The organism is Novosphingobium sp. RL4 (assembly GCF_035658495.1).
Lineage (GTDB): Bacteria > Pseudomonadota > Alphaproteobacteria > Sphingomonadales > Sphingomonadaceae > Novosphingobium.
The window spans coordinates 517,767-575,437 of sequence record NZ_CP141945.1 but is presented as its reverse complement, the minus strand read 5'-3'; the positions used below and the strand labels follow the sequence as shown (position 1 = coordinate 575,437).

Annotated in this window: 47 protein-coding genes (2 of these 47 cut by a window edge); 14 read left to right on the top strand and 33 right to left on the bottom strand. The window is 65.6% G+C overall.

The window, feature by feature from the left end; translation table 11 throughout:
• The 5 genes from U9J33_RS19725 to U9J33_RS19705 form a co-directional block, all read right to left on the bottom strand.
• Positions 1-964, bottom strand: the 5' portion of a protein-coding gene (locus U9J33_RS19725) for a pectinesterase family protein (protein ID WP_185999912.1). The gene continues 149 nt to the left of window position 1, outside the view; only the first 964 of its 1,113 coding nucleotides appear in the window; it begins with the start codon at positions 962-964; its stop codon lies beyond the left edge, outside the window.
• Positions 961-1,920 (bottom strand): alpha/beta hydrolase, encoded by a 960-nt coding sequence (locus tag U9J33_RS19720; protein ID WP_185999911.1) that lies wholly within the window; start codon positions 1,918-1,920, stop codon positions 961-963. The genes U9J33_RS19725 and U9J33_RS19720 overlap by 4 nt, the downstream gene beginning before the upstream one ends.
• A gap of 85 nt (positions 1,921-2,005) precedes the next feature.
• Positions 2,006-5,047, bottom strand: coding sequence for a TonB-dependent receptor (locus U9J33_RS19715; RefSeq protein ID WP_324699769.1), 3,042 nt, complete (start codon positions 5,045-5,047; stop codon positions 2,006-2,008).
• Between the two features lie 92 nt (positions 5,048-5,139).
• Complete coding sequence (locus tag U9J33_RS19710) at positions 5,140-6,150, bottom strand: FecR family protein (RefSeq protein ID WP_185999909.1); 1,011 nt, start codon at positions 6,148-6,150, stop codon at positions 5,140-5,142.
• The gene (locus U9J33_RS19705; protein ID WP_231635673.1) at positions 6,144-6,668 is read right to left on the bottom strand and encodes an RNA polymerase sigma factor; all 525 of its coding nucleotides are present in this window, start codon (positions 6,666-6,668) and stop codon (positions 6,144-6,146) included. The genes U9J33_RS19710 and U9J33_RS19705 overlap by 7 nt, the downstream gene beginning before the upstream one ends.
• A 245-nt stretch (positions 6,669-6,913) precedes the next feature.
• On the opposite strand from U9J33_RS19705, the gene U9J33_RS19700 reads away from it, so the two are divergent.
• The 5 genes from U9J33_RS19700 (at position 6,914) to U9J33_RS19680 (ending at position 13,822) form a co-directional block, all read left to right on the top strand.
• Positions 6,914-7,522: an RNA polymerase sigma factor gene (locus tag U9J33_RS19700; RefSeq protein WP_185999908.1), complete on the top strand. Its 609-nt coding sequence runs from the start codon at positions 6,914-6,916 to the stop codon at positions 7,520-7,522.
• Positions 7,503-8,507 carry a FecR family protein gene (locus tag U9J33_RS19695; protein WP_292636576.1) on the top strand — a complete coding sequence of 335 codons (1,005 nt, stop codon included), beginning with the start codon at positions 7,503-7,505 and terminating at the stop codon, positions 8,505-8,507. Before U9J33_RS19700 ends, U9J33_RS19695 begins: the two co-directional genes overlap by 20 nt.
• A 385-nt stretch (positions 8,508-8,892) precedes the next feature.
• Entirely contained in the window at positions 8,893-12,438 is a 3,546-nt protein-coding gene (locus tag U9J33_RS19690; RefSeq protein WP_324699768.1) for a TonB-dependent receptor domain-containing protein, read from the top strand.
• 15 nt (positions 12,439-12,453) lie between these two features.
• Complete coding sequence (locus tag U9J33_RS19685; RefSeq protein WP_185999905.1) at positions 12,454-13,047, top strand: biliverdin-producing heme oxygenase; 594 nt, start codon at positions 12,454-12,456, stop codon at positions 13,045-13,047.
• Positions 13,031-13,822 carry a TonB family protein gene (locus tag U9J33_RS19680; protein ID WP_185999904.1) on the top strand — a complete coding sequence of 264 codons (792 nt, stop codon included), beginning with the start codon at positions 13,031-13,033 and terminating at the stop codon, positions 13,820-13,822. The genes U9J33_RS19685 and U9J33_RS19680 overlap by 17 nt, the downstream gene beginning before the upstream one ends.
• 49 nt (positions 13,823-13,871) lie before the next feature.
• Here the strand turns inward: U9J33_RS19680 and bdcA are convergent, their stop codons facing one another.
• The 4 genes from bdcA to U9J33_RS19660 form a co-directional block, all read right to left on the bottom strand.
• On the bottom strand, positions 13,872-14,585 hold the full coding sequence (gene bdcA / locus U9J33_RS19675; protein ID WP_324699767.1) for an SDR family oxidoreductase: 714 nt from the start codon (positions 14,583-14,585) through the stop codon (positions 13,872-13,874).
• Positions 14,586-14,690: 105 nt separating this feature from the next.
• Positions 14,691-16,004 carry a dicarboxylate/amino acid:cation symporter gene (locus U9J33_RS19670; RefSeq protein ID WP_185999903.1) on the bottom strand — a complete coding sequence of 438 codons (1,314 nt, stop codon included), beginning with the start codon at positions 16,002-16,004 and terminating at the stop codon, positions 14,691-14,693.
• 66 nt (positions 16,005-16,070) lie between these two features.
• Positions 16,071-17,615, bottom strand: a complete 1,545-nt coding sequence (locus tag U9J33_RS19665) for a sensor histidine kinase (protein ID WP_185999902.1) — start codon at positions 17,613-17,615, stop codon at positions 16,071-16,073.
• Complete coding sequence (locus tag U9J33_RS19660) at positions 17,615-18,277, bottom strand: response regulator (RefSeq protein ID WP_185999901.1); 663 nt, start codon at positions 18,275-18,277, stop codon at positions 17,615-17,617. The genes U9J33_RS19665 and U9J33_RS19660 overlap by 1 nt, the downstream gene beginning before the upstream one ends.
• A gap of 328 nt (positions 18,278-18,605) precedes the next feature.
• Between U9J33_RS19660 and U9J33_RS19655 the strand changes: the two genes are divergently transcribed.
• The 4 genes from U9J33_RS19655 (at position 18,606) to U9J33_RS19640 (ending at position 25,635) form a co-directional block, all read left to right on the top strand.
• The gene (locus U9J33_RS19655) at positions 18,606-20,957 is read left to right on the top strand and encodes a TonB-dependent receptor (protein WP_185999900.1); all 2,352 of its coding nucleotides are present in this window, start codon (positions 18,606-18,608) and stop codon (positions 20,955-20,957) included.
• Between the two features lie 15 nt (positions 20,958-20,972).
• On the top strand, positions 20,973-22,250 hold the full coding sequence (locus U9J33_RS19650) for a M20/M25/M40 family metallo-hydrolase (RefSeq protein ID WP_185999899.1): 1,278 nt from the start codon (positions 20,973-20,975) through the stop codon (positions 22,248-22,250).
• Positions 22,251-22,388: 138 nt separating this feature from the next.
• Positions 22,389-25,184: a M14 family metallopeptidase gene (locus U9J33_RS19645; protein WP_185999898.1), complete on the top strand. Its 2,796-nt coding sequence runs from the start codon at positions 22,389-22,391 to the stop codon at positions 25,182-25,184.
• A gap of 91 nt (positions 25,185-25,275) precedes the next feature.
• Positions 25,276-25,635 (top strand): hypothetical protein, encoded by a 360-nt coding sequence (locus tag U9J33_RS19640; protein ID WP_185999897.1) that lies wholly within the window; start codon positions 25,276-25,278, stop codon positions 25,633-25,635.
• A gap of 203 nt (positions 25,636-25,838) precedes the next feature.
• Here the strand turns inward: U9J33_RS19640 and U9J33_RS19635 are convergent, their stop codons facing one another.
• The 5 genes from U9J33_RS19635 to U9J33_RS19615 all read right to left on the bottom strand — a co-directional run bounded on the left by U9J33_RS19635 (position 25,839) and on the right by U9J33_RS19615 (position 30,669).
• Positions 25,839-26,327: a cysteine hydrolase family protein gene (locus tag U9J33_RS19635; RefSeq protein WP_132469206.1), complete on the bottom strand. Its 489-nt coding sequence runs from the start codon at positions 26,325-26,327 to the stop codon at positions 25,839-25,841.
• A gap of 36 nt (positions 26,328-26,363) precedes the next feature.
• Positions 26,364-26,684 carry a hypothetical protein gene (locus U9J33_RS19630; RefSeq protein WP_054435988.1) on the bottom strand — a complete coding sequence of 107 codons (321 nt, stop codon included), beginning with the start codon at positions 26,682-26,684 and terminating at the stop codon, positions 26,364-26,366.
• Between the two features lie 86 nt (positions 26,685-26,770).
• Entirely contained in the window at positions 26,771-29,167 is a 2,397-nt protein-coding gene (locus tag U9J33_RS19625) for a TonB-dependent receptor (RefSeq protein WP_324699766.1), read from the bottom strand.
• On the bottom strand, positions 29,154-30,101 hold the full coding sequence (locus U9J33_RS19620) for a FecR family protein (RefSeq protein WP_324699765.1): 948 nt from the start codon (positions 30,099-30,101) through the stop codon (positions 29,154-29,156). Before U9J33_RS19620 ends, U9J33_RS19625 begins: the two co-directional genes overlap by 14 nt.
• A 1-nt stretch (position 30,102) precedes the next feature.
• Positions 30,103-30,669: an RNA polymerase sigma factor gene (locus tag U9J33_RS19615; protein ID WP_324699764.1), complete on the bottom strand. Its 567-nt coding sequence runs from the start codon at positions 30,667-30,669 to the stop codon at positions 30,103-30,105.
• Positions 30,670-30,893: 224 nt separating this feature from the next.
• On the opposite strand from U9J33_RS19615, the gene U9J33_RS19610 reads away from it, so the two are divergent.
• Together U9J33_RS19610 and U9J33_RS19605 are read left to right on the top strand one after the other, a co-directional pair.
• A complete protein-coding gene (locus U9J33_RS19610; RefSeq protein ID WP_324699763.1) occupies positions 30,894-31,682 on the top strand; it encodes a MipA/OmpV family protein in 789 nt (262 codons plus the stop codon).
• A gap of 271 nt (positions 31,683-31,953) precedes the next feature.
• The gene (locus U9J33_RS19605; RefSeq protein ID WP_324699762.1) at positions 31,954-32,364 is read left to right on the top strand and encodes a hypothetical protein; all 411 of its coding nucleotides are present in this window, start codon (positions 31,954-31,956) and stop codon (positions 32,362-32,364) included.
• A gap of 9 nt (positions 32,365-32,373) precedes the next feature.
• Here U9J33_RS19605 and U9J33_RS19600 read toward each other — a convergent pair whose 3' ends face one another.
• The 4 genes from U9J33_RS19600 to U9J33_RS19585 form a co-directional block, all read right to left on the bottom strand.
• Entirely contained in the window at positions 32,374-32,856 is a 483-nt protein-coding gene (locus U9J33_RS19600; protein ID WP_324699761.1) for a nuclear transport factor 2 family protein, read from the bottom strand.
• A complete protein-coding gene (locus U9J33_RS19595; protein WP_324699760.1) occupies positions 32,856-33,485 on the bottom strand; it encodes a pyridoxamine 5'-phosphate oxidase family protein in 630 nt (209 codons plus the stop codon). Before U9J33_RS19595 ends, U9J33_RS19600 begins: the two co-directional genes overlap by 1 nt.
• Before the next feature lie 24 nt (positions 33,486-33,509).
• A complete protein-coding gene (locus U9J33_RS19590; RefSeq protein ID WP_324699759.1) occupies positions 33,510-34,487 on the bottom strand; it encodes an alpha/beta hydrolase in 978 nt (325 codons plus the stop codon).
• 128 nt (positions 34,488-34,615) lie between these two features.
• The gene (locus U9J33_RS19585) at positions 34,616-35,512 is read right to left on the bottom strand and encodes a LysR family transcriptional regulator (RefSeq protein WP_054435980.1); all 897 of its coding nucleotides are present in this window, start codon (positions 35,510-35,512) and stop codon (positions 34,616-34,618) included.
• A gap of 209 nt (positions 35,513-35,721) precedes the next feature.
• On the opposite strand from U9J33_RS19585, the gene U9J33_RS19580 reads away from it, so the two are divergent.
• The gene (locus U9J33_RS19580) at positions 35,722-36,390 is read left to right on the top strand and encodes a helix-turn-helix domain-containing protein (RefSeq protein ID WP_054435981.1); all 669 of its coding nucleotides are present in this window, start codon (positions 35,722-35,724) and stop codon (positions 36,388-36,390) included.
• Positions 36,391-36,637: 247 nt separating this feature from the next.
• Here U9J33_RS19580 and U9J33_RS19575 read toward each other — a convergent pair whose 3' ends face one another.
• From U9J33_RS19575 to U9J33_RS19505, 15 genes are all read right to left on the bottom strand, one after another.
• Positions 36,638-37,951 carry a peptide MFS transporter gene (locus U9J33_RS19575; RefSeq protein WP_324699758.1) on the bottom strand — a complete coding sequence of 438 codons (1,314 nt, stop codon included), beginning with the start codon at positions 37,949-37,951 and terminating at the stop codon, positions 36,638-36,640.
• 4 nt (positions 37,952-37,955) lie between these two features.
• On the bottom strand, positions 37,956-39,899 hold the full coding sequence (locus U9J33_RS19570) for a serine hydrolase domain-containing protein (RefSeq protein ID WP_324699757.1): 1,944 nt from the start codon (positions 39,897-39,899) through the stop codon (positions 37,956-37,958).
• Positions 39,900-39,950: 51 nt separating this feature from the next.
• Entirely contained in the window at positions 39,951-42,647 is a 2,697-nt protein-coding gene (locus U9J33_RS19565; RefSeq protein WP_324699756.1) for a TonB-dependent receptor domain-containing protein, read from the bottom strand.
• A gap of 194 nt (positions 42,648-42,841) precedes the next feature.
• Positions 42,842-43,840 (bottom strand): dipeptide epimerase, encoded by a 999-nt coding sequence (locus U9J33_RS19560; protein WP_132469209.1) that lies wholly within the window; start codon positions 43,838-43,840, stop codon positions 42,842-42,844.
• Positions 43,841-43,993: 153 nt separating this feature from the next.
• Positions 43,994-45,415, bottom strand: coding sequence for a serine hydrolase (locus U9J33_RS19555; RefSeq protein WP_324699755.1), 1,422 nt, complete (start codon positions 45,413-45,415; stop codon positions 43,994-43,996).
• Positions 45,416-45,560: 145 nt separating this feature from the next.
• Positions 45,561-46,505 carry a bifunctional helix-turn-helix transcriptional regulator/GNAT family N-acetyltransferase gene (locus tag U9J33_RS19550; RefSeq protein ID WP_324699754.1) on the bottom strand — a complete coding sequence of 315 codons (945 nt, stop codon included), beginning with the start codon at positions 46,503-46,505 and terminating at the stop codon, positions 45,561-45,563.
• 54 nt (positions 46,506-46,559) lie between these two features.
• A complete protein-coding gene (locus tag U9J33_RS19545; protein WP_324699753.1) occupies positions 46,560-47,258 on the bottom strand; it encodes a TonB family protein in 699 nt (232 codons plus the stop codon).
• Complete coding sequence (locus tag U9J33_RS19540) at positions 47,258-47,596, bottom strand: DUF3325 domain-containing protein (protein ID WP_185999882.1); 339 nt, start codon at positions 47,594-47,596, stop codon at positions 47,258-47,260. Before U9J33_RS19540 ends, U9J33_RS19545 begins: the two co-directional genes overlap by 1 nt.
• The gene (locus U9J33_RS19535; protein ID WP_324699752.1) at positions 47,593-47,907 is read right to left on the bottom strand and encodes a hypothetical protein; all 315 of its coding nucleotides are present in this window, start codon (positions 47,905-47,907) and stop codon (positions 47,593-47,595) included. Before U9J33_RS19535 ends, U9J33_RS19540 begins: the two co-directional genes overlap by 4 nt.
• 27 nt (positions 47,908-47,934) lie before the next feature.
• A complete protein-coding gene (locus U9J33_RS19530; protein WP_324699751.1) occupies positions 47,935-49,647 on the bottom strand; it encodes a PepSY-associated TM helix domain-containing protein in 1,713 nt (570 codons plus the stop codon).
• 37 nt (positions 49,648-49,684) lie between these two features.
• Entirely contained in the window at positions 49,685-52,219 is a 2,535-nt protein-coding gene (locus tag U9J33_RS19525; RefSeq protein WP_324699750.1) for a TonB-dependent siderophore receptor, read from the bottom strand.
• A gap of 132 nt (positions 52,220-52,351) precedes the next feature.
• Positions 52,352-53,356, bottom strand: coding sequence for a FecR family protein (locus U9J33_RS19520; RefSeq protein ID WP_324699749.1), 1,005 nt, complete (start codon positions 53,354-53,356; stop codon positions 52,352-52,354).
• Between the two features lie 94 nt (positions 53,357-53,450).
• Complete coding sequence (locus U9J33_RS19515) at positions 53,451-53,951, bottom strand: RNA polymerase sigma factor (RefSeq protein ID WP_054436379.1); 501 nt, start codon at positions 53,949-53,951, stop codon at positions 53,451-53,453.
• 103 nt (positions 53,952-54,054) lie between these two features.
• Positions 54,055-55,410: a sigma-54 dependent transcriptional regulator gene (locus tag U9J33_RS19510; RefSeq protein ID WP_324699748.1), complete on the bottom strand. Its 1,356-nt coding sequence runs from the start codon at positions 55,408-55,410 to the stop codon at positions 54,055-54,057.
• Complete coding sequence (locus U9J33_RS19505) at positions 55,407-57,149, bottom strand: ATP-binding protein (RefSeq protein WP_324699747.1); 1,743 nt, start codon at positions 57,147-57,149, stop codon at positions 55,407-55,409. The genes U9J33_RS19510 and U9J33_RS19505 overlap by 4 nt, the downstream gene beginning before the upstream one ends.
• 175 nt (positions 57,150-57,324) lie before the next feature.
• On the opposite strand from U9J33_RS19505, the gene U9J33_RS19500 reads away from it, so the two are divergent.
• Positions 57,325-57,657: a hypothetical protein gene (locus U9J33_RS19500; RefSeq protein WP_185999875.1), complete on the top strand. Its 333-nt coding sequence runs from the start codon at positions 57,325-57,327 to the stop codon at positions 57,655-57,657.
• Between the two features lie 10 nt (positions 57,658-57,667).
• Positions 57,668-57,671, top strand: the 5' end (the start) of a protein-coding gene (locus U9J33_RS19495; RefSeq protein WP_324699746.1) for an SDR family oxidoreductase. It continues 1,274 nt past the right edge of the window; the window shows 4 of its 1,278 coding nt (coding positions 1-4); its start codon is at positions 57,668-57,670; the stop codon falls past the right edge of the window.

Sequence of the window (57,671 nt, the reverse complement as noted above, 5' to 3'; positions counted from 1 at the left end):
GCGTCATCGTGCCGTCGCGGGCGGTGCCGTTCATTTCGGTCCAGTGGTCGGGATGGATGTGGCGATCCATGAAGCAATCGACGAACAGCGCCTGCCCGACCGCTTGCGGATCGGCATAGCGGCCGTCGGCGAAGCGGGTGGTGGGGTGCCACGGGCGGGCCAGCGCCACGGCATGGTCGGGCACGCCCGCCTCGCGCGTCAGGCGGCAGCGGTGGAAGACGATGCCGTGGGCCTGCGACAGCGGCGTTGATGGCGCGGCCACAAAGGACTGGAATTCGCCGGGGGTATAGGGTGCTGCACGCGTGCGGGTGCGGATTTCGCTATCCTCGATCAGCAATTGTCCGTTGCCGAAGATGAAATCGACATTGCCGGCGATCAGGCTCTTGCGGATCAGCGCGCGGCCGCCATTGGCGAACAGCGTGTCCTGATAGCCGAGCAGAGCTACCCGGTCGAGGCGCACGCGGTCGCTCGCGATGTCGAGCAGCAGGGCGGCGGCTTGCGGGTTTCCGATCTTGCTCTCGGCGCCATCAGGCAGGCGGTCGTTGGCGAGGTAGTCGTAAGTGTTCTCGATGGTGAGGTCGCGGACGGCGATCTCCCGCGCATTGATGGTGAGCGTGGCCGATCCCGGCGTGCCCCAGCCGTTGCGGTGATAGGCCTTGGCGGTCTGCGCGACGGCGCCGAAATGGATGCGGGTGTTCTCGCGCCCGCTGCCCACGAGGCGGATGCGGTCGCGGGCGATGACGGGCTTTTCCGCATAGTCGCCCGCGCTGACGCGGATCGTGATCCAGCGCCCGCTCGTATCGCGCGCTGCGGCACCGAGCGCCATGCCGATGGAGGTGTAGCAGGGCGCGGCGCTTCCCGTGCAATCGCGGCGCACCGCCAGTTCGGTGGCGGGGGCCTCCGCCGCTGCGGGATGTGCGATCGCCGCGAGGAGCGGCAGCGCGAGAAAGCGGAGGCGTGTCATTTCGGGCTCCCGGCAGCGGCGAGGGGGCGGAGGAAGGTGTCGATCTCCCCGGCGGTGCGGGAGAGCCAGGGATCGAACAGCCAGAAGTCGTGCGGAGCGCCGGCGAAGGCGAATTCGCGGTGCGCCACGTGGTTCCGGTCAAGCGCGGCGATCACCCGGTCCTTGCCCACCGTGAAGCGGGCAATGCCGCTGCCGACGATCAGGGTGGGCGGCGATTGCGGCCCCACATGGCTGGCGGCGCTGGCCTCGCGCCAGCGCTGCGGCATCGCCTCGAAGCTGCCGCCCAGCAAGCGGGCGAAGGGAGAATCGGGGCCTGCCGCATTCTCGAAGCGCAGGGCTTCGGGGTCGGCCATGTCGAGCACGCCGTCGAGGTCGATGAGGGCGTTGGGCCTTGTCTTGCGCGTCTCTCCGTAAAGGCCGCCCGGCCCCGCATAGGCAAGCAGCGCGGCCATCTGTCCGCCCGAAGAGGCACCGCCCAGTGCGATGCGATCGGCGCTGATGCCGAATTCGCCGGCATGGCTCTTTGCCCATGCCAGTGCGTCCGCCACGTCCTCCATCCCGGCGGGGTAGGGCGCTTCGACCGAGAGGCGGAACTCGGGCAGGAACACGGTATAGCCCCGCTGCGCGAGCAGGTTGGCAAGCGCGTAGAAATGCGTCTTCGCGCCAGAACGCCATGCGCCGCCATGGACCAGCACGATGCCCTGTCCGTTGGCTGTCGCCGGCCCGAAGATGTCAAGATGGAGCGTCCGCGCTGCCAGGGTCTTGTAAGGGCGATCGAACAGCACCGATTGCCCTTCGCGCCATGTCACGGCGGGCCATGCGATGCCGGGGTAGATGTCGCGATACTGTGCGAAACGCTGGTCCACGGTATAGCTCTCGTCCACCTCGCGCGCCGAGCCCGGCAGGGCGATCAGCGCCATCGCGAACGTCAGGCCGGATCGGAACAGCTTGGGCATCGCGCATCCTTCAGCTTCTCGAATTTGGAAAAAGGGGGCCGCCGTCCGGGGGAGGACGGCGGCCCAGGGAGCAACTTTTGCAGCGTCAGAACTGGTATCTGGCGCCCACGAACCACTGCGCGCCGGTGCGGGAGAATTCGCGCGTGAGATACTGCGTGCCGTCTCCGGTGCCGTAGATCCGCTCGCGCTCGTTGGTGATGTTGATACCCTGCACGTTGAGGCTGAGCCGCTCGGTCAGGTTGTAGTAGGCCGAGAGATCGACTTGCGTCGGGCCGTACTTGCGCTCCTGCACATGGCCGTTGCCGCCCGGTTCGCTCAGCAGATAGTCGTCGCGCTTGTTGACCGAGACGCGCAGGCCCAGCTTGCCGGTGTCGAAATAGCCGGTGAAGTTGTAGGAATTGGGCGAAAGCCCGGTGGAATCGTGCGCCGTGACATGGGTGTAGTTCGACGCGATGCCGAAGTTGGAGAAGACTCCCGGCAGGAACGTGAACGGCAGGTTCAGCGTCACTTCCACGCCCTTCACCTTGTCCCCGTCGGAGGAATTGACCGCTGTGTAGAAAGTGTAGGGCACCTGGGCGGGATCGGCGTTGTAGGAAGGATCGTAGCGCGGGTCGGCATAGATCGCTGCCCAGTATTCCTGCGGCACCATCTGTTCGATCACCGAGGTCTTGAGAGAGCGGATGATGTTCTTCTGGAACAGCCCTACCGCGAACAGGCCGCTTTTGCTGAAGTACCATTCGAGGCCGAGGTCGAAGTCGTCCGACAGGTAGGGCTTGAGGTCGGGGCTGCCGAGGTTGCTCACCGTGCGCGTGGTATATTCGAACACCGGGCTGGCGATGTTGAGTGAGGCAAGGCCGGGCCGGGTCATAGAGCGGGCATAGGCGAAGCGGGCGACGAGCTCGGGCGTCAGGTTGAGCGCGGCGTTGAACGAAGGCAGCAGGTTGTCGTAATGGCGCTTCACCTCCACCGGCGAACCGGCGATGACCGCGCTGGATTCCACGTCGGTGCGGACATAGCGAAGCCCGGCATCGAGGCGCAGGGTCATCGAACCGATGTCGAAATCGCCCATCACCTCGCCATAACCGCCCGTGGTCTTTTCCACGACCTTCCAGCCCGCCGCGACATTGGCGGTGTAGCCGTCGTTGAACAGGCCCGAGCCGGCGATGGCGTCGAAATCGACCACGGCGAAGGTGGGCAGCCCGCCCGAGACCACGCCGTCGCCGAAGTGGCCGATCGGGAAATCGGTCATGTAGGCCTGGGGCTCGAAGCTCGGCAGCGCGCCCTGCGCTTCGGAATAGCGCACCATGCGGCGGCTGTAGGCGACGCCGGCCAGCGCGGTGAAGCGGCCCTGCTGGAATTTCGCGTTGGCCTTGGTCGTGAAATTGTCCTTCACCACCTTGTTCAGCCGGTTGGCCGCGGTCAGCGCGTTGATGTAGTTTTCCGGATCGTTGGGGTCGTAGTCGCCATAGTCCACCACCGCCACGTCGCGGCTGCCGGTATAGTCATAGGAATAGTAGTGCGGGATCGAACGCGCGTAGAAGCGCAGTTCGTTGCGGTCGGCACTGTCGCGGGCCTTGCCGATCATGCCGTCGAAGGTGAGGTTGTCGCTCGCCTCGTATTCGCCCGAGAAGACGAACTGGGTGAACTTCGAGGTCGAGGTCTGGTGGCGGCTCTCGTACCATGAGGTGACGTCATCGAACGCGGCGGCGACCAGTTGCTTGCCATCGGGGGCAATCGTGAACGAAAGCGGGGTCTGCCCGACATAGTTGCCCGCAGACCCGTGCGTGAGCAGCCATTCCATCGAGTTGTAGCTGTAGCGATCGTTGTCGAGCTGCGAATAGAGCGCGTCGAACGTGAGCTTCAGCCCGTCGAGCGGGCGGGCCTGGATCGAGCCGCCAAGGCCGAGCCGCTTCTGGTCGTTGCCGAAGAAGTCGGCGCGAGGCAGGCGCGGGGCCCAGAGGCAGTCGAGCGAATCCGCCGCGCCGCAGTTCTCGGGGGTGCCCGAGACTTCGGGATCGGTATCAGCCCAGCTATCGCCGTTGACGAAGGGCGAGGTCCAGCGGACGCTGGAAAAGCCCTCCTGATAGACGGTGCGCTTGGAATAGCTCGCAGAAAGCAGCACGCCGATGGTGTCGTCCGCGAACGTGTCGGAGATCATGACCGTGGCGCGGGGATCGACCTTCCGCGAGACCGTGTTGTAGCCGGCCTGGCCCGAGGCGACGACGTGGAAGCCGGGGGAATCGAACGGCTTTGCCGAATAGAGATCGACCGTGCCGGCGATGCCGCCTTCCTCGATCGAGGCGCGCTGGGTCTTCTGCACGTCGATGCGGTTGAACAGTTCGGAGGCGAAGACGTGGAAGTCGAACGCGCGGCCTGCGTTGATCGTGAAGCCGCCGGAATCGAGCCCGTCGCTGCTGGCGGGCACTTCCATGCCGTTGAGCGTGGTGCGCGTGAAGTCCGGCGAGAAGCCGCGCAGGGTGATGTTGCGCCCTTCGCCGCCCTCGCGCGAGATGGTCACGCCAGGCAGGCGCTGGATCGATTCCGAGAGGTTGAGGTCGGGCATCTTGGCCATGTCCTCGGCCATGATGCTCTCGGTCACGTTGATCGCCTGGCGCTTGACGTCCTGGGCCCGCTGGAGGCTGCCGCGAAAGCCGGTGACGATGATTTCCTCGGCGGTCGGCATGGCTTCGGCGGCGGGGGCGGCATCCGTGCTGGCGGAGAGCGCGACACGCGGCTCGGCCGAAAGCGCGGGTGCAAGAGCCACTGGAACGGTCGCCACGGTCATGCGGGCGGGATTGCCGGCAGGCATTCGGCTGCCGGCAACGATGGCGTAGGACGCCGGGCCAGTGCGCCGTGCCGAAAGCCCCGTTCCCGCGAGCAGCCGAGCAAGCGCCTGGTCTACGGTCATCTCGCCGCGCACGGCATTGGTGCGGATTTCGTGGGTCAGCCGGCGGGCGGCGATGATCTGGATGTCTCCCTGCCGGCCAAGCTGGGTAATGGCGGTTTCGGCAGGCTGGGCTTCAATGACGAACTCTCTGGTCTGCGCCGCGGCCTGCGCCGGGGATGCGATCGTGCAGACGATGGCCGTAGTCGCGAACAGCGCATTACGCGCTTTGTTTTTGTGCATTATTATCCACCCCAAATATATATTGCGGGTTTCTTCGAACCCGTATTGTCAGAGAGTCATTACTCCGAAAAATCCTTCCCCTGAATTTGTTTTTAATCCGAAGAATTGAGAGAAATTCTGATGAGGTCGGGATTGCTGGTATCCAGCGTTATCCCAAGGCTGGCCTTCACGGCTTCGGCGAAGCCTTCCGGGTCGTTGATGCGGAACAGGCCGTCGAACTGTTCGCGGGCGATGCGCGGGTCGGCGATCACGATCTGGCGGGCGTTGTAACGGTTGAATTCGTTCGCGGCTTCGTAAAGCGAGCGCCCGTCAAGATCGATCATGCCGCTGCGCCAGGCCAGCGAACGGTCGACCGAGGTGGGAATGCCCGCTTCATAGTCGATCACGGCATGGGCGCTGAGCGTGGCGCGGTCGCCCGCTTCAAGGCGCATGTGCAGATCGGGCCCGCCCGCCGGGGCCGCGCTCCAGGTTTCGACCACGCCCTCGGTGACGAGCACTTCCACACCGGTTTCGCGCCGCCGTACCGAGAAGGCGGTGCCGACCGCGCGCACGCGCACGTCGCCCGCCGCCACCACGAAGGGCCGTTTGGCGTCCTTGGCGACCTCGAACCAGGCCTCCCCTTGCGCAAGTTCTATGTCCCGGCTGCGCCCGGCCATGTCGACGACCAGCTCGCTGCCCGAATTCATCGTCATGACCGAACCATCGGCCAGCGGCAGGCGGCGGATTTCGCCGAGCTTCGTTTCGTAGACGGCAGGCGCGCTGCTCCAGCGCACGCCGGTCACGGCAACCGCGGCCGAGGCGGCGATGCCCGCCAGCAGCCCGCGCCGCGCCAGCAGCGCAGGGCGGGCAGGCGCGGCTTCCTCGCCGTCCTGTGCGGGCGGAGCAGATTCTTCTTCCGGCACGGCGGCGGGCGTGAGGGCATACCACTGGGACTGCACCTGCAGCAGCAGTCCCTGGCGAAGCGGGTCTTCGGCCAGCCAGGCCTGAAGCTGCGCCTCGTCCGCTTCGCTCCACGCATCGCCGTCCATGCGCGCCACGAAGGCGGCGGCGGCATCGCGCGCCGCCTCCCGCTCGCGGGATCGGGGATCGTGCGTGCTCACCATGGGCGGGCCTCCCGGCGCTCCGCACCCGTGAGGCGTTGCTCGTTCTCCGCCTCTGCCGCGTCCCAGGCGGCGCGGATCGCGCGAACGCCCGACCAGACCTGCTTTTCCACGGCCTTCTCGGTCATCCCGAGATGCGCGGCGATTTCCTTCTGCGACCAGCCTTCGATCTTGCGCAGTTCCACCACGCGGCGGCAACGCTCGGGCAGGCGGGCGATGATCTGCAGCACGCGGGCGTAGTTCATGCGGCTGGACGCCTGATCCTCGGGAGAGGGGGCTTCATCGTCATACCAGCTTTCGACATCGCTGAAGGCTTCCAGAACGACCACCTGCTGGCGCTTCATCCGGCGCAGCATGAGATTGCGGGTGATCGCGAACATGTAGGACAGCGGCCGGTCGATGTGATCGACCGAAGGGAGCATGGCTATGCGGCAATAGGCTTCCTGCATCACCTCGTCGACATCCTCTGGCGAGAGGCGCGAACGGGCCAGCCAGCGCCGGACCCGCGCCTCGTGGGGCACGATTTCGCGCGCGACCCAGACCGCGATGCGGCGCCTGCGCGCGAACTCCTTTTCAGCCTCCCCTGGCGTAACGCCCTCCCCAACCGAATATCGAATTTGCCGAGATTGGATTCCCGTTCTGCCACGTAAGAGACACGGCGCGTGATATTCCTTCCGGCCACGGAAAATAATTCTGGTGACGGGCAGGCAGGGCGACCGCTTTGCGTGCAGTTGCGAATTGATCGCAATAAAGCTAGGGGGCGCGGGTGACGACCAACGCCCTGTCCCTTTTCCGGCTGCTGCTGCGCGAACGTCCGTCGTTACTGCGCCATTTGCAGGGACTGGTCGGACACGAGGGCGCAGAAGATGTGGCGCAGGCGCTCTGGCTGAAGATCCACGCCGTCCACGATCATCCGCCGATCGCCAACAAGAAGGCGTTCCTTTACCGCATGGCCCGCAATGTCGCGATCGACATGGTGCGCTCGGACAAGCGGCGCAGCAGACACATCACCAGCGGCGATGAACTGCCCGGAGACATCGCGGCGCCCGTGCCCTCTGCGGAAACCGCCATGCTCGACCGCGAGGCGCTGGTCCGGCTGACCGCGGCGCTGGCCGAACTTTCGCCGCGCTGCCAGCAGATCATCAGGATGAACCGGATAGACGGTGTGTCGATCACGGACATTGCGGCAAGGCTGGGGATCAGCCGCCAGATGGTCGGGCGCTACATCGCGCAGGGCATGGCCCATTGCTGCGAGCGGCTGGACGATGAAAACTGGAAGGGGCGGGTTTCGGAAGTGCTGCCGCAGACGTCGGACGGTGTAGGGATGCGCCGCGGGCAGGATGCTCTGGAACCGGATGATGACGAACGTGCCTGAAACGACGATCACGCCGGAAATGCGGCAGGAAGCCGCCCGCCTTTTCGGTGACCATGTCGCGGGTGTCATGTCCGCAGCCGACGAGGCGCGTCTGGCGCAGTGGCTGGCCGAGGACCCGCGCCATGCCCGCGCCTTCGCCGCCGTGGAGCGGACATGGCGGGCGATCGACGAAACGACGATGCCGCCGGCCCCGGTGCGCGGCACGGCGCCGTGGAGCAGGCGCTTCGCACGCTGGCGCCCGGCCGGGACGCAGCACGGCGTTTCCGCGCCGGTGCACAAGGCATCGGGATGGGCGCGGGGGCTCGTTGCCGCCAGCGTCCTGCTGCTGATCGCCACGCAATCGGCGGACATTGCACTGCGCCTGCGTGCCGATGCCATCACGAACACCGGGGAGCGGCGCAGCTTTGCGCTGCCCGATGGTTCGATTGCCCTGCTCAATACCGACAGTGCCGTCGCCGTGGACTTCGCCGATGGCCGCCGCATCCGTCTGCTTCGCGGCGAGGCGGCCTTCACGGTGGCGCCGGATCCGGCGCGCCCCTTCGTGGTCGAAGCAGGCCGGGGTACCGTCACGGCGCTGGGTACGCGCTTCCTCGTCAGGCTGGACGGCGATGAGACCCGCGTGGCCGTGACAGAGCACAGCGTGCGCATCGACCTGAACGCCGTCTCGCGTCTCGTCCGCGAGGGCGAGGAGGCGGGATATGGCCGGGACCGGATCTCGCCCCTCGCGGGCCAGTCGGTCCACGATACCGACGGCTGGACTCGCGGCGTGATCCGCGTGGTGAACCGCCCGCTAGCAGATGTCGTGCGCGAGATTGGCCGCTATCGCAGCGGCTACATCCTCGTGCTGGGGGACGGCCTTTCGCAGCGGCGGGTCAACGGGGTGTTCCGGCTCGACGATCCCGATCGTTCGATCGATGCGATTGGCCGGTCGCTGGGCATCCGCAGCACCCGCATCGGCGGGATGGTGACCATCCTGCACGACTAGGTCGTAAACTCATAAACGGCACCATCGAGGCGCCCAAATGGCGAACAGCTCGGGCCGAAGGTGCCGCCGGGCGGGCTGGTTGCCCGTCCAAGGCAGCTTCGGCCCGAGATGGAAGCCATTTGGACGTCCCTTCGGGATTTGACCAAAATGGCCCATCGCTGCGTCGGGAAGGCTTGAAATATCGACATATTCCATCGCCTTACCTTCTTGCGCTGAGCCATTTTGCCTCAAACCTCGATGGTGCCGTTTATGAGTTTACGACCTAATCCTGCAGGCCGCGAATTTTTTTGAACGTTCGAGGTTTCCTATCGCGCGCCGCCTTCGTCTTCATTTGTGAATATGCGTCGCAATAGCGATTGCCGGGTGAATGAAGGGGGCAATGACGATGGACAATTCCAAAGCGCGCCGTGCGCGCAAGGGCGAAATGCGGACACTGGTCCAGGCCGTGCTGCTGGCTTCGGCCGGTCTCTCCGGCGTCTTTGCCGCGAGCACGCCTGCGGCGGCGCAGTCCGCCCGCAGCTATGACGTTGCGGCGGGCAGCCTCGCCGATGCGCTGAACGATTTCGCGGAGCAGAGCGGGGTCGAACTCGTCTACGACAGTGCGCTCGTGGCAGGCCGCACCAGCGGGGGCATCAAGGGGCGCCACAACCCGGCCGCTGCGCTTTCGCGCCTGCTCGCCGGGAGCGGCCTGACCGCACGGCGGACGAGCGCCAACACCTTCACGGTCGAGCGGGCGCTTCAGGCGGAGGCCGGTGTGGTCCAGCTCGGCACGCTGCGTGTCGAGGGCGCCTCGGGATCGGCTGGTGGGGGAAACGGCGACGGTGCTAGCGGCGGCAATGGCAGGGTGGCCGGATGGGATGGTACGGCAGGCACCGTCTATTCCACGCCCGGCTCGGTCAGCGTCATCACCCGCGAGACGCTGGAGGCCTATCCCGGCCAGTCGCCAGCCGACATGCTGCGCGGCGCGACCGGCGTGATCTCCGGAGAGGCGCGCACCAGCGGCGGACTGGACGTGAACATCCGCGGCCTTCAGGGGCAGGGCCGTGTGCCGGTGACAGTGGACGGCGCGATCAACGGCACGACGGTCTATCGCGGATATCAGGGCACCAGCAATCGCAGTTTCGTGGACCCCGATTTCATCAGCCACGTCGCTATCGAGAAGGGCCCCTCAATGGGCAATCCGATTGCCGGCGGCATCGGTGGGTCGGTCAGCATGACGACTCTTTCCGCCGACGACATCGTTCCCGAAGGCGAGACCGTGGGCCTTCGCATCAAGGCCTCGCTGTCGAACAACAGCACCGAGCCCGGCTCGAACATGACTCGCTCGCTGCTGGCGCCCTCGTCCTACAACGGCGATACGCTGGCGGCCACGCGGGAACGCAACCGGCCAGGTTTCTTCTCGCCCACGGGCGGCGCCGGCAGTCTGGTCTTCGCGCGCAAGGGCGATTTCGTGGACCTGGTGGCGGGCTATTCGTTCCGGCGCACCGGTAACTACCATGCCGGCGCCAACGGCAAGCATGCGCCCGAGGCGACCGGCACGCCTTCTGCGTTCTGCGCCGCAGGGGCAGCTTCCGGCAGCCTCGCCTCGCTCTGCGAGCGTGCGGTGCAGTTCTACGACCGCTACGGCTCGACGCCTTTCGTTGGCGGCGAGGAAGTGCTCAACACCTCTACCGATGCGGAATCGGTGCTGCTCAAGGCCACCTTGCGCCCGGCCGCAGACCATGTGCTCGAACTGGGCTACGGCGGTTACTGGAGCGACTTCGGCGAGAATTATCCCGGTTCCACGGGCTCCGCCTCCGGCACGGTCCTGCAAACCTATCCGCTCTCGCACACCGGCCTCGACCGCGTGACCGCGCGCTATCGCTGGAACCCGGCGACCGACCTGGTGGACCTGAAGCTGAATGGCTGGATATCGAACCTTCGCGAAAGCGCGGCCTCGTTGCTCCAGACCGACCAGACGCGCCGCTTCGTGAACGGGCTTGGCGTGGACATCGGCAACGGTTCACGCGTGTTGACGCCGCTGGGCCTGCTCTCGGCCGACTATGGCGCCTCGTTCCTGCGGGAGCGGACCGGCCCAGTGGATGGCTGGAATAACAACGGTTCGCTCGCACCCGGGCGTGAAGGCACGCGGCGGGAAACGAGCGTGTTCGGGCAGGCTGCGCTGGAGCCCATGACCTGGCTGCGCCTCGATGCGGGCCTGCGCTACCAGAAGTACAAGTTGCAGGACGAACAGTCTGGCACCACTTACCACACCGATATCTTCGATCGCAGCGAGGACGCGGTGAGTTTCTCGCTGGGTGCCACGCTCATGCCGGTGGACGGGCTGCAGCTCTTCGCCAGCTACAAGCAGGCCGCGCGTCTGCCCTCGCTGATGGAGGCGACCACCGGCTTCTTCATGATCGCCAACCCCGACCTGCACAAGGAAGAGGCCCATAACTGGGAAGCGGGCATGAACTACTCGCGCAAGGGCGTTCTTGCGGACGGTGACGAACTGGGCGTCAAGCTGGCATGGTTCGACAACGACATCGACGGCTATATCGCCCGGCGATACATTTCGGCGTTCTTCGCGATGCAGATGTTCAACATCGACCGCGCGCAGTTCCGGGGCGTGGAAGGCAGCCTGAGCTACCGTACCGGCGGCCTCTCGGTGGATGCGGGAGCGACCTATTACGATCATATCGCCTTTTGCAAGGACGCGGCCACGGGCTGCGTGGAAAGCTCGCTCGCCTCGGACTATGCCACAAACTACATCCCGCCCCGGTGGTCGGCCAATCTCGCGGTCAGTCAGAAGTTCCTGGCCGAGCGCGCCATGCTGGGCGGGCGCCTGACTTACACGGGCAAGCGCGCGGTCGGCGCGCAAGTCCCGCAGAGCGGCTACATGCCGCTGATCTCGGCGATCGCGTGGAACCCCTATGTGCTGCTGGACCTGACCGGGCAGTTCAAGGTGACGGACGCGCTCTCGCTCGACTGGAGCCTCGATAACGTCACCGACCGCTATTACACCGAGGCCATGAGCCTGGGCTATATCCCGGCGCCGGGACGGACCTTCCGTATCGGCCTTACCGGAAAGCTCGGCTCGAAAACGGCGCTGTGGCCGGCGAACTGGTTCAGCGGATGGGCCAACGAGGATGCTGCCGACTGGACCGGGCCCTATATCGGCGCCGACTTCGGCTACGGCCTCGGCAAGACCGGCGGCAGCGTGACCGACAGCATGGGCCAAGCCGCCGACATCGAGAACGGCAGCCGCATCGACCAGAAGATGCGCAACGTGCTGGGCGGGCTTCATGCCGGTTACAACTACCAGTTGCCCGGCAACCTCGTGCTGGGCGTGGAGGCCGACATTTCGGCGGGCAACCTCGGTAGTTGGTCCGGCGTGCTGGTTTCGGAGGAAAGCACCGCGACCCAGTGGTTGCGCAACAACCACCAGCTCGAATCGGACACGCGCTACAACTGGGATCGCATGATCACCCTGCGCGGCAAGCTGGGCTATTCGCTCGGCCGCACGCTGATCTACGGCACCGGCGGCATCGGCTGGCTGCGCGAAACGCAGACCCGCAACCAGTATCGTTCCGTCGACGCGCAGAACCGCGGCATCGGCAGCGCGCTGGAGCATCTCTTCGCCGAAGAGGATCGCAAGAACCGGCAAGGGTTCGTGCTGGGCGGCGGGGTGGAGCGGGCGATCGGCGATCACTGGTCGGTCCGCGCGGAATACAGTTACGCCCGCTTCGAGCGGAAGACCTTCAGCTTCGCAAAGGCCCGCGAAGGCGTGAGTATCGCCTACAGCGACTTCGACGTCACCTGGCACGACGACGGGACCGTATCCTGGGAATATGTCAACGGCCCGGGCAGCTCGAACATCGCCAACGGCCGCAAGGTGCGCTCGGACGCGGACCTTCACCATATCCGCCTCGGCGTCAGCTACCGCTTCTGATCGAAGGACATGCCCATGACCACCAGAACCCTTGAAGATACCCGCGCCGCCCGGCTCAAAGGCGCAACCCATGCCACGCATGACAGGCTGGATCGTTCGATCATGGAAGCGGCCTCTTTCGCCAGCCTCGACGGTTACATTCGCTTCGCGACGATGCAGTATGGCTTTCACCGCGATATCGATGCGCTTTACGATGTCCCCCGGCTGCGCGTGCTGCTGCCGGGGCTGGACGGTCGGCGGCGGCTGGCGCTGATCGCGGCGGACCTGCATGACCTGAAGGTTCCGCTCCCCCGGGCAGAGGCGCCGCCGGTCTTCCTTCCGGATGCAGAGCCGGACGTGCCCACCGCGCTGGGCTGGCTCTATGTTGCCGAGGGTTCGAACATGGGGGCGGCGCTGCTGCGCAAGGAGGCGGCAAGGCTGGGGATGTCGGATACACACGGGGCACTCCATCTTGCGCCCGCGCCGGAGGGCCCCGCCGCACATTGGCGCGCCTTCACGGCCGCGCTGAATGCCGTTGAACTCTCCGAAGCGGAAGAGGCGCGCACCATTGCCGGAGCCAATGCAGCCTTCGCCCGGGTGCAGGCCCTAGCCGATGCCAGCTTCGCCTGAGATACGGGACGACTGCGGCCACCGGGAGCCGCGCGGGGCAAGAGCCTGCGCGCCGGCGGAGGAATCTTACCGCACGCCGGGGCGAACGCGCTATGCGGACCTGCCGCCGGACCGGCTGACCCGGTGCATGGGGCTTGGCAGCACGACTTTCCTGATCCTTGCCGCGCTGGCGCTCGGTTCCGTGTTCTGGCGGATCGTGCCCACGGCGGCGGAATCCTCCCGGCCGCTGCTGCTCGAATTCAAGCCTCCCGCCGCTCCGCCCGAGCCGGACATGCAAGTGCCGGAAGGTCCGAGGAAGGTGGAGCAGAAAGCGCAGGCGCAACCGGAAAGCAGTGAGGCCCCGCCGCCGCTGGAGCCGGAAAGCGATCCTTCGGTCCCCTCATCGCCGGCCCGGCCCCCGGCCGAACCTGCCTCGGTGGCGGAGGCCGTTCCGGAAACCACCGCCCCGCGATCGCTTCCCGCACCGCCTGCCGAACGGGCGGCGAATGACGCGAAGGTGACGTGGGAAGCCCTGCTGCTCTCCCATATGGAAAGATATCGCCGCTATCCGGCGACGGCGCGATCTCGCGGAGAGCAGGGGATCGTCTATGTCCAGTTCACCATGAACCGCGAGGGGCGCGTGCTTTCGGCGAGAATCGGCCGATCGTCCGGTTCGGCTTTGCTGGACGGCGCAGCCCTTGCCACGATCCGCCGGGCTCAGCCCTTGCCTGCGATACCCGCGGACAGACCCGATCCGCAGAGGCTTACGGTTCCGGTGGAATTTTTCACGCAATAAGGCCGGAAATGGCGGCAGGCGCGGCACCTGTAAGCGCCGCGACCCTCGGTCAGGCCGCGAAGCCGCCGTCGATTGTGTAGAGCCCGGCGGTGACGAAACCGGCTTCCTCGCTCGCCAGCCATGCGACGAGGTTCGCGATTTCGTCCGGCTTGCCGTGGCGGGGCAGCGCCATGAAGCCGTGGAGAGCCTCTGCGATGCCGCCGTCGGCAGGGTTCATCTCGGTATCGACCGGGCCGGGCTGGACGACGTTGACGGTAATGCCGCGCGGGCCGAAATCGCGGGCAAGACCGCGCGCCATGCCCTGGATCGCCGACTTGGTGAGCGCATAGGCCGCGCCTCCGGCAAACGGCATGCGGTCTCCGTTGGTCGAACCGATCACGATGATGCGCCCACCTTCGGGCATGGACCGCGCCGCCTCGACCGAGGCGAAGTAGGGCGCTCGTACATTCACGTCGATCATGCGGTCGATGGCGTCGGGATCGAGTTCGAGCGGATCGCCGATGACCAGAAGACCGGCGCTGACGACGAGGATGTCGATCGCGCCCGCCTCGCTGACAGTGGCGATCAGCGCATCGCGGTCGGAAGCGTCGGATCGTACGGCGGTGGAGCCGGTTTCCGCGGCCAGTGCCTCGGCCGCGTCCCGCGATCCGGCGTAAGTGAATGTCACCGATGCGCCTTCCCCGGCCAGGCGTTGGACGATCGAGGCGCCGATGCCGCGGCTGCCGCCGATGACGAGCGCCTTCTTTCCAGTGAAGCGAGCCATTACGAAATTCCTTTCGAGTGGGATGGGATGCTTTGGTTCCGGGGAAGAGCCGCAAGATAAGGGGCTTGGAAATCCATTCCGTTAACACAAGAACGCGCCAGTCTGCTACATCTTCGGCAGGCTGCGCTTGCGCCGGTCGTGCGACACTGCGGTGGCGATGGCGATGTCTCCCACCACGTTGACCATCGTGCGGAACATGTCGAGCAGCCGGTCCACTCCGATGACAAGGCCGATGCCTTCTGCCGGGAGGCCGGTGAGCGCGAGGACGGCGGCGACGGTCGGCAGCGAGCCGGCAGGGACGCCGATCGTGCCCATGCCCGCCAGGGCGGCGACCACCAGTACAAGGCCCTGCCGTCCGAGCGAAAGGTCCATGCCGAAGAACTGGGCGATGAAAAGGACCGTCACGGCCGTGTAGATCGCGGTGCCGCCCTGGTTCGCGATGGTTCCGGTGCCCAGCACCAGCCGGGCAACGCGCGGGGGCAGGCGCAAGTCAAGTTCGGCGGCCCGCAGCGCGCTCGGCAGGGTGGCGTTGGAGGAGGATGTGCAGAAGGCGATGACGGCTGGCTCCTGCACGCCGCGCAGGAACGCCAGCGGCGTCACTTCGCCGCGCATCCAGACCACGGCGAAGAATGTCAGCGCGATCTGCAGCAGGAGTGCCGCCACCACCACCGCAACATAGGCGCTGAGGTACAGCAGCAAATGCCAGCCGAACACGAGCGTCAGGTCGAACATGAAGCAGGTGACCGCAACGGGCGCGAGCCGCGCCACATGGGCGAGCACGTGCATACCGGCATCGAACACCCGCTCGCTGGTCGCCAGAACGTGGCCGGTCCGCCGCGTGCGCAGGAAGGTCAGGACCATGCCGGCCAGTACCGATGCGATGATGACGATCTTTATGGGCCGCTCGACCGCGGCGTAGGAGAACAGCGTGTCGATCATGCCCGGCGAAGCGGGGGCATGGCTTGCCGCCAGAAGTTGCTGGCCGATCTCGGCGGGCACCACGTCGCCCGGGCGAAAGAGGTTGGCCATGGCCAGCCCGATGAGCGCGGCGGCGACGGACGCGGCCAGCATGTGCGCCAGCGTCGACACCAGCAGTTGCCGCATTCCCGCCATGTTGCGGATTCGCGCTATGCCGCTGACGATCGCGGATACGAGCAGCGGCACGATCAGCAGGAACAGCGCGAAAAGGAACGCCTGCTCCACCGGCCTGACGAACCAGTGCATCAGCAGCGCCGTGGCGGGCGAATCTCCGGCGAACAGCCCGGCCAGCGTGCCGCCGCCCATGCCGAGGAGGAAGCCGCCCAGCAGCCACACCTGCAGATGCGGTTTGAACCGGCTGCGCGGCCGGGTGCCGGAGGGCGGGAGGGACGGGTTGGCTGTCTCGATCATCGGGTTGATCGAAGGAGGTTTTGCGGACATCGGTGATCCTGTTGCCGCGCCCGGAAGCGCTTGGCTCATGGCGCTGATGCTGGAGCGAAAACCCTGTCAGCAAGCTGTCGCGAGGGCGAAGTGTTGCGCTTCCTGTTCGATTTCGGTGGCTGCGGATGCCGGCGCGCGCGCGAAGTCTATGCTCGCCAGTACGCCGCGTCCGCCCGCTCCCGGTTCAAGCTGGACATGCGCGCCCATGCGCTCCGCAAGGGCGCGCACGATGGAAAGGCCAAGGCCGCTGCCGGTCGCCCCGTTCTCTGTCGGCGCGCGATAGAAGCGTTCGAACACGCGCTCCCGGTCCTGCCGGGCAATGCCGGGGCCATCGTCCTCCACCTCGACGCGGGCGCGCCCCGCGCGGCGCAGCACGCGCACGGTAACGGTGCCGTCGGGGCGGTTGTAGCGCACGGCGTTGTCCAGCAGGTTGCCGATCATCTCGGCCGCGAGCACGGGATGGCCGGCTGCGCGGAGAGGGCCGTCATCAGCCCCCTCGAAGCCGATGTCGAGACTGGCTGCTCCCGGCTGCGCGACCCGGGCCGCGACGAGATCGGCGGCGACGGCGGCAAGATCGAAGCTCGCGTCCTCGGCAATGCCCTGTTCCTCGGTGCGGGCAAGCGCGATGAGCTGCATCAGCAGGCGCTCCAGCGAAAGCACGGCATTGCCGATATCCTGAAGCGCGGTCGCCCCGCGCGGCGAACCGGGGCCGTAGCGTTCCAGCACGTCGAGATGGATGCGGACCACCGCGAGCGGGGTGCGCATCTGGTGCGAGGCATTGGCAGTGAACTGGCGCAGCGAATCCACGGCGCGCTCGGTGCGGGCAAGGAGGGCGTTGAACGAATTCGCCAGCAAACGGGCTTCGCGCGGGGCGTTCTCCTCCAGCCTGAGCCGGAACTGCGGCGGTGGTTCGCGGCGCGCGGTCTCGATCTGCCCGGCAAGTGAGGCGAAGGGCCTGAGCCCCCATGTGATCGCCCAGTAGAACAGCAGCACCGCCGTCATCGCGATCAGCACGCCCGCGCCCAGCACGCGCAAGAAGTAGGTCTGCTGGTAGGCCCAGCGATCGTCCACGAAGTCGGCCACCTGAACCACCACCGCGCGACCGTTGCGGTGGAGGCGGCGGATTTCGGTGGCGATGCGTACGGGCTTGTCGCGCAGGCGGCCGTCACGAAGGTAGGCGGGCTGGATCACGCCGCCGGCATCGCGCGGGTCGACATAGCCGCCGGTAAGCGGGGTATTGCGGTACGTGCGCGGGAAGCTGGCGGCGGGCAGGCGTCTGGTCGTGCTGCCGGTGCGGGTATCGTACTGAGGCGGGGGCGCCAGGTCGCGTTCCCCGGCAAGCAGCCGGTCGCCGTCCCAGATGCTGTAGTGAGTGACGGGGGCGGAGCGGCGTTGCAGCAGATGGACCGCAAGCGGCAGCAACCGATCGCGCAAGGTATCGTCTGCATCGGTGGCCCGGCTGAGGACGCGTACCGAACCGACGAGGATGCGATCGGAGGTCATCGCCCCGGAACGCTGGATCATCCAGCAGGTTATGCCGCCGAAGGTCACCGCCAGAGCCAGCAGCGGCACCATGACCGCTGCGGTGAGACGGGATCGCAGAGAGGCCATCAGGCCTCCAACATGTAGCCGAGGCCGCGGATCGTGCGAATGGTCGGGCCGTCCGGCATGAGCTTGCGGCGCAGACGGCCCACGTAGACTTCCAGTGCGTTGGGCGCGACCGCATCGGCGAAGTTGAATACCTCGGAATTGAGCCGCTGCTTGGTGACGACCTTGCCGGGGCGGCCCATCAGGGTTTCCAGGACGGCCAGTTCGCGCCGCCGCAGGTCCACCACGGCGCTCCTGAGTTCGACCACGCGGGTCGAACGGTCGAGGCTGAGGCCGCCGACGCGCAGCACCGGGTCCGCCGTGCCCTGGCTGCGCCGGATCAGCGCGCGAAGGCGCGATTCCAGTTCGCGCGGATGGAACGGCTTGGACAGATAATCGTCCGCGCCCCGGTCCAGCCCGGCGATGCGGTCGCTCACGGCGTCGCGCGCGGTGAGGATGAGGACCGGCGTGGCATTGCCGCTTCGCCGCAGCGACTGGAGCACCTCCAGCCCGTCCAGGTCCGGCAGGCCGAGGTCGAGGATGGTCGCGTTGTAGGTTTCGGCGGCCAGCACATCGAGCGCTTCCTCGCCGCTGCCGACAACGTCGACGACAAATCCCGCCGCACTCATCGAGGCATCCATCCCACGCGCCAGACGCTCGTCGTCTTCCACGATCAATATACGCAACAACTCACTCCCTCGTACGAGTTGCAGCATCCTCTTCCGGTTGGCCGTCTTGTTGTCATGGGCGCCGGCCCTGATCCGGCGCAACTTTCTTCCGTTTGATTCGGCACTCTGTGAACCGAACCTGTCATCAACCTGTCGCGATGGGCAAGATTCTTTTTGCAGCGCAGCATGCAATGACAGCTTCGTGACAGGTGGGTGCCGTCAGCTTCCCTGTGTCGGGAGGGGAAACCTCGACAACGAACCGGATCCAGTCCGTTCCGCGCAGAAGATCGCCCATTACCGGCGACGGCGCGGGCGGGGCATGGATCGGCTGCAACAGGGGGCAATCATGGCCACTCACTACGGTCGCGCTGCATTTTTCCTATCTGTTTCCGCCTTGGCGCTGCCGGGTGTTGCCAAGGCGCGGGGGGCGGATGCCGCGGCGCCCCAGCAGGCTGCGCCCGAAGGGGTGGGCGATATCGTCGTCACCGCCCTGCGCCGCGCCTCGCGCGTGCAGGACACTCCGATCGCCATCACCGCGCTATCGGAAAAGTCGCTTCAGAACCTCGGCGCCACCGGCATTGCCGACATTGTGCGACAGGTTCCCGGTCTCAACCTCATCGCCGGCGAATCCGGCCGCACGCGCATCTCGATCCGCGGCATCCAGACTGCCGGCGAAAGCACGGTCGGCCTCTACTATGGCGAGACGCCGCTGACCGGACCGTCGGGCACCAGTTCCGATCCTTCGGGCGTAACGCCCAACCTCAACCTCTTCGACGTGGAGCGGGTGGAGGTGCTGCGCGGGCCGCAGGGAACGCTTTACGGGTCGGGTTCGATGGGCGGGACGCTGCGGGTGATCTTCAAGAAGCCCGATCTCGCCAAGTACGAGGGCGCTGCCGAGATGGGAGCCGAAGCGGTAGAGCACGGCGAGTTCGGCTATTCGCTGAAAGGCGCGGTCAACGTACCTATCGTGAACGACGTGCTGGCCGCACGGCTGGTGCTCTATCGCCAGCAGAATCCGGGCTATGTCGACGATCCGACGATCGGCCGCAAGGACCTCAACCGCTCGGTGCTCGAAGGCGGGCGTTTCCAGTTGGGCTTCCAGCCCACCGGCAACCTGAGCATGAACTTCATGACGATCCTGCAAACGCAGAAGTTCGGCGGGACTTCGCAGTGGGCACCCTCGGAGGGCGCGTTCATCTCGGCGCAGAAGGTGGCTTCGCCGGCTTACGACAAGTTGCAGCTCTATGCGCTGGAAACGAAGTGGGAAACGCCTGTGGGCACCCTGGCGCTGAACAATTCGTTCTATCGCTGGGATGTGCGGCAGACCAACGACAATTCGGACAACTATGCCAGCATCGCCGCTTCCAACCGCTACTGCGGCCTGTTCCAGAACACATACGCCGGCTCGCTGCTGCAAGGCACGAGCGCCGGGGCGACGACCAGCTCCGGCACATGCGCGGCCGATGCCGGCGGGCTGACATCGGCGCAGCTACGGCAGGACTACCAGAACTGGGCGGCCGCACAGCAGCCGATCGGCAATTACCAGCCGCGTTTCGTGCGCAACTTCGTGAATGAGCTGCGGCTCAGCTCCAGCGGGAAGGGGCCGTTCAGCTATACCGTCGGCCTGTTCCGGGAGGACCGCAACGACCGCGTCGACACGCTGGTGTTCGCGGGCATCCCCGCCACGGGCGAGCCGCAGCAGCCGGTCGTCGATCTCGGCTCGCGCTATGTGACGGACGAAGTGAAGCAGTCCGCCGTCTATGGCGAAATCAGCTACCGGATCTTCGAGCCGCTGACGGTGACGGCGGGCCTGCGATATTACGACTACAAGAAGACCGTTGGCGGCGAGAACCTGGGCTACAACTACTTCAACGGCCAGGCGCCCAGCGCCTATCGGGAAGTTACTGCCGACGCCAATGGCCTTATCAAGAAGTTCAACGTCGACCTGAAGATCACGCCGGACATCATGTTATACGCTACCGCTTCGCAGGGGTTCCGCCCCGGCGGCGCGAACCTGACGCCGGGCATCCCGGAATCGGCGCAGACTTACGCGGCGGATTCCCTGTGGAACTACGAGGCGGGCTTCAAGACCCAGTGGTTCGGTCGCAGGCTGACCTTCAATATCGACGGTTACCGGATCGACTGGAATAACCTGCAAACCTCGGTCCAGGCGACGTACGGCAACTTCTCCTATATCGGCAACGTCGGTTCGGCACGCATCGAAGGCGTCGAGGTGGAAGCGAGCGCAACGCCGTTCGCCGGCCTCTACCTCAATGCCGCGTTCCATTATCTCAAGCCGCGCCTGACCGCCGACCAGATCAGTGCCGAGGTGACGGCCGCGGGCCGGAAGGGCGATATCCTGCCGCTGATCCCGCGCACCACGGCCAGCGCCGGCGCCGAATACAGCTTCCCGGCCTTCAACGACTTCACGGGGCTGCTGCGCGCCGACTGGACCTATACCGGCAAGATGACCTCGCAGATCCGGCCTACCAATGCGCTCTACCGGGAGTTCGGGAAATATTCGATGGTGAACCTGCGCGTCGGCGTGCAGAACGACCGGCTGGGCATGTTCCTCTATGTGCGCAACCTGTTCGACAAGATCGGCGTGAACACGATCTCCAGCGCGTCGGGCGTGCCCGACTACTGGGCGACCACCGCACCGCGCACGATGGGCGCGACGATATACAGCAACTTCTAATCCAGGGGACTTGGGATGCGTATCACATTGCTGGCGGCAACTGCCGCGCTCGCGCTGGCCACACCGGGGGCTCACGCGGCCACCGCGGAGGACAAGGCTGCCGCCACGCTGCTCGGCGGGGCGAAATTCGCCAAGGCCAGGGCCTCGCTCGAGGCCGACTACGACAGGATCATCCAGGACATCATTACCCTGACCGAGATCGAAGCGCCGCCGTTCAAGGAGGACGCGCGCGGCGCCGCCTACATGGCGATGCTCAAGGCCGAGGGCCTGGCCGACGTGGAGCGTGACGAGGTCGGGAATGTCATGGGTTTGCGCAAGGGGACGGGTGGCGGTCCGCTGATCGTCGTCACCGCGCATCTCGATACCGTGTTCCCCGGCGGCACGAACGTGAAAGTGCGGCGCGAGGGCAATGGTCTTTACGCACCCGGTATCGGCGACGATACTTCCAGCCTGCCGGTCCTGCTCGCCTTCATTCGCGCGATGAAGCACGCCGACTACGCCACCAGGGCCGACATCCTGTTCATGGGCAACGTGGGCGAGGAAGGGCCCGGCGACCTGCGCGGATCGCGCTATCTTTTCCAGAAGGGCAAGTACAAGGACAGGATCAAGTACTTCATCTCGTTCGAGCCGGGCGAACCCGGCCGTATCACCAATGCCGGCACCGGGTCGCGCCGCTACAAGGTGACGTTCAACGGTCCCGGCGGGCATTCGATGGGGGACTTCGGGATCGTCAGCCCAGCCTTCGCGATGGCCAATGCCATGGTCGCGTTCGGCAAGATCAAGGCGCCGGTGGAGCCCAAGACCGTCTACAACGTCGGCATCCTGGAGGGCGGCACTTCGGTCAACTCGATCCCCTTCGCCACCGCCATGACCATCGACATGCGATCCAACGGAAAACCTGAACTGGATGCGGAGGAAAAGCAGTTCCTGGCCTTGTTGCAGCCTGCAGTGGATGCGGAGAATGCCGCGCGCTCGGTTGCGAAGGGCAAGATATCCTATGACGCCAAGCTGATCGGGGACCGCCCGGTCGGTACCACCGCGCAGGACGCCCGGATCGTGAAGATCGCCGCTGCCGTCGCCCGGGGTTCGGGGGTGGAGCCGCGATACGGCGCCGGGTCAACGGACAGCAACATCCCGATGAGCATGGGGATCGAGGCGGTGACGCTCGGTTCCGGGTTCGAGACTTTCCGCGCCCACTCGCTGGAGGAGGGCATGAAGATGAACCCGCCCGAGGACCTGAAGAACATGGCGGTCGGTCTGGCAACGGTCCTGGCCCTCGCCGAAGCACGCTGACCCATCCTGACGGGGCGGGCCTTTTCCAGAGGCCCGCCCCGGCTTTTTCCCTCATTCGCGCAGATTTCGAAACCCGCTCGGGCCGCGCTTCTCGAAGCGCCGCCGCCCCTTGCCTGCTCACCGATCCGGAGTAACGCCATGTCCCGTCGCAACCTGTTGCTTGCCGCCACGTGTCTTTCGCTCCCGCTCGTGCTTTCGGGGCCGGTTCTGGCTCAGGATGCGCCGCCGACGAGTGCTGCCGTCACCGCGCCCGAGAAAGTCGTGGGCGGAACGGTGGGCGCCGACTACTTCCTGGCCGACTACACCAGGATTTCCGCCTGGCTCATGCAGGTCGCCCGGGAAAGCGATCGCATCAAGCTTGTATCCATTGGCAAGACTGCCGAGGGGCGCGAGCAGTACATGGCGGTCGTTTCCGCGCCGGACAACATCCGCAATCTCGACAAGTACCGCCGCATCGCGCAGCAGCTGGCGCTGGCCAAGGGCCTTGACGACGAAGCGGCGAAGACGCTTGCCGCAGAGGGCAAAGCGATGGTGTGGATGGACGCCGGGCTCCACGCCAGCGAGATCGTCAACGCGCAGAGCCATGTCCAGATCATCCACGAGATGCTGACGCGCAACGATCCCGAGACGCTGCGCCTGCTGGGCGACGACATCATGCTGTTCGTCTTTGCCAACCCCGACGGGCTGGAGCTCGTCGCCGACTGGTACATGGCCGATCCGCACAAGCTGACGACGGACTCGATCCCGGTGCTTTACCAGAAGTATATCGGCCACGATAACAACCGCGACAGCTTCGCCTCGACCCAGCCCGAGACGACCAACATGAACCGCGCCGGCTATCGCGAGTGGTTCCCGCAGATCCTCTACAACCAGCACCAGACAGGCCCGCTGGGCGCGGTGGTGTTCATTCCGCCGTTCCGCGATCCCTACAACTTCAACAACGAGCCGCTGGTCATCAACCAGACCGACGTGGTCGGCCAGATGATGCATGCGCGGTTGGTGGCGAAGGGCATGGGCGGCTCGGCGATGCGTTCCGCCGCGCCCTATTCGACCTGGTTCAACGGCGGCATCCGCACCATCGGCTACTTCCACAACCAGATCGGCATCCTGACCGAGATCATCGGCAATCCCACCCCGATGAAGATCCCGCTGGTTCCCGAAAACCAGTTGCCAAGGCAGGACGAGGTTCTGCCGATCGCCCCGCAGGACTGGCACTTCCAGCAATCGCTGGACTACGTGAAGGAGATGGACCGGGCGATACTCGACTATGCCTCGCGCTATCGGGAGACGATCCAGTACAACCGCTATGTCATGGGCCGGAACCAGATCGCCAAGGGCAGCACCGACAGTTGGGTCGTCACCCCCCGGCGGCTGGATGCAGTACGGGAAGCAGCCAGGACGATGCCGCCGCCGGGGGCGGACGAGATCGGCAGCTATGGCTGGGGCAATGAGAAGGTCGTGCCTGCCAGCCTTTACAAGACCGTGCTCAACGCCCCCGACAAACGCGCGCCGCGCGCCTACATCATACCGGCGGACCGGCAGCAGGACATGCCGACGACGGTGCGTTTCCTCAATGCGCTCATCAAGACCGGGATCGAGGTGCAGCAGGCGCCGTCCGCCTTCACCTTCGAGGGCAGGAGCTATCCTGCGGGCAGCTATGTCGTGCGCAGCGATCAGGCGTTCCGTCCGCATGTGCTCGACATGTTCGAGCCGCAGGACCATCCGCAGGACTTCGCCTATGCCGGCGGCCCGCCGATCAAGCCCTATGACATCACCGGCTATACCCTGGCCCTGCAGATGAACGTCGCGTTCGATCGCGTGCTGGATGCGCCGCCGCCCGCGTTCCCGCTCGTGCCGGAAGAGATCGCCGCACCGCCACCGGGCCGGGTGCTGGGCTCGGGCGGGGCGGGCTGGATCGTCGATCACGGGGTGAACAACAGCTTCACGCTCACCAATCGTCTGCTGAAGGCAGGGTTGCCGGTGTTCTGGATGAAGGAGGGCCTGAGCGTGGACGGGCAGACGCTCGCCCCGGGTGCCTTGTGGATTCCCGCATCGGCCGGCGCGAAGGCCATCGTCTCCGCCGCTGTCGCCCCGCTCGGGCTCGATGCCCATGCCGTCGCGGCCAGGCCAGGGGGAGAGGCGGTTGCGATCAGGCCGGTGAAGATCGGGCTCGTCGATATATACGGCGGCTCGATGGCCTCGGGCTGGACGCGCTGGATTTTCGAGCAGTACGAATTCCCTTACGAGCTGGTCTACCCACAGGCGCTCGACAAGGGTGGGCTGAAAGCGAAATACGATGTGCTCGTCTTCCAGAGCGACGTGCTCGGCCGGGAGGAAGGTCCCGTGCGCCCGCAGCCCGATGCCGAAACCATCCCGACAGCCTATCGCAAGATGCTCGGCACGATCACGCCGGAGAAGACCTTCCCGCAAGTCGCCACTTTCGCAAGGGCGGGCGGCACCGTCATCGCGGTAGGCAATGCCACGCGCATGGGCGAGCAGATCGGCGTTCCCGTCACGAACCTGCTTGCCCCGCGCGGGAGCGACGGCAAGCCGAAGAGGGTGTCCGCCAATACGTTCTACGTCCCGGGATCGATCCTGAGCGCGCAAGTCGACAGCGGCGATCCTCTGGCCTTCGGTGTCGCGCCCACGGTCAACCTCTTCTATAACAACAACCCGGTGTTCCGCGCCGACGGGCCCGCCGTGCGCAAGGTGAGCTGGTTCGACAAGGACGACCCGCTCGTTTCCGGCTGGGCCTGGGGCCAGAAGCTGCTCAACGGCGGGGCGGGCATCGTCGAGGCCGGGCTCGGCAAGGGGCGGGTCTTCCTGATGGGCCCGGAAGTGACCCAGCGAGGTCAGCCTTTCGCAACCTTCAAGTTCCTGTTCAATGGCGTGCTGCTGTCGGGCAGCGATGCTGGGCCGGTTCCGGGGAACTGACCCCGGCCGCGCAGTTCATGCGGATTTGCGGCTTGCGGGCTTCGCTTGTGCCATCGGTTTGCGCTATGGCGGGCGAGGTTTGGAGAATATGATGAACAGTCCGTCGAAGGCATGGGATGGCGAACGGGTCCGCAAATGGCTGGAGCGCCGGTTCGAGGCTTCGAAGCTGGATCAGGCTGCGGCGGACAGGCGCGGCTACGAGGCGCAGGACGACTATGACAAGGCTGCTGCCGAGGAATGGGTCTGCCGTGCCCTGAAGGGGGCGGATTGCACGAACGAGCAGGCCGCGTTCGCGCAGCGGCTGAAGGAACTGATCGCTCAGGACGAGTACCGGGTCACTGGCATCTACGACGATGCCCGGTTCGAGCGGCATGTTCGCGGGCAACTGCGAAAGCTGGCCAGGATGACCAAGGCCAACGAGGGTTTCGAGAAGACCCTGCGCTATCAGTGATCGCTGCCCAGGGGGATGAAAAACCTGCTGCACCGCTCAGGAAAAATTCTATGATATCAACGAGATATAGAAGTACACCGGCACCCGGGACGTGATCCGGGGCACGGCTCCACGCCGACCCCGCGATGGCCCATATTGCCATTCAGGAATCGCCGGTCCTCAGGAAACGGCATGACCATCCGGCAATGGCGGGCCGCGCGGCGCTAGCCGTGCATCAGGGCTTCGAGTTCCTGTGGCGATTCCAGTACCGAGCCTTGGCCGAAGTGGTGCCGCCAAAGCCGGGCTCCCAGCGCGGCGGACCGGTCCAGCGAGGATCCGACCGTCAGCCACTTCAGCATCGTGGGATGCAGGCCGGCGTCGAACAACATGAAGCCCGCGGCAAGGCAGCAGGTATCCGCCTGGATGCCGCACACCAGCACGCGCTCGACCCCTTCGTCTTTCAGATGGCGGATCAGTTCCGGCGGCGGCGAGTAGCCGTGCTTTACGAATAGTCTGCCGGTTTCGACCAGCGATTGATCATCGGGCGCCGGTTTCCATCCCAACTGTTTCCAGAACGGCGTGACGGTTTCGTCATGCCGCTCGACCGTCGCTACGGAGCGCATGGTGCGCGCGAGTTGCGCTGCGCCTTCGACCAGCCATTGGGGCGGGTTGAAGCTTGGCTGTATGTCGATGACGAGAAGGGCCTGTTCCATGAACCGGATTAACGGGCGCCGCGCAAAAAAGCTACCCTAGTTCCCGTCGGCGTCGACCACGAAGACCATCGGTTTTCCTCGGGATTCCGGCTCCCATCCGGCCATCAGGGCAGCGCGGATTCCCCGTGTGACGATCGCGTCGCTGATCTGGAGACGACCCCGTTGCAGGCCTTTGAGAAGGCGCTTCGGCGGCGGAAATTCCAGCAGTGCGCCGCGCTGGGTGTTCTTCTGTAGCAGGGACACGGTCATGCCCCTCCAGCCGTCGAAATCGCTCCACTGCGGCTCGCGTCGGAGTTCCCAGTCATATTGAAGCCCGTCAACGATGACCGAACCGGCAAGCCTGTTGTTGTGAAGCATTTCGAGGCCTCTAGCATGGTTACGGCCGAACACCATCACGCTAATCGGGCGAAGCGGAACTCGTCCACGCCGCCGAGGTCGTAAGCCTAGAACGCGCGGGTCATTCCGATCCTGATCGTGCGGGGGCGCAGCGGCGTGATCTGGTCTCGTTGCCCGACGCCGAACGGGTTGCCATAACTGAAGGTGTTGCCGTGCGAATCCGTGACGTTGGCGATCGTCAGCGACAGGCCCAGCCTGTCGTGGTCAAGGCGTGCGGCAAGGTCGCCGGCCAGATAATCGCCCTGGGGAATGTCGAGGTAGGAGCCGACGCCAAGCCGCGAGGGGCCGACGTAGCGGAACGCCGCTTCCAGCCTCAGCCCGGTCCGCGATCCCCAGGTCGTTTCCCATGAGGCCGAGATACGGCCGCCCCGGCTGGGCACATTGGGGAGCGAGGCCTGCGCGTCGATACCGTTTGTGGCGAACCCGCCGGCCGGTTCGCGCAGGCGGCTTCGGTTCAGGAAGGCGGAGGCGCTCAGGGTGATCGAGGAAACCGGCCGAACCGCCAGTTCGACATCGAGCCCGTGCACCAGGCCCCTGCCGATGTTCGTCGTGTAGGGGATCGCATATGGCCCCACGAGGTCCGCCTGGATGTTGTGCCAGTCAACGGAAAACAGGGTGGCTTCCAGACGCAAGGGGCTACCGTCGTATTGGCCCCACCGGAACCCGAGTTCGAACATCCTGAGATCGTCGGGAAGATACCTCTTCGTCAGCACGGCATCGTCGGTGCCGTTGTTCTGCAATGTGAAGCCGAAGCCCCCGGGGCGATATCCGTGGCGATAATCGGCGAATATCGAAAGTGCCGGACCGGCCTCCCACACCAGCCCCAGGGTGCCCGAGAACCTTTGCGTCGTGCCGGTGCTGCCGCCTATTTCCCCGGCCTCCGGCTCGACGTTGATCCCCCTGCGGCTGCTGCGTGCGATCGTCAGCCGCGAGCCCGCGGTTGCCGTGAGCGAAGGCAGCAGGGGATACGAGGCTTGTGCGAAGATCGCGCCTTCGAACTGGTCGTCCTGCAGCCCGGCGCTCCGGTCCCAGCTATCCGCGCCGCCGATGGCCAGTGACCGGCGGTTCGCGCTCCGCGTCATCGCCAGGCCCGCGATCCAGGGAGAACGGGAACCGCCCCCGGCAAGGCGTGTCTCGTGGGAGATCAGCGTTACCTGCTGCTCCTCGCCCAGCCGTGTCACCGCAGGCGCGCCGACATAGCCCGTCGCATCGAAAACGGTCGAGAGGTCCTGCCGTGCCAGCGAAGTCACCGTGGTCAGTTCGGCATTGCCGATCGGGCGGCGTGCGGTGACGAACAGCAGGCGGTAATTGTTCCGGAACGGCTGGGGCACCGATCCCGAGCGGGTGAACGGCGGGTCCTGCCGGAGCACGTATTGCCCGTCGCCGCTTTGGAAGTTCTGGAACACGTTGCCGACCTCGATGGTCCATGCCCCGACGTTCTCGAAGCGTGCGGTGAGCCGTTGCCCGTAGCTGGCGGTGTCGTTGATATTGTTCCGGCCCTGTGTCGGCGCATCGATATAGCCGCCGGCGCGCCCCGCGAATACCACCCAGCGCACCGCCGCATGGTCGTTCAGCGGGACATTGATCATCCCTGCCGCATCGGTGCTGGCCGCGCCGTGCCGGGTGGCGCCTATCCCCATGCTCGCGCTGCCGTAAAGGTCGGCCATGTCGGGGGCGTTCGGAACGAGGCGGAGGATGCCGCCCAGCGCGCTTGGCCCGTAAAGCGTGCCCTGCGGGCCGACGAGCACCTCGAACTTCTGCATGTCGTAGAGGTTGAGGTCGGGGTCGGGGCCATTGTAGGTCAGCCGCACGTCGCCAAGGTATTCGCCCGTCGTCGCCTGGGTCGGGCCGCTGAAGCTGCTGTCGGCGATTCCGCGAATGAACAGCTTGTTTCGCCCGTTGCCGAGGTTGGTCGAACCGAGCAGCGGGGTCATCCGGGTGATCGCGGAACTGCCGTCGGCCGCCTGTGAGGAGAACCAGCCGCCGTCTATCCGTACGACCTTCACCGATCCGGGGTAGGTGCCAAGCGACATGCCCTGTTTGCTGGCGGTGACGAGGATGTCTTGCGGCGGCTCCGGGTCGTCGTTTCCGGCAGGTTCGGGTGCGACCGTTGAGGCGGGCGGCTTGGCCGCTTCGGGCATCCTGCCTTTCGTGATCCGCACGGTCCGGGGGGCGATGAACACGGCCTCGCCGCCGGTTCCCCGCAGGGCCCGCCTGAGCGCGGCAGGCAGGGGCAGGCTGGCGTCCACACCCGGCGAGCGGACGCGGGCAAGGTCGCGATCGGCGAGGATCACCGTCGCCCCGGCCTGCTGCCCCAGCGCGGCCATCACATCTTCCAATGGCCCTGCCGGAACCCGGAAAGTCTCGGCCTTGCCCGGGGCCGGGGCGCCTGCGGCAAGGAGGGCCGCCGCAAGGTGAATGCGGCGGCTTCTAGCGTCGATCATCGCCCCTGGGTTTCATTACCTTGCCGTTTCCTTCGGGCACGGCGACGACATCGAGCGCCGTCATGAGATCGCCGAGCTGCGAAGGATCGCCGCGCCGCACGGCGATGGTGCCGAAATAGGGGCGCGACGCGACCGAGGCATCGGCCCGGATCTTCACCCCCAGCGCACGGGAAAGATCGCCGGCGATGAGCGAGAGCGGGGCGCCGGAATAGGTCAGCTGCCCCTTTCGCCAGGTACCGATCACGGCGCTGTCGGCCGGGGATACGGTGATTTTCCCTTGTCCGCCAGTCGCTTCGAGGGCTTCCCCGGCGCCGAGAGCCGTCTGCGCCGAACCGGGGTCGTAGACGACCTTGCCTTCCGCCACCGCCACCCGGATCGCATCTTTCTCGTAGGCGACGTTGAACACCGTCCCCGCGTCCTCGACGATCTTGCCGCCCACTTCCAGCCGGAACGGACGGGCAGGATCGTGGCGAACCTCGAAAAGGGCTTCGCCCGAGGCCAGGGCCGCAAAGCGGGCATCCTTCCTGTCGAACGTCATCCGGCTGTCGCCATTGAGCGTGACGCGCGTGCCCGCATCCAGCGTGACGACCCGGATTTCGCCAGGCCGGGAATAGACGTCGTACCGGTCCGAGGTCAGCCGCGGCGCCATGGTCAGGGAGAGTACCAGGGCTGCGGCGATGGCGCCGCCCACCAGCCACCGGCGGCGCGAGGGAGAGGCAACGGGCGGCTCGTCGTCGTCGTTCGCCGCTTCCTGGAAATCGACGTCGCCTATCACCGGATCGAGGTCCAGATCGATATCCTCGATCCGGTGAAACGCGGCGACATGGGCCGAGTCTTCGGCAAGCCAGGCTTCGAACGCGAACCAATCGTCGTCGCCGCCATCCTTCAGACGGACGAACCATGCGATCGCCTTTTGCCGAACCGTTTCGTCCATCTCACTTTCCACGAAGGGTCTCCTCGTTCCTGAGATGCCGTGGCCCTGCCGCCGCCTCATCCATGCGGCGTCTTTTTGCGGCGATGGCTTCATAGGCGCGCGCCAGATGCTTCTCGACGGCGCTGACGCTGATCCCGGTTTCGGCCGCGATGTGGCGTTGGGGGACGCCATCTATGCGAAAGCGGCGGAAGATCGTCCGCGTGCGTTCGGGCAGGCGGTCCAGCGTTGCCTGGAGCATGGCCAGTTGTTCGCGGGCGATCATCCTGGTCTCGACCGAGGGCGTCTCGTCGATCTCGGGCGGATCGCCGGTATTCGCGCCGACCCACGCCTCGTCCCGGCGCGCCCTGCGGCCGGCGCTGCGCCGATGCAGGATGAAGTGGTTCTGGACCATCCTGTAGAGGTAGGCCCTGGGCTGTTCCACGCCGTCAGGTTGCCGGTCGGATATCTTGAGGCTTATGTCCTGAAGGATATCCTCCGCCTCGTCGGGCGTGGCCCCCTGGATCGCGAGATGACGCATCAGGGCGGCCCGAAAGGCCAGAAAGGCCTCGATCAGACCGTTGTTTTCCATGATGTCGTGGGTCGTTCCCGGAGGCTCAATGGCGACGAGCCTAGCGCCGCGCAGATTGCCCCACAACCGTTTTCCAATCATCCCGTAATGCGTGCAGGGGCCATGCCCTCGCCGGGGAAGGAACTTTCCGGTGAGGAATGCCAAGGGCGCGGCATCTAAGTCAAGGGACCGCCGAAACGGCACGCCCGAACACGTTTGTCGCAAGTTCATGATGGAAGTCTCTGATGATTCTGGAAATCCGTTCACTCGGCCTGGCCGCCGGCCTTTCCGCGGCCCTGTCGGCCGTGCCCGTGCTGGCGCAGGATAACGAAAGCCCGCCGCCCTACAGCGCCGATCACATCATCGTCGGGATGGGCGCTGCCGTGGTGCCGGTCTATCAGGGGGCCGACAAGTACCGCGTGCTGCCGCTGCCGGCTCTCGACATCGCCTCCGGCCGCTTCTTCGCGAACCTCAGGGACGGGATCGGCGCCACGGCGATCGAAACGCGGGACGTCAGCATCGGGGCCAGCATCGCGATGATGCCCGGCTATCGGCGGCGCGATGTGCCGGAGGGCGTGCGCGGGGTGGATTACGGCGCGGGGGCGAGGATCTTCGCCAGGGTCAGGGCAGGCGGTTTCGTCGCCACGCTGGGCGGAACCCAGGGTTTCGTGGGCGGCACTCGCGGCGTCGTTGCCGATGCCAGCCTGGCCTATCCCGTGAACCTGTCCCGGCGGGTGGCCGTGATCCCGGCAGTCGTCACCACTTGGGGCGATCGCAAGCACAACGACCGCTATTTCGGCATCACCGAGCGTGAGTCCCAGGCTTCCGGGGTCGAGGCCTATCGCGCCGGCAGCGGTTTCAAGGATGCCGCCGCGACGGTCACCGTGATCTATCGATTGACCGATCGCATTGCCGCCAGCGCTTCGGGCGGGCTCGTCACGCTGCTGGGTGACGCGAAGGACAGCCCGCTGGTGGCGCATCGAACCCAGCCGTCCGGCTTCTTCTCTCTGACCTATCGTTTCGGCCGGAATTGAACCCCGTCCGCTCCCCGGCTCGCGGAAAAAGTCGGGGGGTATGGATTTTTCCGTGAGGATGAAGCTCTCCGGCGGTGTCTCTGGGGTGAAGGTGCATGAGCACGTCAGCGATAGTCCGAGGCCTTGCTCCCCGCTCCACCACCGAGCCTTCCGGGTCGCAGCGGACCAAGGTCCGCCCGGAAGGTCTGGACGGTTCGCAACGGAGAGGGCCGTGCTCGCGCGGCCCGCTCGTGCACCTTCACCCCGGCGCTTCGATTTTCAGGATTATGCGATGAACCGATTCAAGATCCTTTCGTGCGCCGCCATGCTCGGACTGGGTTTCGCAGCGCCCGGCGCGCAGGCGCAGGGCTGGAACCCGCAGGATGATGCCCGGCACGGCCGCACGGAGAACCTTGATCGCGGTTGGCACGGCGATCGCCGCGACTGGGAGCCGTCCAGGGCCTATGCCCCGGTGAAGACCGGCGAACGCCGCCTCTCGCGCCGCGATACCGTGTTCAGGGGCCGTGACGGCCGCGCCTACTGCCGCCGCAGTGATGGCACTACGGGTCTGGTCGTGGGCGCCGTGGGCGGTGCGATCCTCGCCAAGCTGGCCGGCGGCCGGACGCTTGAATCGCTGGCCGCTGCGGGCGGCGGTGCATTGCTGGGCAGGGAGCTGGACCGCGGCAATGTGACGTGCCGCTAGGAAAACGGGTCACATGCCGAGTTCGGCAAGGCTCATGTGTTCATCCGGCCGCCTGCCGAGCGGCCAGCGGAACCGGCGGTCGGCCTCGGAGATCGGAGCGTCGTTGATGCAGGCGAAGCGCTTTTGCATCAGCCCGCCTTCGCCGAACTCCCAATTCTCGTTGCCGTAGGACCGGAACCAGTTGCCGCTGTCGTCATGCCATTCATAGGCGAAGCGCACGGCGATGCGATTATCGCGAAAGGCCCATAGTTCCTTGATGAGCCGATAGTCGAGCTCACGCTGCCACTTGCGGGCCAGGAACGCGACAATGGCCGCGCGGCCGTTCACGAATTCGGCGCGATTGCGCCACACGCTGTCGGGCGTATAAGCCAGCGCGACCTTGCCGGGGTCACGGCTGGTCCAGCCGTCTTCGGCAAGGCGTACCTTTTCTGTCGCGGTTTCGAGCGTGAAAGGCGGCAGCGGCGGGCGGGGTTGTGCGAGGGTATCGTCCATTATGCTTCTCCTTGCTCTTCGAGCCTGCCGCGCAGGGCGGCATTCTCCGCTTCCAGCTCGGCCATGCGCTCATGCAGCGGCCTCAGCGCCTGTTCGATTTCCTGTTCGGTAAAGCGCGGGGTGATGTGCTGCGGGCAATTCCAGTCGAACGCTTCCAGCCGCAGCCGGAAAATCCGTTCCGGCCGCGCCTTGTAGCCGGGGTCCAGCACGAGATCGGTCAGCGCCGCATCCGCGTCAAGCGACAGCTTTTCGACGTGCGCGTAGATCTTGAGTCTCATGCGCCTGGGGTAGTCCATCAGGATCAGGCAGGCCCGGTCGTTCGCGGCGAGATTGCCCGTGCTGATATACTGGCGGTTGCCGCGATAGTCGGCGAATGCCAGCGTCCGTTCGTCCACCATCTTGAGGAACCCGGCGGGGCCGCCGCGATGCTGGACATAGGGCCAGCCGTCTTCCGACACCGATCCCATGTAGAAGCTGTCGCGCGCGGCGATGAAGGCGGCCTCGTTCCTGGTGAAGCGGTCGAATTCGCGGTCGCCTTCGAAGTGGGCCCACTGCCGGTCGGCACCCATTTCCGCCTGGGCCGCGCGGACGCTGGGCGTCATGGCTTTATCCAGAAATCCGTAAGACATGATGTGTCTCCGATGTGAGGGCGGTCAGCGGGGCGCAACCTTGCGGTCGAGGAAGTTGCGGATGAGCGGGGCCATCTCGTCCAGCTTGTCCTCGAGAGCGAAATGCCCGGTGTCGAAAAGGTGGAGTTCCGCCTCGGGCAGATCGCGCAAGTAGGGATGGGCGCCCGGCTCGGGGAAGATCGTGTCGTTCTTGCCCCAGACGATCAGCGTCGGCGGCTTGCGCTCGCGGAAGAACTGCTGGAACTGCGGATAGAGCGGCACATTGGTGCGATAGTCGTAGAACAGGTCGAGCTGGATATCCTTGTTGCCCGGGCGGTCGAGCAGGGCCTGGTCGTGCACCCAGTTGTCCGGGCTGATGCGCGACAGGTCGCTGACGCCGTCGGTGTACTGGAATATGGTCGCTTTCTGCGTCACCAGCCAGGCCTGCGCTGCGCGGTCCTTGGCCGATCCGCTCTTCCAATAGGCCTTGATCGGGTCCCAGAAGGCGCCGAGCCCTTCGTCATAGGCATTGCCGTTCTGGATGATCAGCCCGCTGACCCGCTCGGGATGCTTGATCGCCAGCCGGTAGCCGACCGGCGCGCCATAATCCATGACGTACATGGCATAGCGCTGCGCACCGAGCTGCCCCATCAGCGCATCCACCATCTCGGCGTAATGGCCGAAGCTGTAGGTGAACTGCTCGTGATCGGGCGCATCGCTCTGTCCGAAGCCGGGATAGTCAGGCGCGATCACATGGTAGCGATCGGCGAGCAGCGGGATGAGGTTGCGGAACATGTGCGAGCTGGTGGGGAAACCGTGCAGCAACAGCACGACCGGTCCATCGGCTGGACCGGCTTCCCGGTACGCCATCTTCACCCCGTCGATGGTCGCCGAGCGGTAGTGGACGGTTGCCGGCGCGATGCTCGTCGCCGCGATATCCCGCGTGGGGGCAGCCATCGCGCTTGCCGGCGCGGCGATACCGGCAGTCGCCAGCATCAGGGAAAGGATCAGTCGCTTGGTCATGTCTTCCACCTTGTTCAGTGCCGCTGCGCGATCTGCGTCAGCCTCTGGTGAAAGATGTAATTGCTGCGATCACCCGCGTTAATTCGCTGGATTTGGAAGTCATTATTTCATGATTCGGAACAATCGGATCAGAGAAGAAGGCTGTTGCTGCGCAGTCTCTCGACTGCGAGATCGACGAAGGCCCGCACTTTGGCGGTGGCGTGTCGGCCTGCGGCATGAACGACGTGAACGGGGATCGGGCTTTCCAGATGGTCTTCGAGTACCGGTTGCAAACGGCCTGCCGCCAGTGCCGGAGCGACCTGGTAGGACAGCACGCGGGTAATTCCCCATCCCTGTTCTGCCGCCGTAATGGCGGCTTCGTTAGTGTTGCAGAGCAGGCGCGGGTGGACGGTGACGCTGGTGCGGCTATCCGCACCGAAGTGCCATTCGGGGGATACCCAGGCACCGGTCGGCATGATGACCCGGTGATGCGCAAGATCGGCCGGGGAGCGGGGGACGCCATGCCTTTCGAAATAGGACGGGGCTCCGCAAATCGTCCGGCGGACCCAACCGACCCGCGTGGCGCTCAGGCCCGAGTCCGGAAGGTTGCCGATCCTGATCGCGACATCGATGCCTTCCTCCACGATGTTCACCGGGCGGTCTACGAACAGGGTCTGCCCGGTCACGCTTGGAAAGCGGTCGAGATATTCGAGCAGGATGGGCAGCACGTGCATCCGCCCGAACATGACCGGCCCGGTGACGATGAGCGCGCCCGTGGGATTGCCGTGCGAACCGGCGGCGGAGGCTTCGGCATCGGCAATGTCGGCAAGGATGCGGCGGCAGTCTTCGAAGTATCGCCGTCCTGCCTCGGTCATCTTTACCGAGCGTGTCGTCCGCGCGAGCAGCCTGACCCCGATCTGGTCTTCCAGGCTGGATATCGCCCGCGTGACCGCGGGTGGGCTGATGCGCAACTGCCGGGCGGCCTCCGCAAAGCTTTCCGCTTCCGCCACCCTGACGAAGATCTTCATGGCCTGCCAGCGGTCCAACCCATCCCCCCTTTGGAAAAGAGCAGGACGTTGCGCGGAAATGGCCTTTACGGTCAATGCCGCGTGCAAGACTGGATAGGTGCGCCCCCCGGATATGTATGTCCGGTCGGCAACCTCTCCGTTGTCTAATACTGCTGGCGGATGATAAGGGGTAATTTCCAATTAGGACAAAATGCGCCTAGATGGGCTTTTGAGCGGGAGCGATTTGGATGGCAGGCGGTCGTAGAAGCTTGGGCGCGGTAATCGCCGACTTGCGCACGCGGAATGGCTGGACTCTCAAGGAAATGAGCGAGCTTTGCGGCATTCCCGTTTCCACCCTGTCCAAGGTGGAGCACGACCGCCTCTCGCTGACTTACGACAAGCTCCAGCAATTAGGCGAGCGGCTGAACATCAGCATCGCCGACCTCTTCGCCGAGGGAGAAGGCGCGCCGGCAACGATCATGGGGCGTCGCAGCGTGGGAACGCTGGACCGGGCTGTGCGGGTCGATACGCCCAACTACGAATACTACTACCTCTGCACCGAACTGCGCCAGAAACGGATGGTGCCGGTGATCTCCCGCATCCATGCGCAGTCTCTTGGCGAATTCGGCCAATTGCTGCGGCATTCGGGCGAGGAGTTCATCTTCGTCGTCGATGGTGCGATCACTGTCCACACCGAGTTCTACGAGCCGCTAGAACTGAAGGCGGGAGAATCGATCTACATCGATTCCGGCATGGGCCACGCCTATGTCTGCGCGCCGGGGCACAAGGAGACGACGATCGTCAGTGTCATGTCCAGCGCCGAGGAGGACTTGTCCAGCCTGATCCACGAGGCGCAGCGCAAAACGGCTTCCGGCGATGAAACGGCGCAGAAAAAGCGGGCCTCGCGCAAGGAATGAGGCGCCGGCCTGAACCGTAAACTCATGAGCGGCGCTATTCGGGGCGTCGCTTCGGCACTTACAAAAATGGCCTAAGTTGCGACGATTGGCCTTGAAATATAGGCATATTCCAGCGCCCTCAGTTCATGCGCCAAGCTATTTGCCGCAAGCCTCGATTATGCCGGCCGTATCTCCGGGGAACAGCAGACAGGCCGGGGGATGACGAGGGGGCGCCTGTCGATGTCCTGGGTCTATTCGGGACATACTCTCATGCATCCGTCGGGCCTCCCGTGCGGTGTTCCTCTGCGACGCGGCGAACGGCCGGGTCGAGCAGGCGAAGCAGCACTGCGGCGATCACGGCGATCACGGCGAGCAGGGCAAAGTAGGTGCCATGGCCCATGCGGCTCCACAGCGTTCCCACCAGACCTGCGCCAAGGCTGCCGGCGAAGATCGCGAGGTACCAAGCCGCCACGGTGGTCGCCCCGAGGCGCGGCGGGGCGAGGCGCGCGAACAGGCCGAGGCCGGTCGGCAGGATGAACAGTTCGCCCGCCGTGAACAGCGCGAAGAACAGCACCAGCCAAAGCCAGTCCGCCTTCCCGCTGCCCGCCTGCCAGGCAACGGCCGCGAGCAGGGCATAGGCCATGGCGACTATCAACGCGCCCTGCATCATGCGCCGTGCTGGCGCTGTGTCTCGGCCGTGCTCTGCCCGCCGCCGCCACATCGAGAGCAACGGCGGCGTCAGCATCATGACCAGCAGGGGATTGAGCGACTGGAACCATGTCATCGGAATGGTCAGGCTGCCGAGGCGACGGTCGATCCCGCTGTCGGCCCAGAGCGCAACGGTATTGCCTACCTGTTCGTAGGCGCCGCGAAATACGGTCACGCAAAGGCCCACGGCGGCCAGGACCAACCATGTGCGGCGATAGTCGGCCGGCCCGGTTACGGTCTCGCTCTCGTCTGCTCCGGCTTGCGGTGACCGCTCGGGCGGCAGGTGGCGCTGGCCTGCGAGGTAGATGAGCAGGCCCACGAACATACCGATCCCGGCCGCGCCGAAGCCGTAGTGCCAGCCGTAGATCTCGCCCAGCGTGCCGCAGATCAATGGCGCCAGAAAGCCGCCGATATTGATGCCGAGGTAATAGACGTTGTAGGCCCAGCCGCGCCGGGGATCGCCGGATGCGTAGAGGTCGTTGATCTGGCTGGGCAGGCTGGGCAGGAACAGGCCGTTGCCCAGCGCGATCGTTGCCAGCGCCACGTAGAACAGCGGTTCGAACGCCATCATGAAATGCCCGGTCGCCATGATCGTGGCACCCAGCGTGACTGCGCGGCGCTTGCCCAGCCAGCGGTCCGCGATCATCCCGCCCACGATGGGCGTGAAATAAGCGCAGGCCGTATAGGCGCCGTAGACGAACGAGGCCTGCCCCTGGCTCAGCATGAGTTGCCGGGTCATGTAGTAGACCAGCAGTGCGCGCATGCCGAAGTAGGAGAACTGCTCCCACATGTTGGTGAGGAACAGGACGGTCAGCCCCGGCGGCTGGCCGAACCAGTTGCGCGTCGCCGCCGTGAGTGCAGGTTTTCCGTGCATGACCTTACCAGTCGGCGCCGAAGCTTATCAGGTGGATCGCCACGGCCAGCCAGAGAATGGTCAGCGCGGAAAGGAGGAGCAGCACGCTCCACGTTTTCGGGAACCAGCCCCGCTTCCCTTTCCAGACGAGGAGCATGTTCCAGGCGGTGAGGGCAGCGAAACCGAGGAACAGCGGCGCGCCGACGATCTGGTTGAACAGGATCAGTGCACCAGGGGTGACGAGTTTGGTCACGCGGGCGATCACGAAGCCCCAGCTTCCGAGCAGAAGCGGAACCAGCCACGCACCGGCTGCGACGGCGCGGCAGGCGATGAGGTCGCGGCCTGCCAGCGTCTGCTTTGCGCCATGGCGCTTGCGGGCGATGGCGCCGATCGGCCAGGCGAGGGCGGTGAGCAGGATGATCGCCAGCGCGGCGCCGGAAAGCGGCAGAAGCCATGCGCTGTCGCGATACCAGGGAACCGGGTCCCAGACCATGAACGGCGCGACCGGTTCGTAGAATACGCGCGTGACCTTGCCGTTTTCCACCCGCGCGGCAAAGCTTTCGCCGTCTTCGGCGGCCTGCCAGACGAAGGGGGCCACTTCGATCCAGTGGCGCGCCGCGCCGCCGATGGACTTGAACGCCGGGACCGAGAGCTTGCCGTCCCTGTCCGTGCCGACCCTGATCTGGGTTGCGAAGCCGATCATCGCGGCCCAGTTGTCCACCGGGGTGCGGGTCGTCGCATAAGTGCCTGCAACAAGTGCCGCGTGCTGTCGGGAGGTCGGGAGATCTCTGGGCGCCCGCGCGGGCGGTGCCGGGAAGTAGCGATCGGCGAATTGCCTGACCACGGCATTGCGGACAACGCCGGCCGCCGCGTCCTTGCCCATGGCGTTCAGGGAAACGAAGATGCCGACACGCTCTGTGGGAAACAGCACAAGGTTAGAATGGAACCATTGCAGGTCGCCGGCATGGGCGATGGCACTGCGGCCGTTGATCTTCTGTTCGTAGAAGCCGAGCATCATGCGGTTGATGCCGGGCAGGGGTTCGTTGGCGGGCGAATGCATCAGTTTCGCCGTTGCGGGCCGGAGCAGGGGGCCGCCCTGATCGAGGTGTGCGATCATGAACTTCGCCATCTCGCCGCCGCTGATGGAGGCGGCGCCGGGCGGGGTCATCGATACGGTCTCGAACCGCTTGGGATCGCCCGATGCCAGGTCGTAGCCTGTCGCCATGAAGGGCTTGAGCGCGGCAGGCAGCGGTTCGCGGAACGTGGCGTACTTCATGCCGAGGCGCCGGAAGATGTTCTGCTCGATATAGTCTTCGAACGGCATTCCCGACACGCGCTGCACGATGTACCCAGCCAGCGCCGCGCCGTAGTTCGAGTAGGCAGGCGTCGATCCGGGAGCATAGACCCGGTGCGGCGTCCAGCGCTTGATGACGGTTTCGAGCGGCAGGATCGCATCGTCCGCGAGGATCTGGCCGCGCCCTGCCTCTTCGAAGCCCGAAGTGTGGGTCATCAGGTTGCGCAGGGTGATCGGCTTCCCTTCGAAGGGCGGAATCCTGAAGTCGAGATAGCGGTTGATGTCCGCGTCGAGATCCAGCCGTCCAGCTTCGACCTGCTGCATCACGGCGGTCCAGGTGTAGAGCTTTGACACGGAGCCGGGCCTGAACAGGGTTCTTGCCGGATCCACCGACCTGCGCGAGGCGATGTCGGCAAAACCGAAGCCGCGCTGGGTCAGCACGGCGCCGTCTTTCACGACGACGACGACCGCGCCTGCCAGATCTCCCCGTGCGAGTGCATAGGGCATGAAACCGTCGAGCCAGGCGTCAGCGTCCGCTCGCGTGAGGACGTGCCCGCCATCGATGCGCGAGCCGCCGACGGGCGCCGTTTCGACCGGCGGCGCGACCCGCGCGGTTTCGGCCATGGTCACGCCGCCTGCAAGCGCGAGTGCGCCGGCGGCCAGATACTTCATCATTCGCACGATCTTGCGCCCCTTGGTTGTCGCTTCGTTGGCTCGCGCCCTGTTTCAGAAGTTCAGTCGCACTCCGCCGGAGAAATAGCGGCCGATCACGTCATAGTTGGGATTGCTGTATTGCGTTCTCGGCGGATCGCGGTCGAACAGGTTGTTTATGTTGCCGAAAAGCGTGAAGGTTCCGACCTTGAAGCGCAATCCGAGATCGACGTAGGCGCGGCTGGCGATCCGGTTGCCCAGAGGCAGTTCGCCGTTCGGGCCGGTGACATTGGTATATCGACCGCCGCTGACATAGCGCAGGCGAAGGTCGGCGCCGAAACGGTCGTCGTCATAGCCTGCCGATGTGGTCACGCGCCACTTCGGTGTCGAGAACGTGGTATCGCCTCCGACGATGCCGGCGCGATCGGTCACGGAGACGCCGTCGTCGATCAGTAGTTCCATGACATGGGTCGCGAGCGCGCGCAGGGTCACGCGGCCATCGCCCAGCGGCACCTGATAGGCGGCCTCCATGTCGAGGCCCTTGGTCCTGTATTGCGCGAGATTGCGGAAGCTGCGCTGTACCGATGCCAGGCTGCCATTGGCGTTGCGGGTGATCAGCCCGCCGCACAGGGCATCGTCAGGATGCTGCGCGGCGCAGAGATTGAGCACGTCCTGCGTCTGGAGGGTCACGATCACATCGTCGATCTTGATGTGATAATAATCCAGCGAGAGCCGCAGTCCCGGTGCGAAGCGGGGGGAATAGGAACCGCCCAGGGTCAGCGTGCGCGCGACTTCGGGCTGAAGGCTGGGATCGCCGCCGGTATAGCTGACGACGTTCTGCGCCACCGTGTTACCGTTGTAGGGATCGAGCGCGGAACTGATGTTGGTGGCCCGGTTCAGGTAGTACTCGCTGATGCTGGGCGAGCGGATATCGCGCGAATAGACCGCGCGCAGCAGCAGGTCGTTCATCAGCCGCAGCGTGCCGCCGGTCTTCCAGCTCCAGATTCCGCCGCTGGTGCTGTAGTCGGAATAGCGTGCCGCGCCGTTGACTTCGAGCCGGGCGGTTTCGGCCAGGTCGAGCAGCGGCACGTTGATCTCGCCGAAGAACTCCCGCACATCGAACCTGCCGTTCGTCGCGGCATAGTTCAGTGTCGAGAATGCGCCAGCCAGAGACAGGGCATCGGTTGAATTCGTGACGAATTTCTCCCAGCGGAAATCCGCCCCCAGCGCGATATCCACCGGGCCTGCCCAGGTCGAGAACGGCTGTCCGCCCAGGCTGACGCCCGCCGTATCGAGTTTCGTCGTGGTGATCTGCGAAGCGGCACCGAAGGCATAGGCGACGCCGGCCTCGGTGATCTTGCCGTTGCCGAGGATATCGATCGGCACGCAGGCTGCATCGTCGTTGGCGGTCGCAGAATCGGCATTGACCCGGCAGGTCGCGGTGCCGTTCACCAGAACCGCATCGATGGCCTTGGCGAAGTTCGCGGTAATGCGCTGGTTGGAAAGCGTCTGCGTGCTGCGCAGTTCGCCGTGGTCGTAATAGGCCCGGTAGCTCCATCCGTTGCCGAACTTTCCATCGAGACCTATCGCGCCTTCCAGGTTGCGGCGGGTATAGCCGAAAGTCAGCATGCGGTCCTTGCCGACGTCATCAAGGATGCGGCCGAGCACGAAGGGCGTGGATACGCCCGCGGCGGAGAGTTGCGCCCTGGCGGTGTCGGTGAGGAAGGCGTTGTCGGGCATCACCACCGAAACCGAGGTTTCCGGGAAGAAGGCGTAGTTCGCCGCCATCCGGTTGTAGCTGCCGTTGATCCAGACCGTCAGGTCGTCGGTCAGATCGTAGTTGGCGCGAGCGAAAAGGTTCGTTCGCTTGTAGGGCGCGCTGACGGCCATGTAGTCGTAGAGGCTCTGCCCGCCGCCGCCTGTCGTCTGCTGGCCGTAAGTCTCGCTGCCGAGCGGAAGTGGTCCGATCGAACCGTCAGGATTGAACACCAGGTTGTAGGGCGCCGCGGTGAGGCCCAGGATCGAACCGCCGCGGTTGAGCACAGTCAGGTTGACGTCGTTTGCAAGCACGAGCTGACCATCGGCGCGCTGGAACAGCCCGGCGTTGAGGTTGGGCCGCGAGGCGCGGTCGAACGCGCCCTTGCTCTCGAGATATTCACCGCCGACCATGACGTGCCCGCGCCCGCCCGCGAATTTCGTCCCCCAGGCAATGTCGCCGCCATAGCGGTAACCGTCCCCGCGCGAGGATATGCCCTGGTTCATGCCCATCTTCACGCCGGTCAGGTCGTCGTCGAGGATGAGGTTGACGACCCCGGCGACAGCGCCCGAACCCCATGCGGCCGAAGCGCCTCCGGTCACGACATCGACGCGCTTGACGAGGTTCTGCGGCACGCTGTTGAGGTCCGCGCTGCCGGTGAAGCGGTGGCCGTCCAGCAGTGTGAGCGTGCGGACCGGCCCCAGCCCGCGCAAGTCGGCGGGAGAGGCGGCGGACGTGGCGTTGGCGGTGGTCGTTTCCGGGGTCTGGGTCGGGCGGAATTGCGGAATGTCGTTGAGTGCCTGCGCCAGGCTGGGCCGGTCGCCCTGCCGCAGCTCCTCGGCGCTGAGCACGGTCGTGGGTGTGGGGGCATCGAAGCCCTGGCGCTGGATGCGCGAACCCGTGACGATGATATCCGACTGGCCGTCCTGTCGCGCTTCTTCCGCCCACGACGGCGATGCACCTGCCAGTCCCGCCAACGCGGTGCCGGCAAGCCAGATCAATTTTCCGGACCTCATGCTCAAACCCCCTTTTTGGACGTGTCGAAGGGTGCATCCGGCGAGCCGGTATGCGCGTGTCCGCCATTGTTTGATGTGCGCGACCGAACCCTTCGATTCACTGGATGGATATGAACACCTCATAAAGGACATTGCAATCCTAAATGAGACATAAATGTCATTTCAGAGAAATTGATGGCTCCAGAAGGGCGGCGTCATCGCACGCCGCCCCAGACGGCCTCGTCGCATCGGATCGTGCCGTCTTCGTAAATGGCGCCGGGCTGGCGGTCCTGCTTCAGGAACAGGGGGCCATCGAGATCGACCAGGTCGCAGAGTTGCCCCAGCAGGAAACCCGGCGCGGTTCCGAGGCTGGTACAGACCATGCAGCCGACCATGACGCCAAGCCCCGCCTCGCGCGCGGCGGCGGCCATCAGCAGGCCCTCTGTCAGGCCTCCGCACTTGTCCAGCTTGATGTTGATCACGTCGAACCTGCCTTTCAGCCCCGGCACATCCGCGAGGGTCAGCGCGCTTTCGTCCGCCGCGATCGGGATCGGCGAACGATACCCGTCGAGGTCTGCCTCTCGCCCGCGGGCGAGAGGCTGTTCGATCAGGGAGACCCGCGCCTCCACCATTGCCGCAACCAGCGCGTCCATGTCCCCGATGGAAAATCCCTGGTTTGCATCGACACCGAGCCAGACGTCAGGCCGCACCTCCCGGATCGCCCTGATCCGGGCGATATCGAGCGGCAACTCTCCGGTGAGCTTGACCTTGATGGCGCGCGCATGGGTATAGGCCTTTGCGCGCACGGCCATTTCCGCCGGTTCGTCGGCGCCTATGGTGAAGGTCGTCTGCAACGGAGCGGGCCTGGCAAGCCCGGCCAGCTGCCATGCAGGCATGCCCGATCGCTGTGCTTCCAGATCCCACAACGCAGCATCCACGGCATTGCGTGCGCCGCCTGCCGGCAGGATCGAGCGCAGCGCTTCGCGTCCGGGATGCGCCTCGATGGCGGCGCGCGCCTGTTCGAGTGCGGCCAGCATTTGCGGAATCTCGTCCCCCATATAGTAGACGCCGGTGGCCTCGCCCCGGCCTTGATGTCGGCCGTCGTCGAGAGTGATGACGATTACGTCGGCGCTGTCGATCTCGCGGCCGGAGATGCGGAAGGGTTCGGCGAGGCGGAGCGTTTCAACCGAAACGCCGAGCTTGAGGGGATGCATCAGATAGTCTCCATGATTTCGAAAACCACGCCGTCCCGCCGGGCCATGCAGGCGCGACAAACCGTTCGCGCCCGGATAGTCCGGGCACGTCGCAGGGAGTGGCGGGGCTGGATCGGGGCGAACTTGCCCGCGCGGAACGCGGGCGGCGTCAGGTCATCGCGCGGACACGGCCAATCCGGAGGCGGGCAACGCCGCCACGATCGGAGCCAGATACTTGTCGTAATCGAAGGACTGCCCTTCTGGCGTCCAGCCCAGCCGGACGATCACGGTATCGTGTGAGGGGATCACCATGATCATCTGGCTGTTGTGGCCCATCGCCATGAAGGCATCGCCGGGAAGGTTCCTGAAATAGGTGCTTTTCGGGCCGTTCTCGTCGCTGCGGTTGAGCCAGAACTGCCCGGCGTAGAATTGGCGCGCGCCATCCGAAGGCGTTCTGGCGAACCGGACCCAGTCGCGGGATAGCAGCCGCTTGCCGTTCGCCTTTCCGTCGTTCAGGTAAAGCAGGCCGAACCGGGCCCAATCGCGCGCGGTAGCATAGCCATAGGAACTGCCGACCATCACGCCGCTTTCGTCCGGTTCGATCAGGAAGCTGGTCATTCCGGCCCGATCGAACAGACGCTCGCGGGCGAAGCGCGTCATGCCTTCCAGCGTGCCGCCGGTGGCGCGGAAGACGATTTCGGAGAGGATGTTGCTGGTGCCGGAGGAATAGCTCCAGTTCGATCCCGGAGCATGTTCGGCGGGGCGGGCGAGGGCGACGGATGCCATGTTTCCGGCCTGGAACAACATGCGAATGGAATCGCTGCCGGGCCGATAGGGCTCCTCGAAGGCCAGGCCGCTGGTCATGTTGAGCAACTGGCGCAAGGTGATGGCGGCGCGGGGATCGCCGGGCTTCTGCCATTCCGCGATGGGGGCCGGCGCGTCGAGGCGGAGCTTGCCTTCATCGACCAGGATGCCGACCAGCGTGCCCATGACGCTTTTCGTGGCCGACCATCCGAGGAAGCGGGTGTTGCGGTCGAACCCCGGTGCATAGCGCTCGGCGAGGATGCGGCCGTGCTGGATCACGACGACGGCCCGGGTGTCGGGATAGCCGCCGGTGTTCGCGCCGTCGAATGCGGCGGCAACGGCGCTTTCCAGCGCGCCGCCGACCATCTTCGCGGGCGCGGCCTTGGGCTGCGGCCATGGTCCTTCAGTGCCGGTCCATGCCGCACCCAGCCTGGCCGTCTGGGCATCGAGCGCGGCGGGCGATAGGTCCCTGGTCAGCAAGGTGCAGCCTGCCGCCGGGCGATAGAAGGCCGTGCGCGGCGCGCCGCCGCTGGTGCTTGCCGTTACCGTTCTTGCCTCGCGGTCGACCGCCAGCGAGATGCCCTGCGTGAAGGGTGCGAGCGCGCGAACATCGTCGCGCAGGACATCGGCTTCGGCGCGGCCGGACACAAAAATCCCTGCGCAGGCGACTTGTGCCGAGACTGCAGTGCCGAGGTCTGCCGGTCCCGTAATCGGCGGCGCAGCCGCGAAAGCCGGCGTGGCCAGCAGCAGGGCAAGGCCGGTAAGCGCGGAATGGTGTGGGAAGCGGATCATCAAGTAACACCCCCTTGAAGCGGGCGCGCGGCTTGGCTTGCGTCATCCCCTTCCAGTTGTACCGAGCCTCGCTCCGCGCGTCCTGCGCACGGAACGAGACTCGACATGGTGGGTGGATAATATTCTCTAATTAGAGAAATTCAACTCATTTGGAAATTATGTGCTCAGGATTCGCAGGATTGGCTAGCTCCAGCATCCAGGCCTCCCCCTGCACGGGTTCGCCGAATTCATGATGCACCTCGGTGGAGATGCAGGTGAATCCAAGCCGGGCGTATATGCGCCGAGCGGATTCCAGGCTGGTCTGGGTCCAGAGGTTGATCCGCGAATAGCCCTTCTCCCGCGCGAACCCGATGCATCCGCGCACCAGCGCATCGCCGATGCCGCGTCGCCGCGCGAACGGTTCGACATGGAGCAGGCGCAACCGCGCAATGCCGCTGCCTTCATCGGTCAGGAAGACGGCTCCGGCCATGACTCCGTCAATATCAGCGACCCAGCATTGCTCGCGCCCCGGCTTGAAATTGCGCAGGAAAGCCGCGGCGGTGTCAACGACCAGGCTTTCGAACTGATGCTTCCAGCCGTGGCTCTGCGCATAGAGAACCGACTGCCGCGCCGCGATCTGGCTCACTTCCCCGGTGCGGAACGGCCGTATCGTGAACGTGTCCGCTGCCTTGTCGTCCAGCAGCAGCCGGGCATGGGAGAGCGCCACGGCGAGATCGCCCTGTTCCATCGTGCTCAGCCGCTCCAGATCCTCCCCGATCGCCGAGCGCTGCTTTTCGTCGATCAGGTCGAACGCGGCGCGGCCGGAAGCGGTCAGGCTTATCGGGCGAGCGCGCGCATCGGCTTCCGTGCGGTGTCGCGCGATCCAGCCCCGTTCCTCGAACCGGCCGAGCATCCTGCTCAGATACCCGCGATCGAGGCGGAGCGCGTCCTGAAGCTGGTTTGCCAGAACGGGTTCGCGGCGGGCGATCTCGAACAGCAGGCGGGCTTCGGGAAGGTTCGTCTCCGTGCCCAGGAAGCGCTCGTCGATGGCGCCGACGTGGCGGGTGAAAAAGCGATTGAAGGTGCGAACGGTTTCGATTGTGTTGCCCATGAACGCAGGTATCGCCATAATGTTGACTGAGTCAACTATGGCCGGTCGCGATGCTCATCGGGCCAGGAAGAACTCCACCGGGACAACGAGTTCGATGGTGGCACCTTTCCTTTCCTCGGGAGGTTTGGGCAGGGGCTGGGCGCGCTTCGGGAGCGACACGGCTTCCTCGTCGAGCGATCTCATGCCCGATGATCGTTCGAGCGCGGATGACAGCACCTTGCCGTTCCGGTCGATCGCGAAGCGAATATAGGGAACGCCCTGCTGGCGGCGGAACTGTGCTTCTCGCGGATAGCGTTTGACCTTGTTCAACGCTGCCAGAATCAGGCCTTCCCAGGCGGCTTTATCGTTGCTCGCCTGCTGGGCCGGCGGCGCGGGGCGCACTTCTGGGGCGGTGGTCCTTTCCACAGGGGGCGCGGGATCCGAAACATCGGCAGGCTTCTCGGCAGGCAGCGGGCGAGGCGCCGGGATCTGGATTTCGGGCGGCGGCAGATCGGGAACCGCGTCGATCGCGGGCTTTTCCTTCGCCTCGACCTGTTCGGGGCCGGGCGGCACTTCGCGCGGCTGTTCCGGCGGCGAGGCCGGGGGAGCCACGTTGAATGCGCTCAGGCTGACCGGCGGTACGGGCCGGGTGCGTGCGTGCCACTGGGCGAAGAACAGGCCGAGCAGGACGACGTAGACCATGATGGTCATCAGCAGGCCCTTGGTCCGGCTGCCACCCTGCCAGCTTTCATGTGGATTTCGGATCGTTGGCATCACAGTCCCCGGGAAAGGCAGAAAGCGGCAAGGGCCAGCGGGACCGACGAAACACCGACGGGCACGAGGAGGCGCGGGCGATAGGCGAGTATGATGGCAATCAGCAGGGCCGCGAGCGTGGTCGTGCCGAACCAGAAGGCGATGCCGATCGATATCCCCGTGCCTATCGTCAAGGGCACGGGTGACAAGGAGAGCAGCGCCCAACCAAGCCCTTTCAGGCTGCGTTCGCGCCGTGGGGCAGGCGTCGTGCCGAGCACGTCCCGGTGGTGGCGCGGCAGGGACATTGCCAGTACCGCGAAGGCCGCAAGGCAGAGAAGCAGGCTTGCAACGGGCATCATCGCAGCACCGGCCCGGTCATGATCCACAACAGTGCGCCGATGGGGGCTGCAGCGCCTGCCAGCCATGCCCAGGCCCGCGCGGCGCTTCTGGCGTGGAAAACCGCACAGACCATCGCCGCATAGACGAGAAAGGCGGGAATGGTGGCGGCCAGCACAGCTTCCGCTGGGCCGATACCCGCGCGTAGCAGCATCTGGGCGGCCAGCATCACCATGATCGCCGTCAGGGTGTATGCGCCGGGGACGGCTGCCGCTACGCGGCTTGCGACGGACAGGCGGTGCCGGGTCGAGGCTCTCGATGCGACTTCTTTCACTCGCTCGCTCATTTTCATGCAGTCCATTCACGCTGCCTCCGGTCGGGCGGCCTTGTCTTCGACGGCAGGTCGAGCGATGCGGGCTACCGGCAGGCGGTGGCTTACGCGGCGCGCCGTCGCTGCCAGCACGATGCCGATGGCCAGCATGGTCAGGTCGACGCCGGCCAGCGCCCAGTCACCGGAGGGCAGCGTGACGCCGAGATGACGCTCGGTGGTGAGGGCGTTCAGCACCGGAAGCAGGAGGTATGCGGCCGCGCAGGTCCACAGGCCTTCGGCCCACGCCTTGCCGGATTTGCGGACAGAGGCCCAGAACAGCATCGCGCCGATCGCGAGGAACAGGCTGTGGAACTCCCATGCCACGCGTTCGGGCATGGCGGCAGGCAGCAGGCGATTGGCCCAGAAATAGGCGGCGATGCTAAGCGGCAGGCCAAGGATCGCCGCGATGTTGAGGCATTCGACGAGGCGAAATCCGAAATCCGTCCGTCCGGCCCTGATCTGTTTCTGCCGCCGCTTGACCGTCCAGAGCACCAGTCCGGTGCCGACCATGCCGCAGCCGAGCAGCCCGGACAGGAAGTAGAGCCAGCGCATGACAGGTCCGGCAAACAGGCCTTCGTGCAGGGCGATCATGCTGTCCTGAACCTGCCATGTCCTCCGTGCGCGCTCCGGCGGCCCGCGAAGCAGCGCGCCGGTGATGCCGTCGAACGTCAGACGGTCGTCGCGGCCGGTGGTGAGGCCGATTGCGGCACGCGTGATCTCCACGCGCGCATTGCGGTCTCCCGGGTGGGTGACGGTGACGTTTTCGATCCGGTCCCGGCCCCATCGCGCCTCCGCCTTCATGACCAGATCGGACAGATCGGCGAGCGGCGCGGGAATCCCGCTGGCGGGGATGGACGGTCCGCGCCGTTCGCCGCCTGCGCCTGGCTGAAACTGCCCATTGGCGCGCGGGTTGAGCGGATTGGTGTAGCCGTCGTTCTCCCACTGCCGGTCGGAACCATAGGCAAGGTTCATGGCCGCCGGCATGTAGGCGTACATGAAGAACATGAGGCCCGTATACGTGATCATCAGGAAGAACGGCAGCGCGGTAACGCTGATGACATTGTGGATGTCCAGCCAGCTGCGCTGACCCTTCCCGGGGCGGAAGGTAAAGAAATCCTTGAAGATCTTCTTGTGGGTAATGACCCCGCTCAGCACCGCGAGCAACATCATCATCGTGCAGGCCCCCACGATCAGGATGGCGCTGGCGTGGGACACGTAATGAAGCTGGTAGTGGAGGCGATAGAGCCCGACGCCGCCGCCGGTCTCGCGGCCCATGGCGCCGGACAACACCGGCACCGCGCTTCCCGCCTGGGGGTCGAACACCAGGCGCTGGTTCCTGCCGCCTCTTTCGCCGTGTTCCCCGCGCGTGCTTCGCTGCGGGCGCGTCTTGTCCCTGTCTCCGCCGGCCTTGGGCCAGGACAGGGTCCAAGCCGTTTCCCCGCGTCCGCCCGGCAGGCCGATCGACCAGCGCTGCGCGCCGGGTGCCTTGCTTTCGAGAAATGCCTGGGCTCTCGCTACGCCCTGGGCCTGTGGCACGTAGGCGGAAACCGTGGCCAGCGGTCGCTCCGGCTGCATCCACCGGGTGATCTCATCGTCGAAGTAGCCGGTCGTGCCGGTCATGAACACGAAGAACAGCACCCAGCCGACCAGCAGGCCGGTCCAGGTATGCAGCCAGGCCATCGACTGGCGAAAGCCTTCCTTCATCGTCCCGCCTCCGGGGTGCATGACCGGCGTTCCGGCATCAGTAGGTGAACCGGGCGTTGAACAGGACCGAGCGGGGTTCGCCATAGCGGTTGTCGGAGGCCAGCGTGCCGATGCGCTGGTAATAGCGCTTGTCGAACACGTTGTTGGCATTGACGGCGAGCTTCACGTGCTCGTTGACGTCGAACGCGACCCGCGCACTGACGAGGGCATAGGCCTTCTGCTCGATCGTGTAGATGCCGGACAGGCGGTAGATGCGGCTCTGCGCGTTGACGCCGCCGCCCACGGTCAGCCGGTCCAGCTTGCCCGGCAGGGTATAGGTCGACCAGACCCGAAGCAGGTGTTTCGGGGTGGTGGTGTTGAACGCGAGCCCCTCGTTTGCGCTTGGCGCGCCGGTTGCAGTGCGATCGCGCAGGTATTTCGTGTCGGTATAGGTATAGCCTGCGATGACCTGGAGACCGGGAACGACTTCGCCTGAAATCTCGGTTTCGAAGCCCTGTCCGCGCACTTTGCCATCGGCGACATAACAGGCATCCCCCGTCGGCGAACCGGCGCAGGGTGCCGGGTTGTCCGGGTCCTGCTGCGAGCGGTTGCTCTCGACGATGCGGAATAGCGCGAAAGAGGTGTTCAGCTTGCCGCCGTAGAACTCGCCCTTGACGCCGAACTCGTAATTCGCGCCCACAGCGGGCTCCAGCGTCGTGCCATCCGCGGTGTAGAGGGTGTTCTGGACCCGGAAGATATCGGCGTAACTGGCATAGACCGACCAGTTGCGGCTTACGTCGAGAATGATCCCGCCATAAGGGGTGAAGACGTTGCTCTCCTTGGTCAGCGCATGGGCCGAGGTCAGGTTGGCGCGCGTATCGGTCTTGTAGGTGCTCAGTCGCCCGCCGAGGATGATCTTCAGCGGATCAGCGATGTTCAGCCGGGCCACGCCGTAGATGCCAGTCTCTTCGGTCTTGCTATACCGACCGGTGGGCGTGGGTTCGGGGAAGTCCGGTTCCGGCGTCGCCCAGGGATCGGCATCGAAGATGGATTGCACCACCGGGACGACGGTTCCCACCGCCGTCTTCGGTTTCTTGACAGTCTCGCTGGCATAGGACGCGCCCAGCATGACCTCGTGCGATCGGCCGAACAGCCGGACATCGCCGCTGACCTGACCGTCGAAGCCCAGGCGGTCGCGCGGGTTGTAGATCTTCGAGATGCTGCTGGTCAGGCGCGGACCGATTCCGGTGACGGGATCGATTGCGGCATTGATGTTCGGCGAGACGTAGACCTGCATCCAGTGCTGCTTGTTCGCCGAAACCCTGGCTTTCCATGCGCCGCCGAGTTGCTGTTCGACGCTGCCGAAGATGTTGCTCGCCTCGACATCGAAGAAGTTCCATCCGGGAGCGAGCCCGCGTGAGGAGCGCGGCAGATGGGGGTCGGTACCGTCGGAATAGAGCGGCAGGCCGCTGTTGAAGAAGCTGTCGGTCCGGTTCTCCTCATAGCTTGCGCCCAGGGTCACAAGCGTGGTCGAGGTCGCATCGACCTCGGCGATGCCGTAGAACAGCGGCCGCTTGGCGTGTTGCAGGTCCACGAAGAACTTGCGGTCCTCGTAAGCCGCGACCCCGCGCACGCGAAGCCAGTCGGTTACCGGGACACTGATGTCCGCTTCGGCGCGAAACTGGTTCCAGCTGCCGGCGTGAAGGACGAGCCCGTATCGCTGTTCTTCCAGCGGACGCTTGCGCACGAGGTTGACGACGCCGCCGGGGTTGCCCGTGCCCGTGACCAGCCCCGCCGCGCCTCGCACGATTTCGATCCGGTCGAACATCGCGGAATTGGGCGTGTATCCGCCCGTCGTTCCGCCCGCGCCGGGGATACCGTCGATCTGGGTTGCGCCGACCGAGAAACCGCGCGCGTTGAAGGTGTTCGAACCGAGGTTGGCCGTGGTGGCGGACATCCCGGTTGCCGCCTCGACCGCGTCGTCGATCGTCATGAAGTTGCGGTCTTCGATCTGCTGGCGGGTGATGACCGTGACCGATTGCGGCGTTTCCCGAAGCGTCAGCGGCAGTTTGGAGGACGTGACGGCTCCGCGGGCCGTATAGGAGCGCGACCCTTCCGACGAGAGCATGTCCGATGCGGAACTGGCGGCAAGTCCGGTTGCGGCGTCTCCGGCGCCCTCGACACGGACCGGACCGAGTTGCACCGCGCCGTCGCCCGATTTCGGCGCGGGTTCGATCTGGACCCGGTTGCCGTTGAGGAAGCGGAACGTCAGGCCGGTTCCCGACAGCAGCCGCGAGAGCGCCTCTGCCGGCGCGAAATTGCCGCGAACGGCCGTGCTCTGCTTTCCGGAGACCTTTTCCAGGTCGTAGAAAATCTGGAGCCCGGCCTTGTCGGTAAGCGTGAGCAGCGCTCTGTTCAGGTCCTGCGCCGGAATGTCGAACGCGACCTGTCCCTGCCGCGCAGCGACCGGGGCCTGCGCACCCGCTGCCACGGGAAGCGCGAAGCCCCCGGCAAGCAGCGCCAGAACGCTTGCCGTTGCAAGACTCGCGGCCCGGTACCCGCCGTTTGCGGTCCCCATGTAACCAACCCCCATTCGATCATTCCCTTGCCAGATTGAATTGCGCGAATGACATGCATTAGCGTCTCTCAAGGGGAAGGACGGGGGAGTGGGGCAGGTCCGGTAAAAATATTCGAGAAATTCGTCAGGCGCGGAAAAAAGAGAACCTCAGTAGAGAAGCGTCAGGAGCGGACCCACCCGCATGGTCCGGAGTTTGAGCTCGCCTGCGATCGTCGCCACTGCGCCCTGGATGTCGTTGGTATCGAAGACGCCGCTGACCTTGCGCGTTGCCAGCGCGGACCGCGCCACCACTATGCGGCCGTGACGGTAACGGTTGAACCGGGCGACCGCATCTCCCAGTGGCGCCGCATTGACGATCAGGCGTCCGCGCTGCCAACTCAGGGCCTGATCCACGTCGATCCGCCGCGTTACTCTGAGACCGCCTGCGCCATATTCGACCTGCTGTCCGGGCGACAGGACGGCCGCGCGGGCCGTCGATCCGCCGCTCGCCGAAACGCGGACCTGGTGCTGCGCCACGGTCACGCTCACCGATCCGGGAACGCGGTCCACGATGAAGCGGGTGCCCAGGGCGCGTGCCTCGCCGTTGGCGGCCGACACGATGAAGGGACGATTCCCCGCCCGTGCTTTCGGAACGGCTGCAAAGGCTGCGACCCCCGCCAGAAGATCGACGCGGCGTTCCGTTCCGCTGAACCGCGCGGCTATGGCGCTGTCCGGGCCTAGTTGCACGCGCGATCCGTCCGCCAGCGTCACCATCCGGGTTTCTCCGGTTCCGGTGCGATAGTCGGCCCGCAACATGGTCAGCGGATCGCCGTACCACAGCGAGCCCGTGCCGATGAGGAGGGCCGCGCAGGCGGCGATGGCACCCGCGCTCACGATCCGGTGCAAGGCGCGGTTCCGCAAGCTGGGAGCCACCGCGTGAGCTGCGGGGGGCAAGTCTTCCAGCAGGCGGCCGGGATGTTCGGCAAGGGCGCCGAGACTGGCCCAGGTCGATCTGGCGTGGGCAAAGGCCGCCGCATGGCGACGATCTGCCTGGAGCCAGGCATCTAGCGCCTGCTTTTCATGCTCGCCGAGAGGTTCGCCGCCGAGCCGGATGATCCATTCCACCGCGATATCGTCGATCCGCTGCCCGTCGGCAGGTGTTTCGCTGTTCATTATCGCCCGCCCCTGACGGATGATCGCTTCGTGCGATCACCATGGAGGACGGTCGGCGCGTCCATCGGGAGTAAATTTCGCTGCATCGCCATGTCTATTGGAGCTTCAGGCGCTTGATCGCATGGGCCAGCGCCATACGCAGGTGCTTTTGCACGGAACTCTCCGAAATGCCGAGGCGGTCTGCCGTCTCGGCATAGCTGAGGCCCTCGATCTTGTTCAGCACGAACACATGCCGGGTTCGTTCCGGTAACTCGCCTACTACGTCATGCAGGCGTTCCAGCGTTTGCCGGGCCGCGACGGTGTCGTCCACCGCGGGGATGTCTTCGGGGACATTGGCAATACGCTCGTCATCCGCGTGTTCGGTGTAGCGCCGTTCCGGCTTGCGGACGTGGTCTATCGCGAGGTTGTGCGCGGTGCGATAGAGATAGGACCGGGCATTGCCGATCGTATCCAGCCGTCCGCTCTCCGCGATCCGCACGAAAGCATCCTGAGTGAGGTCTGCGGCCAGAACCGGGTCTCGCAGCTTCCGTGTAAGATAATCCTGCACCGAGCGCTTATGCGTCAGATACAGGCGTTTCAGCGCCCGATCCGCCAAGACTCGCCACCCGTTCAAGCATTACAGAGAGATAGCCGCTAGGGCATTTGCGACCGGTTCGCAACAGTGTTGCCGGCCTTAGGCTGCGTGGAAACTTCGCCGCCTAGCGCAGTGCCATCCGGTCCATCTTCTTGAGCAGGCCTACCCGGGAGAGGCCCAGTTCACGCGCGGTATGCGTGTGATTGTGGCCCGTGCGTTCCAGCGCTTCGGTGATGCGCCGCCGTTCCAGTTCCATCACTTCCTCCTGCAACGACTGGCGGGAGGAAGGCGGCGGGCTTTCGGCGACGGCCGTTGCGGCATCCTCTCCCATGGCGAAGGCGAGGTCGGCGATGCCGATGACCCTGCCACCGGGGCTCTGGGGGGCCAGCGCGGCGGCGCATTCGACTACCGAACGCAGTTCGCGCACGTTTCCGGGCCAGCCATGGCCTTCCAGCCATTCCAGTGCGCCGGGCGCAAAATGGGCGGGAGCACCATCGATGCGCCGCAGGAACACCCTGGCCAGCAGCGCCACGTCTCCGGCTCGGTCCTCAAGGGCCGGCACCTTGAGGACGACGCCTTTCAACCGGTAGTAGAGATCCTCGCGGAAGCTGCCCTCGGCCACGGCGGCGGCAAGGTCGCGGTGCGTGGCGGCAATTATCCGGACATTCGCATGACGAACGTCCCGTGCGCCGACCGGCTGGTAGCTGCCATCGGCGAGAAAGCGCAGCAGCTTGACCTGCATCGCCGCCGGCATCTCACCGATTTCGTCAAGGAACAGGGTTCCGTGCGACGCGGTTTCGACAAGCCCGGGTCGGTCGGCGTGGGCCCCGGTGAAGCTGCCCTTGAGGTGGCCGAACAATTCGCTTTCGAGCAGGTCCGCCGGAACCGCGCCGCAATGGACCGGGACCAGCGTGCGCGCCGCGCGCGGCGAGGCAGCGTGTATCGCCCGCGCCACGAGTTCCTTGCCGGTGCCGCTCGGCCCCAGCACCATGACCGGCAAGGCAGTGGGGGCCACGCGGCGGATCAGGTCGCGCAAGGACACCATGGCCTGCGATTGGCCGATAAGGCCCATGTCTTCGGCGGCATGTTCGCGGGCCTGGGCCGCGGCGAGTTCCCGGGCCAGACGCGCGCGTTCCAGCGCGCGTTCGACGACGACCTTGAGCATGTCCGGGTCGACTGGCTTGGCGAGGAAATCCCATGCACCCGCCTCGATCGCCTTGAGCGCGAGGGGCTGGTCCGCGTGGCCTGTCATCACCACGACCGGAGAGGGCGCGAATTGGCGGATCAGGGCGAGACCGGCTTCGGGATCGTGGTGAGGCGGCATTGCGAGGTCCAGCAGGACCACGTCGGCTCCATGGGCCTCGAAGGCGGACCGCGCCGTGTCGCCGTCACCTGCGGTGATCACCTCGTGTCCCAGCGAGCGCAGCCATCCGGCGGTCAGGCGCTGGAATGCGGGTTCGTCATCGGCCAGCAGGATCATAGGGCTCTCTCGAAAGTCAGGCGAAAGCAGGTTGACCAGCCGGGGCGGTCGGCGAGTGTCACGGTGCCGCCGTGTGCCTCCATGATCCGCCGGACGATGGCGAGGCCAAGGCCCGTCCCTCCCGGACGGCGAGACACGAAGGGGCGGAACAGGTTTGCCGCGATTTCGGGCGCGATGCCCGGGCCATCATCGCAGACGTCGATGGTGACGGCGCGACCATCCTCGGCGATCACCGATACCTGTGTCCCCATGGCGCGGGCATTGTCGATCAGGTTCGTCAGTGCCCTGACCAGGGCCATCCGGTCCGCCATCACTTCTAGGTCCGGCGGCACCTGGGTATCCACCCCGAACGAGGTGAGCAGTTCACTCAGACGCAGCGGCCGGGGGGCGATCGTCCAGGCGCGGGCATAGTCGAGAATATCGGTGACGAGCGCGTTCATCCGCGCCACCTGCTCGCCGATTTCGGCGCGGACGCCGGGCGGTGCGGCTGTGGCGGCCATCTGGACGATGCCCAGCGGGTTTCGCAGATCGTGCGCCACCGTTGCCGCAAGAGCGCCCAGTTCGGCAAGGCGCGCTTCGCGTTCCGCATCGACGAGGCGGCGTGCGGAGGACAGGCGCCTTGCGCTTTCGGCGGCAATCTCGGCGAAGCGCTCGGCAGCGTGGCGGGTGGCTGCGGGGGCATCTTCCCAACCGCGCAGGGAGACGGAATCCCCGTCTATCCGAAGGTCGGGCCCCCCTGCAGGAAGCGCAAGGTGTCGTTGCAGCAGCTCATTGGCCATGGCCGTCAGTTCTGTCTCGTCGGAAGCCTGTGCCAGAAGGTCGCGCCATCCCGCGATGTCCGCTTCTTCGATCCGCGCGCCGGGAAAGACGAAGCGATCGGCCATGCGCTTGAGCGGAGTGAGGATCGCCAGTCCCAGCATGAGCGTGGCGGCCAGTGCGGTCCAGGTCGCGAGGAAACCCACCGGACGATCCGCAAGGGCCAGCGGCAATGCGGCGATGAACACGCTTGCCCCTCCGGCCCCCGCGATGAGCAGCAGCCAGACCAGGGCGCGGCGTGCCCAGACATCGGCCAGCATGAAGTTGTGGCGCACGATGCCGTAGACGAGCGCAACCGAATAGAGGGGCAGGAGCAGTACCGGCCATGGGTAGGCATCGATCCCGAACGCGGGAAAGGCAAAGCCGGAGAGAGCCGCGAGGCCAAGCAGGCTGGAGACGAATACGGCGCCGGCCTGTTGTCCCTGCAGCCCGGCCTGCCGCCGCCAGACCCGGAGGAGCCGCAGATGTCCCGCGACCGACAGGATGGCCGCCACGCCCAGCACACCCCATCCCACCGGCGAAGGGACGAAGAAGCCCGCAAACCCGTGCCAGGGTATGACCTCGCCGACCCCGAAGAGGAGCCCGACCAAGGCGGCGAAGCTTGCCAGGGCATAGCTTGCCAGCGCGACAGGGCGCAACGATCCGCATAGCGCGAATGCAAAGACAAGGTGAACGAAGGCAGCAGCGGGCAGGGGCGAGAGAGCGATGAGGGGGACGGTGAACGGCCCGGCCCGCAGGCCGATGACGGCCGGCGCCACTTGCGCGATGCTCCAGATGCCCACTCCGGCAAGGAAGGCGGCGAGCAGTGACGATCCCGGCAGCTTTCGGGCGCGCATCAGCACGAAGCCTCCCAGCAGGAAGCTGGCAATCGCTGTCAGCGTGAGCGCGCCGACGTAGGCAGTGATGCCGATCGCTGTATCCATCGTTGACGGCTCTATCATCGTTTTCCGTTCACGTCGTTAACATCTGCGCGGGCCGGGCCCTCGAAAAAGCTCGGATTCCGGGCATTCACGGAATGATCGAGCAATTGGCATGCCACTTGCGAATGGGTTGCCGACGCCGCGCCAAGCCGGAGCGGCGATTCCGAAGGAAACTGCCATGTTGATACCGATTGCCGCCCTTCTGCTGACTTATGCGCTGACTGCGCTGATCGCGACGCTTGCTGCGGTAGTGCTGTGGCGACCGCTCTCGATCCTGCTGGCCGAACTGTGCGGGACGGAGCAGCGCTCGCGGTTCTGGGCAGTCTGGTCGGTGGTGATGATGGTGGCCACGCCGCTGCTGTTCGTTTCGCTGAGAGGCGTCGCAACCGATCCGACCGAGCTTGTGCAGGGCACCATGACGAGCGCTCTCATGGGTGTGCTTCTGGCGCTCGTCGGCATGGGCTTCGCGGTATGGAGCCGCACCCCCCGCCACGCTTTCCATGACGCCTGAGGAGGAAGGGATGC

What these genes read in the sequence shown, in the direction of transcription:
- U9J33_RS19720 (WP_185999911.1), bottom strand. Translation starts at nt 1,920, where the DNA reads ATGCCCAAGCTGTTCCGATCCGGCCTGACGTTCGCGATGGCGCTGATC.
- U9J33_RS19715 (WP_324699769.1), bottom strand. Translation starts at nt 5,047, where the DNA reads ATGCACAAAAACAAAGCGCGTAATGCGCTGTTCGCGACTACGGCCATC.
- U9J33_RS19710 (WP_185999909.1), bottom strand. Translation starts at nt 6,150, where the DNA reads ATGGTGAGCACGCACGATCCCCGATCCCGCGAGCGGGAGGCGGCGCGC.
- U9J33_RS19695 (WP_292636576.1), top strand. Translation starts at nt 7,503, where the DNA reads ATGATGACGAACGTGCCTGAAACGACGATCACGCCGGAAATGCGGCAG.
- U9J33_RS19690 (WP_324699768.1), top strand. Translation starts at nt 8,893, where the DNA reads ATGGACAATTCCAAAGCGCGCCGTGCGCGCAAGGGCGAAATGCGGACA.
- U9J33_RS19685 (WP_185999905.1), top strand. Translation starts at nt 12,454, where the DNA reads ATGACCACCAGAACCCTTGAAGATACCCGCGCCGCCCGGCTCAAAGGC.
- U9J33_RS19680 (WP_185999904.1), top strand. Translation starts at nt 13,031, where the DNA reads ATGCCAGCTTCGCCTGAGATACGGGACGACTGCGGCCACCGGGAGCCG.
- bdcA (WP_324699767.1), bottom strand. Translation starts at nt 14,585, where the DNA reads ATGGCTCGCTTCACTGGAAAGAAGGCGCTCGTCATCGGCGGCAGCCGC.
- U9J33_RS19670 (WP_185999903.1), bottom strand. Translation starts at nt 16,004, where the DNA reads ATGTCCGCAAAACCTCCTTCGATCAACCCGATGATCGAGACAGCCAAC.
- U9J33_RS19665 (WP_185999902.1), bottom strand. Translation starts at nt 17,615, where the DNA reads ATGGCCTCTCTGCGATCCCGTCTCACCGCAGCGGTCATGGTGCCGCTG.
- U9J33_RS19655 (WP_185999900.1), top strand. Translation starts at nt 18,606, where the DNA reads ATGGCCACTCACTACGGTCGCGCTGCATTTTTCCTATCTGTTTCCGCC.
- U9J33_RS19650 (WP_185999899.1), top strand. Translation starts at nt 20,973, where the DNA reads ATGCGTATCACATTGCTGGCGGCAACTGCCGCGCTCGCGCTGGCCACA.
- U9J33_RS19645 (WP_185999898.1), top strand. Translation starts at nt 22,389, where the DNA reads ATGTCCCGTCGCAACCTGTTGCTTGCCGCCACGTGTCTTTCGCTCCCG.
- U9J33_RS19640 (WP_185999897.1), top strand. Translation starts at nt 25,276, where the DNA reads ATGAACAGTCCGTCGAAGGCATGGGATGGCGAACGGGTCCGCAAATGG.
- U9J33_RS19635 (WP_132469206.1), bottom strand. Translation starts at nt 26,327, where the DNA reads ATGGAACAGGCCCTTCTCGTCATCGACATACAGCCAAGCTTCAACCCG.
- U9J33_RS19630 (WP_054435988.1), bottom strand. Translation starts at nt 26,684, where the DNA reads ATGCTTCACAACAACAGGCTTGCCGGTTCGGTCATCGTTGACGGGCTT.
- U9J33_RS19625 (WP_324699766.1), bottom strand. Translation starts at nt 29,167, where the DNA reads ATGATCGACGCTAGAAGCCGCCGCATTCACCTTGCGGCGGCCCTCCTT.
- U9J33_RS19620 (WP_324699765.1), bottom strand. Translation starts at nt 30,101, where the DNA reads ATGGACGAAACGGTTCGGCAAAAGGCGATCGCATGGTTCGTCCGTCTG.
- U9J33_RS19615 (WP_324699764.1), bottom strand. Translation starts at nt 30,669, where the DNA reads ATGGAAAACAACGGTCTGATCGAGGCCTTTCTGGCCTTTCGGGCCGCC.
- U9J33_RS19610 (WP_324699763.1), top strand. Translation starts at nt 30,894, where the DNA reads ATGATTCTGGAAATCCGTTCACTCGGCCTGGCCGCCGGCCTTTCCGCG.
- U9J33_RS19605 (WP_324699762.1), top strand. Translation starts at nt 31,954, where the DNA reads ATGAACCGATTCAAGATCCTTTCGTGCGCCGCCATGCTCGGACTGGGT.
- U9J33_RS19600 (WP_324699761.1), bottom strand. Translation starts at nt 32,856, where the DNA reads ATGGACGATACCCTCGCACAACCCCGCCCGCCGCTGCCGCCTTTCACG.
- U9J33_RS19595 (WP_324699760.1), bottom strand. Translation starts at nt 33,485, where the DNA reads ATGTCTTACGGATTTCTGGATAAAGCCATGACGCCCAGCGTCCGCGCG.
- U9J33_RS19590 (WP_324699759.1), bottom strand. Translation starts at nt 34,487, where the DNA reads ATGACCAAGCGACTGATCCTTTCCCTGATGCTGGCGACTGCCGGTATC.
- U9J33_RS19580 (WP_054435981.1), top strand. Translation starts at nt 35,722, where the DNA reads ATGGCAGGCGGTCGTAGAAGCTTGGGCGCGGTAATCGCCGACTTGCGC.
- U9J33_RS19575 (WP_324699758.1), bottom strand. Translation starts at nt 37,951, where the DNA reads ATGCACGGAAAACCTGCACTCACGGCGGCGACGCGCAACTGGTTCGGC.
- U9J33_RS19570 (WP_324699757.1), bottom strand. Translation starts at nt 39,899, where the DNA reads ATGATGAAGTATCTGGCCGCCGGCGCACTCGCGCTTGCAGGCGGCGTG.
- U9J33_RS19565 (WP_324699756.1), bottom strand. Translation starts at nt 42,647, where the DNA reads ATGAGGTCCGGAAAATTGATCTGGCTTGCCGGCACCGCGTTGGCGGGA.
- U9J33_RS19560 (WP_132469209.1), bottom strand. Translation starts at nt 43,840, where the DNA reads ATGCATCCCCTCAAGCTCGGCGTTTCGGTTGAAACGCTCCGCCTCGCC.
- U9J33_RS19555 (WP_324699755.1), bottom strand. Translation starts at nt 45,415, where the DNA reads ATGATCCGCTTCCCACACCATTCCGCGCTTACCGGCCTTGCCCTGCTG.
- U9J33_RS19550 (WP_324699754.1), bottom strand. Translation starts at nt 46,505, where the DNA reads ATGGGCAACACAATCGAAACCGTTCGCACCTTCAATCGCTTTTTCACC.
- U9J33_RS19545 (WP_324699753.1), bottom strand. Translation starts at nt 47,258, where the DNA reads ATGCCAACGATCCGAAATCCACATGAAAGCTGGCAGGGTGGCAGCCGG.
- U9J33_RS19540 (WP_185999882.1), bottom strand. Translation starts at nt 47,596, where the DNA reads ATGATGCCCGTTGCAAGCCTGCTTCTCTGCCTTGCGGCCTTCGCGGTA.
- U9J33_RS19530 (WP_324699751.1), bottom strand. Translation starts at nt 49,647, where the DNA reads ATGAAGGAAGGCTTTCGCCAGTCGATGGCCTGGCTGCATACCTGGACC.
- U9J33_RS19525 (WP_324699750.1), bottom strand. Translation starts at nt 52,219, where the DNA reads ATGGGGGTTGGTTACATGGGGACCGCAAACGGCGGGTACCGGGCCGCG.
- U9J33_RS19520 (WP_324699749.1), bottom strand. Translation starts at nt 53,356, where the DNA reads ATGAACAGCGAAACACCTGCCGACGGGCAGCGGATCGACGATATCGCG.
- U9J33_RS19510 (WP_324699748.1), bottom strand. Translation starts at nt 55,410, where the DNA reads ATGATCCTGCTGGCCGATGACGAACCCGCATTCCAGCGCCTGACCGCC.
- U9J33_RS19505 (WP_324699747.1), bottom strand. Translation starts at nt 57,149, where the DNA reads ATGGATACAGCGATCGGCATCACTGCCTACGTCGGCGCGCTCACGCTG.
- U9J33_RS19500 (WP_185999875.1), top strand. Translation starts at nt 57,325, where the DNA reads ATGTTGATACCGATTGCCGCCCTTCTGCTGACTTATGCGCTGACTGCG.